At 72.0% G+C, this 54,282-nt stretch carries 38 protein-coding genes and 1 pseudogene; 13 read left to right on the forward strand and 26 right to left on the reverse strand.

Translation table 11 applies throughout. The features are described 5' to 3' along the window. Nucleotides 1-154 precede the first annotated feature (154 nt). The 3 genes from ACZ53K_RS37865 to ACZ53K_RS37875 all read left to right on the forward strand — a co-directional run bounded on the left by ACZ53K_RS37865 (nt 155) and on the right by ACZ53K_RS37875 (nt 2,097). A complete protein-coding gene (locus ACZ53K_RS37865) occupies nt 155-562 on the forward strand; it encodes an SPASM domain-containing protein (protein WP_468846236.1) in 408 nt (135 codons plus the stop codon). 12 nt (nt 563-574) lie between these two features. Continuing rightward, complete coding sequence (locus tag ACZ53K_RS37870) at nt 575-1,711, forward strand: methyltransferase domain-containing protein (RefSeq protein ID WP_468846238.1); 1,137 nt, start codon at nt 575-577, stop codon at nt 1,709-1,711. Between the two features lie 173 nt (nt 1,712-1,884). Beyond that, the gene (locus ACZ53K_RS37875; protein WP_468846240.1) at nt 1,885-2,097 is read left to right on the forward strand and encodes a hypothetical protein; all 213 of its coding nucleotides are present in this window, start codon (nt 1,885-1,887) and stop codon (nt 2,095-2,097) included. On the opposite strand, the gene ACZ53K_RS37880 is transcribed toward ACZ53K_RS37875, so the two are convergent. Both ACZ53K_RS37880 and ACZ53K_RS37885 read right to left on the reverse strand, forming a co-directional pair. Next, complete coding sequence (locus tag ACZ53K_RS37880) at nt 2,094-2,870, reverse strand: hypothetical protein (RefSeq protein ID WP_468846242.1); 777 nt, start codon at nt 2,868-2,870, stop codon at nt 2,094-2,096. The genes ACZ53K_RS37875 and ACZ53K_RS37880 overlap by 4 nt on opposite strands. Before the next feature lie 51 nt (nt 2,871-2,921). After that, a complete protein-coding gene (locus tag ACZ53K_RS37885; RefSeq protein WP_468846244.1) occupies nt 2,922-3,839 on the reverse strand; it encodes a hypothetical protein in 918 nt (305 codons plus the stop codon). A 102-nt stretch (nt 3,840-3,941) separates the two neighbouring features. On the opposite strand from ACZ53K_RS37885, the gene ACZ53K_RS37890 reads away from it, so the two are divergent. The 3 genes and pseudogenes from ACZ53K_RS37890 (at nt 3,942) to ACZ53K_RS37900 (ending at nt 7,231) form a co-directional block, all read left to right on the forward strand. Continuing rightward, a complete protein-coding gene (locus tag ACZ53K_RS37890; RefSeq protein WP_468846247.1) occupies nt 3,942-4,364 on the forward strand; it encodes a YjbQ family protein in 423 nt (140 codons plus the stop codon). Nucleotides 4,365-4,382: 18 nt separating this feature from the next. Then, a pseudogene (locus tag ACZ53K_RS37895) lies at nt 4,383-4,664 on the forward strand (YjbQ family protein); the annotation flags it as partial. A 476-nt stretch (nt 4,665-5,140) separates the two neighbouring features. Beyond that, complete coding sequence (locus ACZ53K_RS37900) at nt 5,141-7,231, forward strand: nuclease-related domain-containing DEAD/DEAH box helicase (protein ID WP_468846250.1); 2,091 nt, start codon at nt 5,141-5,143, stop codon at nt 7,229-7,231. Nucleotides 7,232-7,491: 260 nt separating this feature from the next. Here ACZ53K_RS37900 and ACZ53K_RS37905 read toward each other — a convergent pair whose 3' ends face one another. The 7 genes from ACZ53K_RS37905 to ACZ53K_RS37935 form a co-directional block, all read right to left on the reverse strand. Continuing rightward, complete coding sequence (locus ACZ53K_RS37905; RefSeq protein WP_468846252.1) at nt 7,492-8,016, reverse strand: hypothetical protein; 525 nt, start codon at nt 8,014-8,016, stop codon at nt 7,492-7,494. Then, nucleotides 8,016-9,230 (reverse strand): hypothetical protein, encoded by a 1,215-nt coding sequence (locus ACZ53K_RS37910; RefSeq protein ID WP_468846254.1) that lies wholly within the window; start codon nt 9,228-9,230, stop codon nt 8,016-8,018. Before ACZ53K_RS37910 ends, ACZ53K_RS37905 begins: the two co-directional genes overlap by 1 nt. After that, nucleotides 9,227-10,465, reverse strand: a complete 1,239-nt coding sequence (locus ACZ53K_RS37915; RefSeq protein WP_468846321.1) for a DEAD/DEAH box helicase — start codon at nt 10,463-10,465, stop codon at nt 9,227-9,229. The genes ACZ53K_RS37910 and ACZ53K_RS37915 overlap by 4 nt, the downstream gene beginning before the upstream one ends. Further along, entirely contained in the window at nt 10,462-10,593 is a 132-nt protein-coding gene (locus ACZ53K_RS37920) for a hypothetical protein (RefSeq protein ID WP_468846257.1), read from the reverse strand. The genes ACZ53K_RS37915 and ACZ53K_RS37920 overlap by 4 nt, the downstream gene beginning before the upstream one ends. A gap of 9 nt (nt 10,594-10,602) precedes the next feature. Further along, nucleotides 10,603-10,959, reverse strand: coding sequence for a protein kinase family protein (locus ACZ53K_RS37925; protein WP_468846259.1), 357 nt, complete (start codon nt 10,957-10,959; stop codon nt 10,603-10,605). 64 nt (nt 10,960-11,023) lie between these two features. Then, nucleotides 11,024-12,280: a 5'-methylthioadenosine/S-adenosylhomocysteine nucleosidase family protein gene (locus ACZ53K_RS37930; protein ID WP_468846261.1), complete on the reverse strand. Its 1,257-nt coding sequence runs from the start codon at nt 12,278-12,280 to the stop codon at nt 11,024-11,026. 246 nt (nt 12,281-12,526) lie between these two features. Continuing rightward, nucleotides 12,527-14,743 carry an FUSC family protein gene (locus ACZ53K_RS37935; RefSeq protein ID WP_468846324.1) on the reverse strand — a complete coding sequence of 739 codons (2,217 nt, stop codon included), beginning with the start codon at nt 14,741-14,743 and terminating at the stop codon, nt 12,527-12,529. Nucleotides 14,744-15,018: 275 nt separating this feature from the next. Between ACZ53K_RS37935 and ACZ53K_RS37940 the strand changes: the two genes are divergently transcribed. Further along, nucleotides 15,019-15,810, forward strand: a complete 792-nt coding sequence (locus ACZ53K_RS37940; RefSeq protein WP_468846263.1) for a SpcZ — start codon at nt 15,019-15,021, stop codon at nt 15,808-15,810. 89 nt (nt 15,811-15,899) lie between these two features. Here ACZ53K_RS37940 and ACZ53K_RS37945 read toward each other — a convergent pair whose 3' ends face one another. From ACZ53K_RS37945 to ACZ53K_RS37965, 5 genes are all read right to left on the reverse strand, one after another. Next, complete coding sequence (locus ACZ53K_RS37945) at nt 15,900-16,772, reverse strand: TauD/TfdA dioxygenase family protein (RefSeq protein WP_468846265.1); 873 nt, start codon at nt 16,770-16,772, stop codon at nt 15,900-15,902. A 53-nt stretch (nt 16,773-16,825) separates the two neighbouring features. Then, on the reverse strand, nt 16,826-17,545 hold the full coding sequence (locus ACZ53K_RS37950; RefSeq protein ID WP_468846267.1) for a hypothetical protein: 720 nt from the start codon (nt 17,543-17,545) through the stop codon (nt 16,826-16,828). Beyond that, entirely contained in the window at nt 17,508-18,566 is a 1,059-nt protein-coding gene (locus tag ACZ53K_RS37955) for a GSCFA domain-containing protein (protein WP_468846270.1), read from the reverse strand. The genes ACZ53K_RS37950 and ACZ53K_RS37955 overlap by 38 nt, the downstream gene beginning before the upstream one ends. A gap of 104 nt (nt 18,567-18,670) precedes the next feature. Then, nucleotides 18,671-27,967 carry an amino acid adenylation domain-containing protein gene (locus tag ACZ53K_RS37960; RefSeq protein WP_468846273.1) on the reverse strand — a complete coding sequence of 3,099 codons (9,297 nt, stop codon included), beginning with the start codon at nt 27,965-27,967 and terminating at the stop codon, nt 18,671-18,673. After that, a complete protein-coding gene (locus tag ACZ53K_RS37965; RefSeq protein ID WP_468846275.1) occupies nt 27,967-32,031 on the reverse strand; it encodes a non-ribosomal peptide synthetase in 4,065 nt (1,354 codons plus the stop codon). The genes ACZ53K_RS37960 and ACZ53K_RS37965 overlap by 1 nt, the downstream gene beginning before the upstream one ends. 743 nt (nt 32,032-32,774) lie before the next feature. On the opposite strand from ACZ53K_RS37965, the gene ACZ53K_RS37970 reads away from it, so the two are divergent. After that, the gene (locus ACZ53K_RS37970; RefSeq protein WP_468846278.1) at nt 32,775-35,795 is read left to right on the forward strand and encodes a non-ribosomal peptide synthetase; all 3,021 of its coding nucleotides are present in this window, start codon (nt 32,775-32,777) and stop codon (nt 35,793-35,795) included. A gap of 5 nt (nt 35,796-35,800) precedes the next feature. Here the strand turns inward: ACZ53K_RS37970 and ACZ53K_RS37975 are convergent, their stop codons facing one another. Continuing rightward, entirely contained in the window at nt 35,801-36,862 is a 1,062-nt protein-coding gene (locus ACZ53K_RS37975) for an ATP-dependent DNA ligase (RefSeq protein ID WP_468846280.1), read from the reverse strand. 88 nt (nt 36,863-36,950) lie between these two features. Here ACZ53K_RS37975 and ligD point away from each other — a divergent pair, with 88 nt between their 5' ends. Continuing rightward, entirely contained in the window at nt 36,951-37,955 is a 1,005-nt protein-coding gene (ligD, locus tag ACZ53K_RS37980; protein ID WP_468846283.1) for a non-homologous end-joining DNA ligase, read from the forward strand. A 27-nt stretch (nt 37,956-37,982) separates the two neighbouring features. Here ligD and ACZ53K_RS37985 read toward each other — a convergent pair whose 3' ends face one another. Next, the gene (locus ACZ53K_RS37985; RefSeq protein ID WP_468846285.1) at nt 37,983-38,876 is read right to left on the reverse strand and encodes a hypothetical protein; all 894 of its coding nucleotides are present in this window, start codon (nt 38,874-38,876) and stop codon (nt 37,983-37,985) included. After that, nucleotides 38,876-39,457 carry a SigE family RNA polymerase sigma factor gene (locus ACZ53K_RS37990; RefSeq protein WP_468846287.1) on the reverse strand — a complete coding sequence of 194 codons (582 nt, stop codon included), beginning with the start codon at nt 39,455-39,457 and terminating at the stop codon, nt 38,876-38,878. The genes ACZ53K_RS37985 and ACZ53K_RS37990 overlap by 1 nt, the downstream gene beginning before the upstream one ends. A 292-nt stretch (nt 39,458-39,749) precedes the next feature. Between ACZ53K_RS37990 and ACZ53K_RS37995 the strand changes: the two genes are divergently transcribed. After that, the gene (locus tag ACZ53K_RS37995) at nt 39,750-40,559 is read left to right on the forward strand and encodes a GH12 family glycosyl hydrolase domain-containing protein (protein ID WP_468846289.1); all 810 of its coding nucleotides are present in this window, start codon (nt 39,750-39,752) and stop codon (nt 40,557-40,559) included. Nucleotides 40,560-40,616: 57 nt separating this feature from the next. On the opposite strand, the gene ACZ53K_RS38000 is transcribed toward ACZ53K_RS37995, so the two are convergent. The 3 genes from ACZ53K_RS38000 to ACZ53K_RS38010 form a co-directional block, all read right to left on the reverse strand. After that, the gene (locus ACZ53K_RS38000; RefSeq protein ID WP_468846290.1) at nt 40,617-41,315 is read right to left on the reverse strand and encodes an HAD family hydrolase; all 699 of its coding nucleotides are present in this window, start codon (nt 41,313-41,315) and stop codon (nt 40,617-40,619) included. Between the two features lie 24 nt (nt 41,316-41,339). Further along, nucleotides 41,340-41,819, reverse strand: coding sequence for an Lrp/AsnC family transcriptional regulator (locus ACZ53K_RS38005; protein ID WP_468846291.1), 480 nt, complete (start codon nt 41,817-41,819; stop codon nt 41,340-41,342). A 110-nt stretch (nt 41,820-41,929) separates the two neighbouring features. Beyond that, nucleotides 41,930-43,222, reverse strand: coding sequence for a YeeE/YedE family protein (locus ACZ53K_RS38010; protein ID WP_468846294.1), 1,293 nt, complete (start codon nt 43,220-43,222; stop codon nt 41,930-41,932). Nucleotides 43,223-43,801: 579 nt separating this feature from the next. Between ACZ53K_RS38010 and ACZ53K_RS38015 the strand changes: the two genes are divergently transcribed. Next, nucleotides 43,802-45,310, forward strand: coding sequence for an FUSC family protein (locus tag ACZ53K_RS38015; RefSeq protein WP_468846296.1), 1,509 nt, complete (start codon nt 43,802-43,804; stop codon nt 45,308-45,310). A 140-nt stretch (nt 45,311-45,450) separates the two neighbouring features. Beyond that, nucleotides 45,451-46,494, forward strand: coding sequence for a lactonase family protein (locus ACZ53K_RS38020; protein ID WP_468846299.1), 1,044 nt, complete (start codon nt 45,451-45,453; stop codon nt 46,492-46,494). A 235-nt stretch (nt 46,495-46,729) separates the two neighbouring features. Here the strand turns inward: ACZ53K_RS38020 and ACZ53K_RS38025 are convergent, their stop codons facing one another. The 6 genes from ACZ53K_RS38025 to ACZ53K_RS38050 all read right to left on the reverse strand — a co-directional run bounded on the left by ACZ53K_RS38025 (nt 46,730) and on the right by ACZ53K_RS38050 (nt 52,630). After that, nucleotides 46,730-47,599 carry a sirohydrochlorin chelatase gene (locus ACZ53K_RS38025; protein WP_468846302.1) on the reverse strand — a complete coding sequence of 290 codons (870 nt, stop codon included), beginning with the start codon at nt 47,597-47,599 and terminating at the stop codon, nt 46,730-46,732. Nucleotides 47,600-48,074: 475 nt separating this feature from the next. Then, on the reverse strand, nt 48,075-49,085 hold the full coding sequence (locus ACZ53K_RS38030; protein ID WP_468846305.1) for an N-acetylglucosamine kinase: 1,011 nt from the start codon (nt 49,083-49,085) through the stop codon (nt 48,075-48,077). Further along, complete coding sequence (locus tag ACZ53K_RS38035; RefSeq protein ID WP_468846307.1) at nt 49,078-50,235, reverse strand: LURP-one-related family protein; 1,158 nt, start codon at nt 50,233-50,235, stop codon at nt 49,078-49,080. The genes ACZ53K_RS38030 and ACZ53K_RS38035 overlap by 8 nt, the downstream gene beginning before the upstream one ends. A gap of 22 nt (nt 50,236-50,257) precedes the next feature. Next, the gene (locus ACZ53K_RS38040) at nt 50,258-50,935 is read right to left on the reverse strand and encodes a uracil-DNA glycosylase (RefSeq protein ID WP_468846310.1); all 678 of its coding nucleotides are present in this window, start codon (nt 50,933-50,935) and stop codon (nt 50,258-50,260) included. Between the two features lie 63 nt (nt 50,936-50,998). Continuing rightward, nucleotides 50,999-52,096 carry a WD40/YVTN/BNR-like repeat-containing protein gene (locus tag ACZ53K_RS38045; protein WP_468846313.1) on the reverse strand — a complete coding sequence of 366 codons (1,098 nt, stop codon included), beginning with the start codon at nt 52,094-52,096 and terminating at the stop codon, nt 50,999-51,001. Between the two features lie 264 nt (nt 52,097-52,360). Then, nucleotides 52,361-52,630, reverse strand: coding sequence for a GlsB/YeaQ/YmgE family stress response membrane protein (locus tag ACZ53K_RS38050; protein WP_468846316.1), 270 nt, complete (start codon nt 52,628-52,630; stop codon nt 52,361-52,363). A 462-nt stretch (nt 52,631-53,092) separates the two neighbouring features. Here ACZ53K_RS38050 and ACZ53K_RS38055 point away from each other — a divergent pair, with 462 nt between their 5' ends. Next, nucleotides 53,093-54,193 carry an NADH:flavin oxidoreductase/NADH oxidase gene (locus ACZ53K_RS38055; protein ID WP_468846319.1) on the forward strand — a complete coding sequence of 367 codons (1,101 nt, stop codon included), beginning with the start codon at nt 53,093-53,095 and terminating at the stop codon, nt 54,191-54,193. Nucleotides 54,194-54,282: the final 89 nt, after the last annotated feature.

Raw genomic sequence — 54,282 nt, forward strand, 5'->3', positions numbered from 1 at the left:
ACCCTGCGCATACCTCATGCAGACGGCATACCGCCGCGACCATCAACTGTCAGCCCCTGAGACACCACGCTTTGAAGGTCAGTAGTTCGGAGAAGAGCGCACCCGCGCCAACATCCGCGAGGCCCTTGCACGGGGCATCAGTCTGCGCGTCGGCATGGTGGACGTGCTGCCCGGTCAGCGCGTAGCCGAGGGCCGCGCCGAACTGGAAGCCATGGGCGTTCGCCGGATCAAGACGGACCGGGTACGCGCCGTCGGCCGGGCCATGCTGCCGGGCCAGGCCCCATCCCTGGATGAGCTGTGCGGCCACTGCACGCACGGCCGGGCCGCCGTCCTTCCCAACGGTGACCTCACCGGTTGTGTCCTCTCCCGCAACTTCCCCGTGGGCAACGTCCGCGAACGGCCCCTGGCCCAACTGCTGTGGAGCACGGAGTGGAACCGCCTGGTGGAGCACATCCCCATGCCACGTCGGAAAGGTGCAATCTGTGGCGTATGCGGTGTCTGCTCACCCAACGACTCCGAAGGGTGCGACCCCTCGAACCAAGCCTGCGACCCCACGGACTAGGAGAGTTGACCTATGGAGTGGCAACGCGCGGCAGCGCGACTGGCGGCCACAGTGACCGATCCGGACTCGCGGTGGCGCACGCCAGTGGCGAGCGTCCCCCGCCACGAGCTGATCCCCCGGTGGTGGGCTCCCGGCCCCGACGGGAGGTGGGCCCTCAAAGACGGGACTGCCGACCCCGAAGCGTGGGAACAGTCGGCATACGCGAACCACTCGAAGATCACGCGCGTGGGCTCGCTCCACGCCGACCACGCCAAACCGGATGAGGCCCCCAAGGGGGTACCCACCTCGTCTGCGACGCTGCCGAGCCTGGTCGTCCAGATGCTTCGACACGGGCGGCTGCACGAAGACATGGACATCCTTGACGTGGGCACCGGCTCCGGCTACTCGGCAGCCCTGCTCGCGCACCGCTTCGGAAGCTCGCGGGTCACCAGCATCGACGTGGACCCGTATCTGACCGAGGCCGCTGCCAAGCGCCTGGAAGGGATGGGGTTGCACCCCGCGATTGCCACGGTGGACGCCACCGGCCCGCTTCCCGGCCGGTTCGACCGGATCGTCTCCATGGTGTCCGTGAACCCCCTCCCGGCGTCCTGGCTTGCCGCACTGCGGCCCGGCGGACGGCTGGTGACGGTGATCTCCCGAACATCCATGATCGTCACTGCCTGGAAGACCGAGAACGGCGGAGCAGTCGGAACTACTGCCCGTGACTGGGCCGGATTCATGAACACCCGCCACGGCCCGGACTACCCGCCCGATGTCGTGTCACGGTTCGCCGACCAGATCAACCAGGACGGGGAAGAGGTCAGCACCGGCCAGTACCCGGTCCTCAACGTGGACGAGGCGTGGGAGGTGCGATCCACGCTGGAACTGCGGACCCCCGGGACCGAATGCGCATTCCGCGAAGACGCGGACGGCCAGCGCACGGCGTGGCTGGTCCACCCCGACGGCTCGTGGGCGCGCGCCACCGGAGGCAAGGGCCAGCCTCCCACTGTCCACCAGAGCGGCCCACAACGCCTGTGGGATGTCCTGGAGCGCATCCGCAACCGCCTCAACACAAGGGGCGGTCTGCTGGTCTACGGCGTGCCGCTGACCATCACGCCGGAGGGCACCATCCACCTGTCCAGGGGCCAGTGGAAGGCCACCATTCCCTAGCCTGCCGGACCAGTGCCCATGGGCTGGCGGCCTCCTCGGCCCCGGCCGCGCGCTCTTCCCCCGAGGCGTGCGGTCGGGGTCTTCGCTGCCAGATTCCGTCAATTTCCGGAACGGTCGCCCGGCCAGGTGACAACTTTTGTCAAGCGGTGCGGCCAGGGTGGAAGGCTATGGCCATGACCATTGAGCTGAAGGCCGTACCGGTGACCGTCAAGGAGATCGTCCACACCATCGGTGACCTCTACCTGTCCGGTCACGCCTTCGAGGAGATCGCGGACGCGTTCAACGCGGCCGGGGTGCCGGTCATCCACCCCGGCACCCCACGACGTCGTCCCTTCACGGCACCGGCCCTCAAACCCCTCATCCGAAAGCCGGTCATCAGGGACTAGGCAGCGGCCAGCTCCTCCAGGTACCGGCGCCCTGTCCGATCGGACACGCCAAGCTGACCGGCCAGGGTGGAGCCATTGACCGGCTGGCCGTCCGCCTCCAAGGCGGCCACGGCCTCCCGAATCTCCTCCACCGTCCGGCCACGCGGACCGGACTTCCGCGTCCGGACAACCTCCAGGCCCGGGAGCGTGACCGCCTGACCGGCCCCGCCGACGATCACGGACAGCTCCGCCGGCCGTGACGGAGCGTCCACCACGTCTCCCTCCGCGTCCGCCAGCTCCTGACCGTCCGCCGCCTCCACGTCCACGTTCGTCGGCTCCTGGCCGGACACGTCCGTAACCGTCTCGGCGAAATCCGCGGCTGCCACCACCGGCTCCTCCACGGCCACCGCGTGAGCCCTGGCCACCATGTGCATGATGTGCGCGACCACGACCGGCGGCACCGCAGACACAGCGGCCACCAGCCACGCGGACGACACGGCGAACCCCGCACTGATCAGGTGCGCGGTCACCTGGGCGGCCAAGGCCAGCGCGAGGGCCCCAGCGGCCCCCACAACGGCCGTTCCCCGGCCAGGCGCCCCCTTGGGCCGCGAGTCCACGAACATGGCCGCCACGGCCGCGTACACGGACACACAAACCGGCATGAGCCACGCCACCCACGGTGACCATCCGGCCAGAGTGGCCAGAGCGTATTCACCGGGCGCGGACATGATCAGGGCGGCGCCCAGGACCGTGAAGGCGGCGGGGCGGGCGTACCAGGGCAAGACGGAAGACATAGTGGTCCTTGAGGGGTCGTGCGAAACAAAGAAGTCGGAGGAAGGAAGCCGTCAGACGGCGGAGGGACGACGGGCCCGCATCGCAGCGCGGATCTCGGAAGCGCGGGCAACCACGGACGGGTCCGGCGCGTCATCGACGGCCAGGGCTTGGAGGTCCGAATGGAGGACGGCGCCGGAGCACACCGCGCACAGGCCGGACCGGCCGGACGGAAGCGGGGCGCAGCACTCGGCGCAGTCGGCGAACTCCGCCCACTGGCGACGCGGGGCCGGAATCTTCCGGGCCAGTCGGTCGGCCACGATCCTGGCCGGGGACCAGACCTTGGCCGGGAGGCCCTGGACCAAAGCGTCCGTGATCTCCACGGCGGAGGCGCCGTTCTGGAGCCACTGAGCGGCCAGCGGGGCCAGCTCCTGGACCTGGAGCTGAGAGAGTCGGAGACGGGCGTCCACGGCCTCCAGGCGGGCCAGCACGCGGACCGCTTCCTGAGTCTCGGTGCCGTTCTCCTGGAAGCCCTCCCGGACCTGAGCGGCCGGGGCCTGCACCTTGTGCACGGAGGGGGAAGGGAGGTTCTTTTCCGAAGTCTTGGAGACAGGTTCCTTTACTCCCGTAGGGAGCCTTCCCGCGCTCCCTACGACCGGGACACCGGTTCCCGGAGACGCGGGAAGCGGCGAATCCTGCGGAGTGTCGTAGACGAACGTCTCAGTCCAGACCCGCCCCGTCTCCGGATCGCGGATCGTCCGCCGGAAGTAGTACCCGGCGTCCTCCAGCTCCTGAACGGCCTTGGAGACACCCCGACGGCCGACACCCGGATTGCGGTCGGCCAGGGTGCGAACGTCCTCCTTGGCCCCGTCGGGCAGAGAGAGCAGGTGAGCGAGGATGCCGCGCGCCGTGAAGGACAGGCGACGGTCACGGATAGTGCTGTTGGCCAGCACCGTGAAGTTGTTCGTATGGCGGGTACGATGAATACGCACTGGGAGGCTTCAGCTCCTGGTGTCGGGCCCCGGGGTGTTAGCGCACCTGCGGGGCCGCCTTGCTTATGTGGTTTTGTCGGCACTCTTTGAGAAGATCAACTCATGGCTGAGAACTTCACGACGCGAGAGATCGACGTACGAACCGGCTCACACGAGACGGTTTACGACCTGACCCCAGAGTGCGCCACCTTCTTGCGGGACGTCGCCCAGGGCCGGGACGGGTTGCTGAATGTCTTCACGCCTCACGCGACTATGGGAGTGGCGCTCCTGGAGACTGGGGCAGGCAGTGACGATGACCTTCTGTCCGCCCTCCACGATCTCCTCCCGGCGGATGACCGCTGGCGGCACAAGCACGGAAGCCCCGGCCACGGTCGTGACCACGTACTCCCGGCACTCGTACCCCCACACGCCACGCTGCCCGTAGTCGGAGGAGAACTGGCCCTGGGCACCTGGCAATCCGTCTGCCTGGTGGACACCAACGGCGACAATCCCAATCGGCATGTTCGTCTTTCGTTCATGGGCTAACGTGTTGGCTGCAAGTTACACGCCACCGCCGGCATCGCCATCATCGAAACCGGCGCCGGCAGCGACGACGACCTCCTCGCCGCCCTCGGCGACCTCCTCCCTGCCGACGACCGCTGGCGCCACCAGCACGGCTCCCGCGGCCACGGCCGCGACCACGTCCTCCCCGCGATCGTCCCGCCCCACGCGACCCTGCCCGTCGTCGATGGGCGCCTGGCGCTGGGCACGTGGCAGTCGGTGTGCTTCGTGGACACGAATCGGGATAATCCGGAGCGGCAGGTGCGGCTGTCGTTTCTCGGATAACCGCCGCGCGGCAGCGACTACCGGACCGGCCTCCGGCCGCACCGGCGTGAGGCCGGTCTGGAGTCATGCCATAAGCGGTCGATTGGCGAAGCTCCTTGGCCGTATCCGCTCGACGGACTGTCCAGAGAGGAAAGAAGTGCTCTTGTTCAGTCCCTATAGCTCCTCGGGACGAGGGGGACCTGCCCAGGCACGAAAAACTCACTTCCAAGGTTTCTTCAACTCCAGGAGGGAGTGACCGCTACGAAGGGCAAAGCGGAACTGAAACCCGCATAGATGACCTCAATGAGGGATGTGGTGGTCGGCTCGGTCCCCGCCTCCCTGAAACACGGATGGGGAATCGGTGTTCACGACGGCATGCGAAGCCGGAATGTCGAGATGGCCGACCGGCGAAGGCGGCGTCACGCGAAGGCGCCCACCACTATCGGAGCGTCGCTGACCGCCCTAGGATCATCACTGCGTGTGCGAGGGGGAGATACATGGCAGCGGGTGGTTCGGCGTCACGAAAGGCGCAAGAGGCGCGGCGGCAGGAGCGCCTGTTACGGGAACAGTGGCTGGCGGCACGGCTCACGGCGCGAAGGTGGGAGGCCGCCGGCGAGGGGGAGCGGAATGTCGCGGCTCAGCTGCTGGTGCTCACCGAGCGGGGCTGGCGGTTGCTCGTGGACCGTCGGTGGCCGGGAACTCGCGCGGCCAATGTGGACATGCTGTTGGTCGGGCCGGGCGGTGTTTTCGTTGTCGACGTCAAGAACTGGCGGGCTGTCCCGGAGGTTTCGGGTGGAAGGCTCTGGGCCGGTGGTGAGCCGCGGGACGACCACGCGCGCAAGCTGATGGCTGTGACGAAGACGGCCGAGGGCGCGGTGTCCTCGTTGGGCTTGTCCCCGGTGGCCGTTCAGCCACTCATGGTCTTCTCCGGGCAGCGGGTAAAGGCCGAATTGGGTCGGATCGCTCTACTGGGCGAGCACGAGGTGGGGCCGGCCTTGCTGCGGGAGCAGCGGCGGCTCCGCCCGGAGCAGGTCCGAGCCATCTCCGATCACCTCGAACGGATTTTTCCCGAGTACGAGGAGCCTGTGGTCACGGAGACAGTGCAAGGGCGCACTGCATCTCAGGAGGGCGAGACCGACAGCCTGTTCGACGTCGATGGTTTGCGGGAGGCCGCGCTCGAACAAGCGATGAGCGAGCCGATCGAGCAGTGGATGACCTTCTTGCATCCTGACCAAGTGGCCATGGTGCGTCGCAATTGGTCGGGTCCCGCACGCATCAGCGGCCCGGCCGGTACCGGAAAGACCGTGGTGGCACTGCACCGTGCGGCCCACCTCGCCCGGCGTACCAGTGGCCGGATCTTATATGTCACCTTCGCCAAAAACCTGCCCCGAGTGCAGAGTACCTTTCTGAAGGCCATGTCGCCCGGAGTGGCTGACCGGGTCGACTTCCGTAGCCTGCACTCCTGGGCCCAGGAGTATCTCCTGGAGAACGACGTGCCGGTGAAGCTCCATGGCGACAAGGCGGAGACGGCCTTCAGCCTCGCCTGGAAGCACGTCGGCAGGGACAGCTGCCTGTCCGCCATCGACCCTGCGCCGTCCTATTGGCGTGACGAGATCGATTACGTCATCAAAGGCCGCGGGATCACCTCCTTCACGGAGTATTCCGTGGTGCCACGACGCCGACGTCGGTCCAGCCTGAGGCGGTCACACCGGCAGGCGGTCTGGGCTCTCTACGAGGCCTACGAAGCCATCCGCGCCGAGCGCGGCGTGCACGATTTCAATGACGTTCTCTCGCTGGCCCTGGCAGAGGCGACCGGCCATTCCGGCCGGTCGCCGTACAACGCCGTGATCATCGATGAAGTGCAGGACCTGACGCTTGTCGGGCTGCGTCTGCTGCATGCCATAGCGGGCGACGGCCCCAACGGGCTGCTGCTGGTGGGTGATGGCCAGCAGGCCGTCTACCCCGGCGGTTATCGAATGGCCGACGCGGGGATCGACATCCGTGGCGGCCGGGGGCAGGTGTTGCGCGTCAACTACCGCAACAGAAGAGAAATCCTGGACGCTGCTCTCGCGGTCGTCGCCGACGACGCCTTCGAGGATATCGACGGCCGGCGGACGCCGGGGCGTCGGGACGTCGACCTCATTTCGCACGACGGCCAGGTGCAGCGCATAGTGAAGCCGAGCGTGGCCGAACACGACCAAGTGCTCCTGGCCGCCCTCCGGGAACTGTCCCCGCAGGAGCGGGCCGACGCCGCCGTGCTCTGCCCGTCGATGCGGGCCATCGGCCATTATCGTCGGCTCCTCACGGAAGCAGGAATGCGTGTCTGCCTGCTGGAGCACTACGACGGTCATCGCGTCGAGGCAGTGAAGCTGGGCAGTTACCGTCGGGCCAAGGGCCTGGAGTTCAAACGCGTTTACCTCCCGTGCCACGATACTGTTCTTCGTCAGAGCGCGGAGGCGCCCGAGACCGCGCTGGAACGCCAGGAGCTGGCTCGTAGTCAGCTCTTCGTCGCGATGACCCGGGCCCGGGACGGTTTGTGGCTGGGCAGCGTCCAAACGACGCAGTCGTCGGGAAACGGATCCCAGTGAGGGTTAGGGCGTTTCTGATGGATCTCCGTGGGGGACGGAGCGGCGTTCGGTGCGTGCGCTCGGCGTGCGGTGTGAAGGGTCATGTGGCGGAGCCACCTGTCCCTTTGCGCCGTGCGGCGAGGGTGCGTGCCTGGGGGCACCTCCCAGCGGTAGCTGGGGGAGTCGCGATGCCGCGGAGATCCATCAGAAACGCCCTAGGCCTGACCGGTAGCGGGCTGGGTGAACGCGGCCCACGCAGCCCCTACGAGTGGGCCCTGGCTTCAATGCCCGAGGTCGGCATAGCGAACGATCTGGACGGCGAGGCCCGCCACCATGACCGTCTCCGTCGCTGAGACCAGGAGATGCGGCCACTCTGCCGGGCCGCACAGCCAATAGACGACGAGGGCCGCAAGCGGAGCCGCGCAGAACGTGAGCAGGTCGACGGCGAGTTGGAGGCGCTTGCGGGAGCGGCGGTGCGCGTCACGGCGGTGCACCGTTTCCCAGCCGAAGACGTCGACGTGCTCCGAGGCGAGTTGTTCGAGCCGGGAGGCCAGGTGTTCGCGTACGTATCGGCCCACGGCTGAGATCTTCTCGTCGTTGACCAGGTAGGTCCAGCCGAGAATGACCGACAAAGGAGGCAACAGCAGCAGTATTTCCGCGTGACCGCCCCGGGGCAGCGTCGATCCGATGACGGCAGCCATGACGCCCAGGGTGGCGTAGGTGAGGTTGTCGCGAAAGCCGATACGGGCCCGCTGCTCCTGCTTGACCTGCTCATATTCGGCGAGGATGAGCTGACCGCTGTCCATTACTGCTGCTCCGTTTCCAGTCGGGCCAGCTGGGCTGCCAGGCCGCGCAATCCGGTCTTTTCCGCTCCGCCGAGGAGGCGGGAGAGTGTGGGGGGTTCCAGGCGCAGCTGGCGGGACAGCTGGGCGACCAGTTCCTCGGCCTCCTGCCGGGTCACCCGGCGCCGCGCGCCGAGGCGCTGGTCCAGCCGCTTCAGCAGAGCGTGCTTGCGCAGGGTGTCGTCCGGACACCACACGCGGAAGAAGCGGCTGCCCGCCATCCGGTAGGTGCCGATGCGCGATACGGAGAGTTTCTTCTCGCCGAAGGCGGTGGCCGGCAACGAGACGAACCAGGCACCGTCGTCGTCCTGCTCCGGGGCGATCGTGTCGAGTTTCTGCTCGCGGAGCCAGCTGCGGGCGGCCCGTACCACGCGTTCGTCCGCCTCTTCCGCCGCTTCCTCGTTGTCCAGGGCGCTGGTCAGCTCCGGAGTACGAGCGCAGAGGCCGCTGAGTTCCGGATCGTGCTCTGTGCCCGCACCCACCTGACCGTAGACCAGGAGATCGCCACCGCCGCGTACCAGATACACCGGGAGGAAGACGAGATTTTCCCCCAGGCTCTCCATCGCGTCCAGGGCGACGGGCAGATTGAAACGGGCCCGGTCCCGGTGGTTCTTGAGGCGGTCCAGCGCGGTGCGGTCGAAACCGGACGTGGTGTGGATCGGGGTGAAGCGGGGATGGCGATCGGCCCGTAGCGCGCTGTCCAGGGCGGCGCCGGACAGCAGGGTGACGACCTCTTCGTCGTAATGGCCCCGAGTCAGCGGGGTGCAGCTGAGGGCCTCGAAGTACAGTTTGCGACGGTCCTGGCGGGTCATCACGTAGCGGACGTCGTCGTCCACGGACCGCTGCCCCAAAAACGTCAGGGAGAGGCGCCCCGCGGATTCCCGAAGGTGCCCGATCGCCGTGAGGGCGCGTACGGCCTGCGCCACCAGGGCCCGGTCGAGGGCGAAGAAGGCGGCGAGTTCGCCGACGGTGTGCAGGGCGCCGTGGCGCAGTCCGCGCTCCAGGAAGCGGTCGATGAGGCAGTAGTCCTCGCCCTCCGTCACATCGGCGCGGATCTCCACCTCCCAGACGGGCAGGAGCAGGGCATAGAGCCGGGTGGGGGCGATGCCCTGGCCGAAGGCGGCGTCCTCCAGGACCCGCTCCTCGGGGAACGGCATCAGGCGCGGAGCCGTGGTCATGGCCGGTCTCCTTCCGGAAGCGGGGTATCGATGTCGAGCGCCCCCATGACGTCCTGGTAGTTCCACAGGTCGCCGCGGTCGCGCAGGTGCTGGTGCAGACCGTCGGCCGGCGCCCGGAAGCCGGAGTCGTCCGCACGGAGCAGCGTGCTCAGATCGCCCGTCATCACCAACTGGCTCTTGGCCCGTGTGAAGGCGACATTCACGCGGCGCAGTTCCTTGAGGAAGCCGATCCGCCCCTGGGAGTTGCTGCGGGTGAAGCTGTACAGGACGACTTCACGCTCACCCCCTTGGTAGGAGTCGACGCTGCCGACCGAGGAGGCCGCGAGCTGCGAGTCGCCGATCAGCGGAGTGAGGTGGCGGATGACCTCCGCACGCTGTGCGAGGTAGGGGACGATCACCACCCATTCGGACCCTCGCCGATGGTAGAAGGCGGCGAGGCGGGCGATCAGCCGGGCCTCACAGGTGTTGAGGACGTCTTTGCGGCCGAAGCGTTCTTCGGCACGCCGGCCGCTCGTCTCGTGGCGCACCCGGTCGGGCAGTGCACCGGTGTCGACGAAAGCCATCGGGCTGCCGAACAGCGGGTCGGTGTGCTGGTGGTCTCTCTCGGTGAGCAGCTCTCCCTGGTAGAAGGTGTCGGAGATGAAGTCGGCGATCTCCGCGGGCATCCTGCGCTGGCGGGTCAGCTGTACGACGTGGGAAGCGGGCAGACCGGACCGCAGCCGTTCCAGGGCGCTCTGCGACATCAGGTCGAGCAGGGCGGGGTCGCCGAGGTCCCGGCCCCACTCGGCCACATCGGAATCGAGGAACGGCGGCAGTTGCCGGTCGTCGCCCACCAGGACGCCGCGCCTGATCCGGGTCAGGGGGACCAGGGCGTCCGCGACGCCGATCTGGCCCGCCTCGTCGACGATGCCCAGATCGAAGTGGACTCCGGCGAGCTCGGGGCGCGACGCGGCTCCGATGCAGGTCGCGCCGATCACTTGGGCGTAGCGGACGAGTTCGGGGATCAGCTGTCCGGGGTCCTGGTCGATGGCGGCGTGCCACTGCTCGGCGAGTTTGCGGCGTTCGGTGATCAGCGGCAGCCATGGTTCGAGTCGGCCGTGCAGAGAGCGCAGCTCGGCTGCGGCGCCGACCGGGTCCGTATGCCGGGTGGGAGCAGTCATTCCGGGTACTACGGCGCTCAGCGTCGCGACTGCTGCGCAGGCCGCCTCGTAAGCGGACTGGAGCGCCGTGCTCAGGTGCCGTTCCGCCGCTTCCCGGACGGCAGCCCCGCGCTCGTCTCGGCCTTCTTGCGAAGCTGATCGTCGAGTGTGAACCCCGGTATGAGCACCAGCGGGGCGCGCAGGGCGACGGTGACGACGGGCATCGGTGCTCCTCAGCGCTGGGGCGGAACGGCCAACAGGTCACGAATGGCGGCCAGCAGCTGACGGCGGAGCACGCGGACGCCGGGGCGCGCGGCCGGGTCCGCCAGCAGCGCGTCGCCCACCGCCCGGGCGAGGCTGTCCGGCATGGCACCCGAGGGACGGTAGGGAGGCCGCCCGGGGGCCGGTGCACGTCCGGTGAGCGCATGCTGAAGCAGCGCGCCCAGCTGGTACACGTCAACGGCGGGCCCCGGACGCGCGCCGGAACCACGCTGCTGTTCCGGCGCCTGGTAAGGACCGGCGCTCTCGCCCGGACGCGGTGGCACGGTGGCGAGGCCGAAGTCGCGCAACGCGGCGTGCCGCTGGTTCATGACGATCGCGATGGGCCGGAGTGCCCGGTGCGAGAGGCCCTCGTCGTGCAGTCCTGCGAGGACGTCAGCGACCCGTGGTGAGAGCCTTCACGGTCGACAGCAGTCGCAGCGGGTCCGCGCGCATCGACGCCTTGGGAAGCAGGTCGAACAGGGTCCCCAAAGGCCGGCCGTGCCGCTGGTCGGCCGGCCAGGCCAGCGCCAGGGTGGCGGTGTTCCCTCGGCGGCTCAGCTGAACGACATCGGGACCCCGGAGGTCGAGACACAGCCCGGCCTCCCGCTCAAGTGCCGTCAGCGGGTCGAAGACCGCCCCGGACAGCGGCCGCTCCCACTCGACCTGGCGGAGCCAGACGTATGAGCCGCGTGAGTCCTGGTCCGGTGTCATACGGGCCACGGCCTGACGCCGTACGACATCACCGTCCCGGGACTCCTGGAGGAGATCCCCGGGCCCCGTATACAGCAGGTACTCGCGCCCCTCCACGCTGATGACCGGCCGGTCTTCCCAGGCGACGGGTCCGGAGTCCCGGCCGGGCCCGGACACCACGATGACCGGATGCTGCCGGGCCGGCTCCTGTGGCGCCCGCCCGGCGGGACGCAGGTCGCGCAGCAGGCGCAGGGTGAATGCGGCGGCGTGGTGCGCGACGGTCCATTGTGAGCCCGTCGCGTCGGCCGTCGCCTTTCCGGGGTCGGCCAGGTCGCTGATGCCCCGGACGGCGAGCATGTGCACCGCGCCGTGCATCCTGGCCGCCTGGGCGGCACCATGGCACTCCATGTCGATGGCCACGGCGTCGTTGTAGTGCCGCCGGATCCTGCGGACCGTCTCCGAGTCCCGGAAGCCGATCAGCACATCACCCGAGGCGATGGGATCGAAGCGGACGCCGGGCTGTGCGGAGGAACCACGTTCCGGGGTGAGAAAGGCCCATGGCTCGTTGCGACGGGCGGAACGCACCAGCTGGTCCAAGCGGTGCGAGGCTTCCCAGACGGCTGGCCGGGCGCTGAACCCGTCCTCGCTCTCGCGGCCGCCGTGATAGCCATAGATCTTGCTCGCGACGACAACGTCACCGAGGCGCACATCGTTCTTGAGCGCCCCGGCGACACCGACGAAGAAGACCGCCTCGGCGCCGAAATGCTCGATCGCGGGCTGGGTGACGAGCGCGGCCCGGGTGGTGGTGGGGCCCGTCTCGGCCAGGGCCACCTGCCAGTCGAGGCCGGGTATCCGGCCGACGTCGAGGCGGGTGCCCTGCGGCAACTCGACTTGCTGTACGTCTGTCAGGTGCTGACGCATCGCGTCGTACTCCACCTGCAAGGCGGTGAGTACGACCACGGTGGGCCGTCGTCTCGCTCCCCCAACGAAAACCCCCATTTTCGTGACCTGCCCGCCGCGCTCCACGACCGTTCCGGCGAAGCCGCCGGGCGAGCGGGCCGACCCGGAAGATCACTCTAGCCCCGAGGGGGCGGGTGAGGTGCGATGGTCGCGCAACTCCGATACGCGACGAGCGTATTGCCTCTTCGCGTCACGCGATGCGTCGGGCGGCAGTGACGGCTGGGCTGTGATAGCGGTGACGGGAATTCAGTTCCGGACGGCCTTCGCGTCCGTCCGTTCGCCCCGCTGGCCCTTGCCCTCCGGGCGGCCTGCCACCGGTACCCCCAGCGGTCGTGCCAGGCCGGAGACGCCCTCGTCCAGGCGTTGGAGGTGGCGGAGGACGCGGTAGGTCACGGTGCCGGGGTTCGGGGCGCCGGAGCCGTCTGATTCGAGGAGGGAAATGATGGTGGCGCCGGAGGTGACCTTGGCGTCGGTGCGGTCGCCGCGGATGTGGGCGGTGATGGTCTCGATGTTGTGGGCGATGCGGCGGCCGACGCGTTCCAGGCGGGGGTCGGCGGCGATGGTCTTGCTGTAGGGGAGCAGTTCGGCGGTGGCCGCCAGGGAGCGGGCGTGGTAGGCGCTGGTCTCCAGGAGGGCGATGAGGTAGCGGACGGTCTGACGGCGTACGCGGAGCGGGCTGATCGGGTGGGTCAGCGGGCGGGTGGAGGCGCGCAGCTCGTCGAGGGCGGTGTCCAGGTCGCGGGAGAGGGTCAGGAGGTCGGCGGCGGGGGCGCCGCTGAGCTGGTCCACGGAGGCCGAGACGACGTCGTCGAGCTTGGTGAGGACCGTGCCGAGGAGGTCGTCGGTGCGCCGGTCGGTGTGGACGGGCAGGACGATGGCGGCGGCGATGATGCCGCAGGCGGCGCCGAGGGCGGTCTCCTCGATGCGCAGGATGAGGACGTCGAGGCTGTAGGTGTTCAGGAGGGTGTAGAGCAGGCCCAGCATCGCCGTGACGAAGAAGGACATCAGGGCGTAGGAGAGGGGGGCCGTGAAGAACATGGCGAAGACGAAGAGGAGGATCAGCGCGAACGCGGTCCAGGTGTGGTTGCCCACCAGGCCCGCGAGCGCGACACCGGCGACGACGCCGAGGACCGTACCGAGCAGCCGCCGGTAGCCCTTGATGATGACCTCGCCGGTGGAGGCGGTGTTCAAGAAGACGACCCAGCAGGTCAGCACGGCCCAGTACCAGCGCTGGGAGGACAGGAACTCGCCGCCGATGATGGCGAGCGTGGAGCCCACCGCGATCTGGAACGCGGCCCGGGTGGTGGGGCGCTCCAGGCCCGTGCGGTCGTCCTCCTCGGGCTCCTCGGTGCCGGCCAGCGCGACGTCCTCGGCGTCGAACTCCTCGCGGGAGCGGGTCGTGGCGGGGGTGTCGTCGGATTCGTCCTGCGGTCCGTCCAGCGCGAGCCGGAGGCCCAGGACGGAGCGGGCGGCCTCGCCGATGCCGCGGAAGACGTCCTGGACGGCGATCGAGGCGCGCGGCAGGTTGTCCTCGTCGCGGTAGCCGAGCAGCCGGTTGCGTACGTGGGCGACGGCCGTGCCCGGCTGGTCGGCCGCGCCTCGGGACACCAGCAGGTGCAGGGCGTTGAGGTCGCGGCGCAGCGTGACGGTCGCGGCGTCCTCGGCCGGCATCTCGTTCTTCGCCGTGGGCAGCGGCGCCTGCGGCAGGTGGAGGGTGAGGGTGTCGGCGCGCTCGGCGGTGCGCGCGTTGAGCAGCAGGACGCCCAGCCGCTCGGTGGCTATCTCGGCGTCCGCCACGCGGCGCTGCAGCAGTCCGGCGGTGGCCGCGTCGCGGGTGCCGTCCTCCAGGCGGCCCTGGATCATCAGCGCCGACTCGTGCAGCCGCGCGGTGTGCCGCCGCAGGTCGTCGAGGACCTTGTCGAGCTGGTCGGGGCGGGCGTCCAGCAGCTCGATGTGGGTGGCGACCAGCTGGGCGACCCGGGCGCGGAAGGCGCCGCGCAGCCACTGCAGGATGCGCTGCGGGGTCTCCGGTACGACGGTGAAGCGGACGATGGCGCTGCAGGCGAAGGCGATGGCCAGGGTCAGTGCCAGGACGGGCAGGGCGGACACGGTGGCGCCGACGAACAGGGAGACGAAGTAGGTCTGGAAGCCGATCAGGCCCAGGGCGGTGCCGCGGTCGCCGAAGCGGCGGCAGTAGACCGCGCCGAAGATGAGGGCGACGAAGAAGATGTCGCCCGCGATGACCTGGCTGTGCAGCAGCGCGCCAAGGGAGACCGCGGCGAGCGCCACCGGCAGGCCGAGGGCGAGGGTGACGGCCTGGCCGCGTACCTGCTTCTCCTTGATCGCGAAGGTGGCGACCATCGCCGTCATGGCGCCCGCGACGAGGTGCGTGACGTCGGTGCCGACGACCGCGAGGATGACGAGGGTGAGCGCGATGGCTGCCACCGTCCGCAGTCCTGCCATCAGCCGCAGCAGTCCGGGGTCGGATGCCGCGAATCGGTCCCACACACCGGTCAGGCTCCGTCGTATCACTGCCCCCACGCTGTCGTACTCTCCCGTCCCTGTCGTGAACTGTCGTGAACTGCCAACGCTTCAGCATCCCATGGGCGGAAAATGTCCGGCGGCGGATACGGGTGGCTGCCGGGTGTTTGTGGCGGGGTTGTGACGATCCCGTGGAAAAGGGCCGGCGGCGGGCCGGGATACGGTGAAGGCCCCTGCGAAGGTAAGAGGAGAGGCTGATGAGCTCGTCCCCGGTCGCCGCTGAGGCGTATTCGTGTTTTCGCGCGCAATTGGAAGCCGGCGGGGCCGACGGCACCGGTGCGGGCGGGGGTGGGGCGGAGGCGCCCGCGTGGCTGGTGCAGACGGCCGCGGCGCTGTTCGACGGGCAGGGCGCCGAGCCGGCGGAGAGCTGGGCGCGGCGGGTGTTTGAGCAGTTGGAGCACCTGGAGGGGCGGATTCCGCTGCGTGTGGTGCACGACTGGCAGGTGCGTACGGTGCTGCCGGTGCTGGAGGCGGCGAGCGTCCGGCGCGGCGGTACGGGGGCGGAACTGGAGGCCGTACGCGGGCTGCACGAGCGGGCGCTGGTGGGGGACCGGGCCCCGGAAGACGAGTGGGCCGCGGTGCTGGAACCGGCGTTGAAGGAGGTTTACCGGCTCGCTTATGCCTACGCCGACGCCTTCGCCACAGCGGCGGCCAATGCCCGTGCTTATGCGGCCGCCAATGATTACGGCGAGGAGAAGACCGCGGAGTTCGCGGAGTATTACGCGAAGCTCAACACCGGTGCCAATGCACGGTCGTTCGCCGACGCCCACGCGCTGGCGAATTCACGGGCGGTGGCGGCCGCGTACGCCGCGGCGGACGCGCGGGCGTACGCCGAGGCGTATCCGGGCGCGTACGTGCACGCCTATGCCCTGGCCGAGGCCAATCGGGAAGTGGCCGACGGGCAGGAGGACGAGCGGCGGCGGGAGGCTTACGGGCGGCTCGCGGAAGGGCTGGCGGACAGCCTGGCGAGGGTGGCAGTGGCGGACTGAGCGGTATCGGTTCTCCGCCCCGGGGGCCGGGGTCTCGGGACGGTTCTCCGCCCCGGGGGCCCCAAGCCCCGGGGCGGACACCGCCCGCGTCACGCCTGCGGCCGCGTGCCCTTGATCGCGACCCGGCGCCCGTAGCGCGTCTGCGGGTAGTAGTCCCACGTCGCGTGGTGCTGCAGGCAGCGGTTGTCCCAGAAGACCAGCGTGCCGGGGGCCCAGCGGACCCGGCAGTTCAGCAGCGGCGTCCGCGCGATGTGGTCGAACAGCATCTCCAGTACCGCTTTGCTCTCGCCGCGGGTGAGCTGCGGGATGTGCGAGGTGTAGGCGCCGTTGACGAACAGCAGCTTGCGGCCGGTCTCGGGGTGGCGGGGCACGACGGGGTGTTCGTTGACGGGGACGACGTAGTCGGCCGGCGGGGTCTGGCCCTGCCAGGGGAGGATGCCGTCGTGGACGGCGGTCAGGCCGTCGAGGAACTCCTTCATGGCCGGGGACAGCAGCTCGTACGCCAGGTGCATGTTGGCGAAGAGGGTGTCACCGCCGCTGCCGCCCTCCGGCGGGCGGATGATGTGCAGCATCGAGCCGAGCGAGGGCTCCTCGTCGGCGGTGCCGTCGGCGTGCCAGCCGTTGCCGGCCACGTCGCGTGATTCCTTGGTGGTGCTGAGCTCCAGGACGTACGGGTCGGCGTCCTCGGCCGGGGCCGCCACCGGGTGCAGCTCGCCGAAGTGGCCGGCCAACCGCTTGTGGTCCTCGGGCGTCAGCGTCTGGTCGCGGAAGACCAGGACGTGGTGGGCTAGGAAGGCGCGCCGGAGCTCGTCCACCTGGCCGGGGGTGAGCTGCTTGGACAGGTCGATGCCGGAGATCTCGGCGCCCGTGAGCGGGGTGATCGGGTCCACCGAGATCGTGTCGTAGACCTCCGGCTTCCTGGTGGTGACGCGCTCGATGGCGTCCAGTGCGTGCTGCTCCATTGCGCCCCTCCTGGGGTGGTGCGGGTGGTTCGGGATGGTTCGGGGAACGGGTGTCACAGGCCCCGGGCCAGCAGGTCGGCCAGGATGAGCCGGCCGAAGGCCAGGTTGCCGTGGATCACGTCGTGGGGTTCGCAGAGTTCGGGGCGCTGGCGTCCCGACGCGTCGGTGACGCGGTCGCGCAGGTCGACGGTCTCGACGCCCAGCTCGGTGACCGCGCGGCGGACCGATTCCTGCGCGGCCATGAAGACGTCCGGGTCGGACAGGCCGGGCACCCGCTGCGGCGGCAGTACGGCCAGGACGCGCAGGCCCAGGCCGCGGGCGTGGGCGTAGAAGGCGAGCGCGTCGCGGACGGTGGCGCGCACCAGGTCGTCGAAGAGTCGGCTCTCCAGGAAGCCCGGTGCGAAGCCGCCGCCGCGGACCCGGTAGATCCGCCAGTTCTCGGTGGTCGCGATGAAGTGCGCGCTGAAGCCGAAGGTGCACACCAGCGGGACGGCCAGCTCCCCGAGGCCCGCGATGCCCAGCTCGTCCAGGAAACGGCGGTAGTGCGTGTCCGCCTCTGCCTTGCGGAAGGCGACGTCGGTGCCGCGCGCGTCGAAGAAGTCCGCGTTGAAGTCGCGTCCGGCGCCGATCGGCCCGCCGCTGAACGGAATGCCGGCCGCCTTCGCCGCCCGGCCGACGGGCCCGGCGTGCGAGTCGCCGAGCAGCAGGAACCGGGCGGGGGAGACCGGCGCCGGTTCAGCCCTGGTTGTAGTAGTCGAGTACGGCGTCGTCACACCAGAAGTCCTCTCCGGTCGCGGCCTGGGCGGGGGCGGTGGTGGGCGCGGTGGCGCGCGGCTGCCCGGCCGGGGCCTGGGCGAGCGCGTCGAAGAACTGGCGCATCACGAAGGCGACGCCGTCCGGTGTGACGGTGCGCAGGTTCGGTTCGAAGAAGCGCGCTTTGAAGGGGAAGCCGGTGATGATCTCGTACGCGGGGAAGTAATCGACGTACTCGTGTTCCTGGGCGAGCTGCCCGGCCACGGCGCGCAGCACGGACTTGGAGTGCGTGGTGGCGGTCAGGGCGTGGCCGCCGGTGGCGGTCGCGGTCAGCGGGACCGGCGAGACGGTGAGCAGGACGCGCAGGTCCGGGTTGGCGGCGCGGGCCAGCGCGATGGCGTGTGTCAGGTCGCGGTGCACCTCGGCGAAGGTGAAGTTGTGGAACGCGTACCGCCCGTCGTCGAAGGCGCCGCGTACCGTGCCGGGGCAGACCGGCTGGACGGTGCCGTCGTTGCGGTCCACCCACGCCTCGGTCAGGCCCAGGGTGAAGACGAAGCAGTCCGCCTCGGCCACGGCGCCGCGCAGCGCCGACAGGGTCGCCTCGCGCGCGTCCTGTACCGCGTCGGCCGAGGGGTGCCCCTCCGGGTCGACCGACGGGCGGAACGGGTCGTACCAGCGGCCGTCCTCGGTCCAGACCTCGTCGGGCGGCGCGGTCTCGCCGTGTGCCCAGGAGAGCCACTGCCGCAGCATCGCGGCGGTGTAGATGTTGCCGGTACGGAACGAGAACACGCCGTAGTGACGGGCCCGCCGCTCCTCCTCGGTCAGGCCGGGCGGCGCCGGTTCGGCGTCCCGCCAGTTCATGCCGCGTTCGAGCAGGGCGCGGCCGATGTGCCGGGCGAAGCAGGAACCGGCGGTGAGGACGACGTCGTCCTGGCCGACGGCGAATTTCGGGGTCCACAGTCCGCCGATGTCGGCCGGGTCCGGTTCGGCCACGGCGGAGCGCCAGAACGAGCGCGGCGGCAGGGATTGGTAGGGGTTCATGGTGGTGGCCTCGGGGCGGTGGGCGGGCGGTTGCGGGGGGAGGGGGAGGACGGCGGCGGAATCGTGCGTGATGTTCGGGGGGTGTTCTCCCGGCGTGTACGGCATCACTCGCTCCCCGGGGCGGCTGGTGCGGCGGCGTCGAGTGTCTCTGTGACCGCGTCCGCCACGGCCTGGACGAACGGCGGCCGGACGATGCCGTAGTGCGTGGTGTCCAGGCTCTGCCAGCCGCGCAGGTCCGGCAGGCACTCCCGCCACCTGAGCTGCTGAGACTCCGGCGAGCCCAGGTTCGGCAGCCCGTCGACCGGCTGGTTCGCCAGCCACAGGCGGCTGGGGGTGCCGGTCAGCCGGGGCGCTTCGTGGTGCGCCATGGCGGCCACGTTGGCCCGGCAGCAGCGCGCCAGTCGCTCGGCGTACGCCTGCGCCTCACGGCTCGCGGGTGCCCCCGCGTCACCTTGTCCCAGTTCGTGCGCGAAGACCGCTTCGAGCTGCGTCTCGTCGTACGCCTCGAAATGCGGCGCGGCGTCCGGCGGCGGCGGATCGAGCAGGTGGAGCGCGGCGGCCGGTTGGCCCGCCGCTTCCGCTTCGGCCGCCATCGCCTGTGCCACCCACGCGCCGAAGGACCAGCCGGCCAGCTGCCGACGCCACGCGTCGTGCGGGAAGCGGGCCTGGAGGGCGGCGTGGTAGCGGTGGGCACGTTCGGTCAGGGACCAGGCCGGCAGGTCGGGACGGCGCAGCGCGGGGTCGGCGATCAGGCAGACGGTGAAGCGGGGGTCGAGTGCCGACACCAGCGCCCGGTACGCCTGGATGTCACCGCCGACCGGGTGGACCAGGCACAGCAGGTCACGGCCGGTGCCCTGCTGCCAGACCTCCAGCACCACCGGGTCGTCGCCGGATGCGGTGGCGGCCGGGACCGTGCCGGACGGCTCGGGACCGGGTCGCGCGCCCGCCTTCTCCAGGACCTCGTTCAGGCTGACCTGGTGGCTGAGCTGGGACAGTTCCAGGTCGACGCCGAAGTACTCCTCGACCTTGCCGATCAGATCGAGCATGGTCAGTGAGTCGGCGCCCTGGTCGTAGAGGGAGGCGTCCGGGTCCAGCTCGTCCAGGCCCAGCCAGCGGCCGAGCCACTCGGTGAGTTCCCCGGCGGCCGAGTCGGGGGCCGAGGCGGTGACTGAGACGGTGGCTGAGTCGGCGGCTGCGTCTGCGGCCGGACCCGTTGCCGGGACGGCCTCGGCGTTCTTCCCGGACGCGTCGGCCGGTGCCTCGTAGAACGCCCGGGCCTGCTCGATGGGGGTCGTGGAGACCAGCAGCTGCGGGAGCTGCAGCTCCAGTGCCCGCGCGAAGAGGTGCTGGCCCTCCTTCACCGCCAGGCCGACCGCGAGGTGTGCCTGGTGGCGGGCGTCCGTCCGCAGGGCGTCGCGCGCCATGCCGACCTCGCTCCAGATGTCCCAGTCGATGCCGATCCGCAGGGTCGCCTCGACCTCGTCGGCCCGGTGCCGGGCGAAGCCGTCCAGCAGTCCGTTGGCGGCGGCGTAGTCGAACTGGCCGATGCCGCCGAACTGCGCGGCCATCGAAGAGCAGTACGCGGCGAAGGCCGGCTGGTACCGCTCGATCAGCCGCTCCGTCAGGAGGGCGCCGTGCAGCTTGGCGGCCATGGCCTGCCGCATCGCCGCCGCGTCGCGCCGGGTGACGAGGCCGCCGGCCGCCGTGCCCGCCGCGTGCACCACACCGTCGATCCGGTGGGTGATGCCCGCGAGTCGGGTGAGGACCGTGTCCTGCGGCGTAGTGGCGAGATCGGCCGCGACCAGGTCGATGCGGTCTGCCCATAGGGACAGTTCGGCGGGCCGGCGCGGTTGCCGGGACAGCAGGATCACCCGGCAGTCGGACTGGGCCAGCAGCCAGGCCGCGATGCTGCTGCCGATGCCGCCGGTACCGCCGAGGATCAGGTACGTACCCGCCTCGGCCGGCAGCGTGGCGGGCGGCGCGGCGGCTGGGGCGGGCACGGGCAGCATCGCCTGCTCCCACCAGTACCCCTGTCGCAGCGCCAGTCGTCGCGGCAGCGTTCCGGAGCCGTCGGACCGTCCCGGCATCGCGGTCAACGCCGCTGCCCAGTCGCCGAGTCCGCGTCCCGGAAGGTCCAGCCAGCGGCCGTTGACGGCGCACTCCTGCGACGCGACCTCGCAGACGCCCGCCAGCAGTCCCAGCTCCGGGCGCCGTACCGGCCCTTCGACCGGCTGGGCCCCGTACGACAGCCACCAGGGCCGCAGCAGCGAAGCCCGCGACGTTCCGGCGACGGCTTGCAGGAGGGCGGCGGGCGTGTCGAGGCACGCCCAGCGGGCATGCGCCAAGGCGTCCTCGTCCACCGGCCCTTCGACGGCCAGCGGCAGCGCGTGCAGCCAGTCGATGCCGGCCTCGCCCGGGTCGCCCAGCGCGTCGAGCAGGTGTCGCAGCGAGGCCGGGTCGGCCGGGTCCACCTCGTACGCGTCGTCCGTCAGCCGGGCGAACGCGTCGGCCGCGCCGACCCGTACCACCCGGGACCACGCCGCCTCGAAGGGCCGCAGCGCTTCGGACGGCAACGGCTCGGCCGTCACGATAACCAGCAGGCCGTCGGCCGTCCGCGGCGCGGGTGCCGGGACGGCGCGGCTCCGCCGGACCCAGTGCGGCTGGTGCAGCCAGTCGGCCTCCGGCAGCCGCTGGGGGAGCGACTCCGTGGCGGTCTGGCCCGCAGGGCCGTCCGCTTTCGGCTCGGCGCGCTGGAAGTCGTACGTGGCCAGTGCGAACGCCGGGGGCGGGAAGTCCCACGGGGCCTGGGCAGGACCGGCGGGCCATTGGAGCGTCCGCCCGGCCGGCCAGGCTTCGGCCAGTTCCTCGGGGGAACGGCCCTCGGCGGACAGCACGTCCTCGGGTTTCTCGTCCGAGGCCGGTCTCAGCTCGGCGTCCGCGAGCGTACGCAGCCACGCCACCGCGCTCGCCGCGTCGGCGCAGACCGCCGCGGCCCGCCACCGGTGGGAAGGCCGCCCCGCCTGGAGGTGGCGCAGTACCTGGCCGTACGTCTCGGGCCGGGCCTGGAGGTAATCGGCGATGCGGGCTGCGTCGGCGCGCAGGCCGGTCTCGCTGCTGCTGGACAGCGGCAGGAAGGGCACACCCGAAACGGGCTCCGCCGTCTCACCCGCCTCCAGCACGAGATGGGCGTTGGTGCCCCCGATGCCGAAACTGCTGACGGCCGCCACCCGGGGCCGCCCGCCGGGCCAGGGCTGTGCCTCGGTCGGGATGAAGAACGGCGCGGGGTCCGGGCCGATCTGCGGGTTGAGCTGATGGAAGTCGACATTGGGCGGGATCACGCCGTGGTGGACCGACAGGGCGGCCCGTACCAGGCCGACCACGCCCGCGGCGGCGCCGAGGTGCCCGATCTGGCTCTTCACCGAGGTCAGGGCAGAGTGCCGGGACCCGTCCAGGTCGAACGCCTGGCGCAGCGCGCCGACCTCGACCGGGTCGCCCAGCGCGGTGCCGGTGCCGTGCGCCTCGACATAGCCGAGGTCGGCGCCGGTACGGCCGCTGCGGCGCAGCGCGGCGCGGATCACCTCGCGCTGTCCGGCCAGTGAGGGCGCGCTGTAACTGAGCTTGGCGGCACCGTCGTTGTTCAGCGCCGAGCCGGTGACCACCGCGTACACGGTGTCGCCGTTCCGCCGCGCCAGCCGCAGCGGCTTGAGCACGACCACACCGACGCCGCTGGCGCCGATGGTGCCGCTGGCATCGTCGCTGAAGGGGCGGCAGTGCCCGTCCTTGGAGAAGATGTGCTGCGGCCGGTAGCGGTAGCCGCCGGATAGCAGGGTGTCGACCAGGACGCCGCCGGCCAGCATCACGTCGGCGTCGCCCTGGCGCAGCAGTCCGGCGGCGACGTGCACCGCCACCAGCGAACTGGCGCAGGCCGCCTGCACGGTGAATGCCGGGCCCGACAGGTCGAGGTGGTAGGCGACCTTGGTGGTGAGGAAGTCCTTGTCGTGGTGGAGCGCCATCTGGAAGCCGTCCGGCAGGTACGCCGGGTCGGCCTCGCGCAGTACGGACTGGTAGTACGTGTTCTCGCCGCAGCCCGCGACCAGGCCGACGCGCTGTCCGGCCGGGTCGGTGATGCCCGCGTGGGCGAGGGCCTGTACCGAGCTCATCAGCAGGTGGCGCTGTTGCGGGTCCATCAGCCGGGCTTCCTGGCGGCTGATGCCGAAGTGGTCGGGGTCGAAGTCCAGCAGGCCCGCCATCTGGCTGCGGGCGCCGACCAGACCGTCGGCGGCGTCGAAGTGCTCGATGCCGCGTTCGCCGTGGCGTACCAGGTCCCAGAAGGCGCCGAGGTCGTCGGCGCCGGGCAGCCGTACGGCCATGCCGACCACGGCTATCGGCTCGTCGGCCGTGCCGGTCGCCGGTGCGTCCTGGCGGGCTGCTTCGGAACGGCCCTCCAGGAACCGTGCCAGCCGCCGGACGGTGACATGCTCGAACAGGTCGGGGATGGTGAAGGACAGCTCGGGCTCGGCGGTACACCGCAGGTGGAAGCGCATCAGGTCGAGGCTGGTGGCCCCCGCGTCGAAGAACCGCTCGTCGGGCCCGACGGGTGTGCCGGCGACCGCCTCGAACAGCTCGGTGAGCCGGGCCTCGACGGGCGACAGAGCCGCTGTGGCGGCCACGGTGCGCGGACGCAGCTCGTCACCCGGCGCGGCCAGCGCCCTACGGCGGTCCAACTTGCCGCTCGGGGTGAGCGGGAGCGATATGAGCCGCCGGAAGCGGTCGATCCGTACGTACGGAGGCAGCAGCGGCGCCAGGTGAGCGGCCAGGTCCTCCGGCGTGGGAGCGGTGTCGTCGCACTGGAGGCAGGCCACCAGCCGGTCGCCGTCGCGTACGACGACCGCGTTGACGACATCCGGGTGCTGCAGCAGCGCCGCTTCGACCTGCCCCAGTTCCAGCCGGTGGCCGCTCAGCTTGACCTGCTGGTCGTCGCGGCCCAGGTAGTGCAGCAGCCCGTCCCGGCCGAACCGGGCCAGGTCGCCGCTGCGGTAGAAGGTGCCGAGGCCGGGCAGTTCGACGAAGCGGGAGGCGTTGAACGCCGGGTCGCCGAGGTAGCAGGGCGCGGCCATCGGGCCGCCGATCAGCAGCCGTCCGGGGCAGCCCGGCGGCACGGGCGCGTCGGCCTCGTCCACGACCCGCAGCCACGCGTTGGCGACGGGTCTGCCGATGGCCGGCCGCTCTGGCCACCGCGCCGGGTCGCCCTCCAGACAGAGGCTGCTGACGACGTGCGTCTCGGTCGGGCCGTAGTGGTTGAACAGGCGCGCGCCGGGCAGCCCGGCGAACCAGCGGCGGATCGCGTCCGTGCACAGCAGCTGCTCGCCCGCGGTCACCACTTCGCGCAGCCGGGACGGGAAGCGGCCCAGCCGTACGCCGTGTTCGGCCAGCAGGTGCAGCGCCACGTACGGCATGAAGACGCGCTCGGCACCGGCCGTTTCGAGCTGTTCCAGGAGGGCGGGTGCGTCCTGCCGCCAGCCGGGCCGTACGAGATGCAGGCGGCCGCCGCCGCACAGCGTGCCGAAGATCTCCTGGAAGGACACGTCGAAGGACAGCATGGAGAACTGCTGGGTGACCGCGCCGCCCGCCAGGCCCCCGGCGTCCGCCTGCCAGTGCAGCAGGTTGCACAGGGTGCGGTCGGGCACCTGCACGCCCTTGGGGGTGCCGGTGGAGCCGGAGGTGAACAGCGTGTAGAGCGGGCGCCGTCCGTCGTGGGGCGGCTCGTCGTGCGCGGGCCGGTCGGGGGCGACGGCGGGCAGGGTGACCGGGTGCCGCGGCAGGGCATCCGCGGCGATCGCGTCGATCGCGGCTGTGCCGTCCGGCGGCACCAGGACACAGAGCGGCCGCACCTGGTCGAGGATCTGCCGCAGCAGGGCCGGCGGGTAGGACGGGTCGAGCGGCACCATGGTGAGGTTGAGCCGGGCCAGTGCCAGCAGCGCCACCACATGCTCGGCGGAGGGCTCGAAGTGGAGCGCGACGCAGTGCGGTCGGCCGTCGTCCTCCGGGGGCAGCGGGTGGGTGGCCCGCAGTTCGGATGCCAAGGCGGCTGCGTGCGCGTCGAGTTCGGCGTAGGTCAGGCTGCGGCCGTCGGCGACCAGCGCGGGGGCGCCGGGCGTCAGCCGGGCCTGGCGGGCGAAGCCCTCGGCCACGGTGGTGAAGGCCGGGGGAGTCGTCAGGCCGCGGCCGTGGTCGGGCAGTCCGCTGCGGTACGGGCCCACCAGCTCGGCGAGTGTGGCCGTGCCGCCCTCGGCCAGGGCGTCCAGCCCCTGCCGGAACAGGCCGGACAGGGCCTCGACCTCGGCTCCGTCGAAGTGGTCGTCGGCGTACTCCCACAGGCAGTCGAAGCCCGCCCCGTGCTCGATCACGGACAGCGTCAGCGGGCACTTCGCCTCGGCGGGCACCGGCCACTCGGGGCGGGAGACGCAGCCGGGCAGCTCCAGCGCCCCGAAATCGGTGTTCTCCAGGACGAAGAGGAAGTCGAACGGCGAGCCGTCGGTGCGGTTCTCCCGGTCGGCCAGTACGTCGGCCAGCGCCACGTCCTGCCGGTCCAGCACCTCCTGTACGGCCGCGCCCTGACGCAGCAGTTGCGCGCGCAACCGCTCGGCCGGCGCCAGGTCCAGGGGCAGCAGCACGGTGTTGGCGAACATGCCGACACTGTCCTCGAAGGCCTGCACCGGCCGGTTGGCCACCGGCCCGGCGATACGCGGCCGGGAGCGGCCGGTCACGCCGTACAGGCTCCAGGCGAACACGCCCAGCAGCAGCTGAAAGCGGGTGAGCCCCAGCTCTGTGCAGAGCCGGTCGAGTGCGGCGCGGCGGCCCTGGTCGAGCGAGGCACACAGCAGCCGGCCGTTGGCGCGGGCCCGGGGGCGGGCGGGCTCCAGCAGGGCCGCTCCCTCGTCCAGGCCGCTCAGGCGGTCGTGGAGCGCGGCGCGCTGCTCCTGGTAGGCGCCGCGGCCGAACCACTCGGCCTGCCATCCCGCGTAGTCGAGCGGGGTCGGGGCCATGGCGGGCTCTGCCGTCTGCGTGCCGCTCAGCGCGGCCGCGTAATCGGCCGAGAACTCGCGGAACAGGACGTTGAGCGACCAGCCGTCGACCGCGATGTGGTGCAGATGCAACAGCAGTACGCCGCCTCCGGGGCGCGTCAGGCAGGTCGCTTGCAGCAGGCGTGGGCGGTCGAGCGCGAAGGGGGTGGCGAAAAGGCGGTCGGCGGCGGGACGCCAGTCGGACGCGTCACCGGTGTGTGTGCCGGGCTCCGTCAGCGATTCCGGAGCCACCCACGGGTCGTACGCCTCGCCCACCGCCTGCCGCAGCCCCTCCGGCGTGGCCTCGAAGGCCGTACGGAGCGCTGGGTGGCGCGCGACCAGCCGTCGCAGCGCTTCCCGTAGGGCTGCGATGTCGACCGAGCCGTCCAGCCGGAAGGCCAGCGGGACGTTGTAGGCGCAGGACCGCGGGTCCTGCTGTTGCAGGAGCCAAAGCCGCTGCTGCTCCGAGGTGGCGGGCGCGGAGCGGGCACCTGAGGGCGCGGGCGGCTCCGGGTACGGAGAGTCCGCACCGGGACGGGAATCCGCACGGGTCTCCGCGATGGCCGCGGCGAGCTGCGCGAAATCACCCTGGAGCACCAGCGCTTGCGGGATCTCGCAGCCCCAGAGCCGCCGCACCTCGAAACGCAGCCGGAGCGCCTTGAGCGAGTCGCCGCCGTTGGCGATCCACCGGTCGCCCAGCCGCAGCCCCGGTACGCCCAGCACACGGCCCGCCAGCTCCAGCACCTCACGCTGCCAGGGAGTGGCCGCCGCGTCCGCCGCCGACTCCGGGCGCTGCCAGGGGCGGTCGTCACGACGCAACAGTGCCGTTCCGTCGACCTTGCCGTTGGCGTTCAGCGGCAGCTCGTCCACCAGGTGGACGTGGTGCGGGCGCATGTAGGCCGGGAGGCCGGCCGCCAGGTGCCGGTCGAAGGCGTCGAACGACAGCTCCTCGCCGAGCACCAGGTAGGCCAGCAGCTCGTTGACGCCGTGCGCGTCGCGGCGGGTGCACACATACGCCCGGCGCACCGCCGGATGGGCCTCGATCTGCCGCTCCAGCTCGCCCGGCTCGATGCGGAAGCCCCGCACCTTGACCTGGCGGTCGGCGCGCCCGACGTAGGTGATCAGTCCGTCGGCGTCGCGGCGTACGAGGTCGCCGGTGCGATAGTGGCGGGTGGTGCCACCGTCGTGCCAGGGCAGCCGTACGAAGCGGCGCCCGGTCTCCTCGGGGAGGTTGCGGTAGCCCGCCGCCAGCGCCTCGCCCGACAGGTACAGTTCGGCCGTCTCGCCGGGTTCGGCGACGCGGGTGCCGTCGGCCACCACCAGGGCTCCGGTGCCCGGCAGTGTCCGGCCGATGGGTACCGCGTCCGTGCCGAAGTCGCGGGGGACGGGGTGGCAGAGGGCGAAGGTGGTGGCCTCGGTGGGGCCGTAGATGTTGTGGAGCCGGGTGGTGCTCGTGGGGTTGTCCCGGTACCAGCGGCGGACCAGCGCGCTGTTGAGCTGTTCCCCGCCGATGAGCACCTCGCCGACGCCGGAGAAGCAGTCCGGCACCTTGTCGGCCACCACGTTGAACAGCGCCGTGGTGATGAACAGGGCGTCGATGCGCGCACGCCGCAATGCGGCCGCCAGCAGGTGCGGAGTCTGCACCTCCTCGTCGCTCAGGATCACGCAGCGGCCGCCGGTCAGCAGGGGCACCCACACCTCGAAGCTCAGCGCGTCGAAGGCGGGGTTGGCCAGGCAGGCGTAGCGCGCGCCCTCCTTCAGCCGGATGTACCCGGGCCGCGCCAGCCGCAGAATTCCGGCGTCCCGCACCTCGACGCCCTTGGGCCGGCCGGTGGTGCCCGAGGTGTAGAACACGAAGGACGCCGGTGCGGCGGCGGCCGGCGGCAGCGGGGCCTCGTCGGCGGCCGGGGAGGCGGCGAGCAGGCCGGCCACCGGCAGCGTCCGTACGTCCTCGGGCAGCCCGTCGGGAGCCGTACCGCCGTGGATCAGCGTCCCGCTGCCGGAGTCGGTCAGGATGTGCCGCCGCCGCTCGGGCGGACTCAGCCGGTCGAGCGGCACCACCACGGCGCCCAGCCGCAGAATGCCGAGCATCGCGCAGACCAGCTGCCATGAGCGAGGCAGGCAGACCGCCACCGCCTGGCCGGGGCGTACGCCGTGGCGGTGCAGGGACCGGGCGACGGCAGCACTGGCGGCGTCGAGTTCCGCGTAGTCCAGCTGCCGGTCACCGTCCACGACGGCCACGGAGGCGGGTCTGCGGCGGGCCTGCGCGAGCACGGCGGCGGCCAGACAGGTGGAGGCCGGGAGCCCGGCCGAGACGGTCGATTCGGGTTCCATCATCACTCCTGGGCCTGTGCTGACTCGGCTTCCGCCCCGGCGGGCAGCGACGGCCCGGAGACCGGGCCGCCGGACGGCGGGGGAGAGGCGGCGGGACCGCCGGGCGGTGGCGAGACGGCCGGGAAGCGGGCCAGCTCGGCCTCGATCAGTGCGGCCACCCGCAGCACCTCGGTGCTCTCCAGCATCTCCCAGTGGTCGCAGTACGCCGGTTCCACCACGAAGTCGCCCTTCGCACGGCGCTGCCAGAAGTCCCGTACGCCGCGCAGGAAGGGAGTGTCGGTGCCGTCCTCGACGGCCTGGACGAGGAGCGTGCGGGCCGCCGTCGGCGGAGCGGTGTAGGCGCCCGCGGTCTGCCGGTTGTGGTTGTAGATACGGAAGTACTGGTCGATCTGCTCGTCGTCGATGCCGGGGTACATCCCGTTGAACTTGACCAGCTTGTCGCGGAACTCGGCCAGTTCCACCGGCGCCGTCGCGGCGCGGTCGGCCGGCTCGTCCGAGCCCTGGGTGTCGAGCAGGACCACGCTGACGTCGCCGCGGCCGGACGCCGCCAGCAGCCGCCCCATCTCGTGGGCGACCAGACCGCCGTACGAGAGGCCGGTGAGCACCAGCCGGCCGCCGTCCAGCAGCGGCTCGACGAGCCGCAGATACGCCTCGGCCATCGCCTCGACCGTGGGCAGGAACGTTTCGCCGGGGTTCACTCCGGGCGACTGGATGCCGTGGACACCACAGGACTCCGGCAGCGCCTTGGCGAGCGACAGATAGCAGAAGGCGGTGCCGCCCGCCGGGTGGACGCAGACCACCCGCTGCCGCCCGTCACCCGGGCGGAACTCGATCAGATTGCTGTCCGGCCGGTCCGGCGCGCCCCGGCGCAGCCGCCCTCCCAGCGCCTCGATCGTCGGATGCAGCATGATCTCGCGCACCGGCAGCGTCTCGCCGAACTCCTCGCGAACGGCGTGCGCCAGTTTGATCGCGGAGATCGACGTGCCGCCGATGTCGAAGAAGCTGTCGCGGATGCCGATCTCGGCCTGGACCAGCACCCGCTGCCAGATCCGGTACAGCGCCAGCTCGATGTGGTCCCGGGGGCTGGCCAGGTTGACCTGTACGGGACCGCCGGCCCGCGCCTGCTCCAGCAGGGCCGCGCGGTCCGGCTTGCCGTTGGCGGTGCGCGGCAGGTGCGGCAGCTCGACGAACAGTGCCGGGATCATGTAACCGGGCAGCCGCCGTGCCAGCGCGGCGCGCCAGGCGTCGGGCTGCTCGGGTGCGGCGTCGCCCCGGCCCAGGAAGGCCACCAGACGCGCCTCACCGGCCGCGTCCCGGTCGGCCACCACCACCGCCTCGCGCACGCCGGGCCCGTCGAGCAGCGCCGCCTCGACCTCGCCCAGCTCGATACGGAAGCCGCGCAGCTTGACCTGGTGATCGCGGCGGCCGACGAATTCGGCGCTGCCGTCGGGCAGCCGCCGGGCCAGGTCGCCGGTGCGGTACATCCGCTCGCCGGGCGCGAAGGGGTCCGGCACGAAACGCTCCGCGGTCAGGTCCGGGCGGCCCGCATAGCCGCGGGCCAGGCCCGCGCCGCCGATGTAGACCTCACCGGTCACCCCGGCGGGCACCGGCTCCAGGCGCGCGTCGAGCAGCCGGACCCGGGTGCCGTCCAACGGGCGGCCGACCGGAGCCGTCCGGGGCAGCGGCAGCGGCTCGGTGTAGCCGGTGCTGAAGACCGTGGTTTCGGAAGGGCCGTAGCCGTTGAGCAGGCGCAGCTTCGGCAGGACCGACCGCATCCGGTGCAGGGCCTGCTCCGGTACGGGCTCCACCCCCGTCAGCAGCCGGCGCAGCGACAGGCCCGCCAGCCGCTCCTCGGGCGCCTCGTCGATCCACTTGATGAAGGCGGGCGGCAGGAACGCCTGGGCGATGCGGTGGGTGCCCAGCCACTCCATCAACGCCTCGGGGTCGGCGCGGAGTTCCCCCGGCACCGGGTGCAGCACCCCGCCGGTGGTGAGCGGCAGCAGGATCTCGAACACCGAGCAGTCGAAGCCGATGCTCGACCACCAGGACGCGGCCTCGCCCGCCCCGGCGTCGAACCGCGCCAGCCAGTGGTCGAAGAGGCTGCCAACGTTGCCATGCGTGACGGCGACGCCCTTGGGCCGACCGGTGGAACCCGAAGTGAAGATCACGTAGGCGAGCCGGGAGGGGTGGGCGGCGATGCCGGGCGCGTCGTCCCGCTGCCCCTCCGCCTCGACGGCGGCCAGCGGCTGCCGCCCGCCCGACGGTACGGCCGCGTCGCTCAGCACCAGGGCGGGCGCGGCGTCCTCCACCATGCGGGCGAGCCGCTCCGCGGGCAGTTCGGGGTCGAGCGGCAGGTACGCGGCCCCCGCCTTGAGAATGCCCAGGATGCCCACCACCAGCGCCACCGAACGCCCGGCGTGCAGCCCGACCACCTGGTCCGGGCGCACACCACGGGCGATGAGGGCGTGGGCGAGCCGGTTGGCGCGCCGCTCCAGCGTCGCGTAGTCGAGCCGTTCGCCGTCGCACACGAGGGCCGTACGGTCAGGCTGCTCGCGTACGCGGTTCTCGAAGCGTTCGACCAGAGCGAGCGGTGTCCCGGAGCGGTTCGCGGTCTCGTCCCAGTCGGCCACCAGCTGCTGCCGCTCCGGCTCGTCGAGCAGCGCCAGCGCGTCGGCGGGCGTGCCGGGGTCCGCGGCCATCTGCGTCAGCACATGCCGGAGATAGCGGCCGTACCTTTCCACGGTTTCCGCGTCGAACAGCGCACTGGCGTAATCCAGGCTGCCGGTGATACGGCCGTCCTCTTCCGCGAGGGACAGCGTGAGGTCGAACTTCGCGACGTCGTACGGCGAATCCAGCGGCGTCACCTCGATATCCGGCAGCGACAACTCGCCCTCCTCGCTGTTCTGCCACGCGAACATGGTCTGGAACAGCGGAGTATGGGCCGGGCTACGGGACGGATTGACGAGCTCCACCACCTGCTCCCACGGCAGGTCCTGGTTCTCCAGTGCCTTCAGGGCGACCCCGCGTACGCGCTTGAGGAGTTCGGCCACCGTCGGCCCGCCGGAAAGATCGATACGCAGTGCCAGCGTATTGACGAAAAACCCGATCAGGCCTTCCAGTTCAGTCCGCCGGCGATTGGCCACCGGCGTGCCGATCACCACGTCGGTCTGTCCCGACAACCGGGACAGGACCAGGGACCATCCCGCCAGCACGGTCATGAACAAGGTGCTGCCGTTGCGCCGGCTCGCGTTCTTGAGGGCGGCGGTCAATTCCGCGTCGAATTCCAGGCGCAGCTTTCCGCCGCGGTAGTCCTGTTCGGCGGGTCGGGGCCGGTCGGTCGGCAGTTCAAGCAGCGCGGGAGCGTCGGCCAGTGCCTTCTTCCAGTGATCGGCCTGTTTGGCCGGTCCGCCGTCGGAAAGCCACTTCCGCTGCCATGCGGCGTAATCGGCGTACTGCACCGGCAAGGGCGGCAGAGAAACCTCCCCGCCGGAGCGGAAAGCGGTGTACAGCTCGGCGATTTCCCGTGTCATCACCGTCATCGACCAGCCGTCGGACGCGATGTGATGCGCGGTCAGCAGCAGCACGTGGTGGTCGGCGGACAGTACCACCAGGCGCCCGCGGATCAGCGGGCCCCCGGCCAGGTCGAACGGGGCCGCTGCCTCCTCACGCTGGAGGGCGGCGAGCCGCGCCTCGGCGTCGGACGCGTCATCCGCCCCGGTCAGATCGTGCACGTGCAGGGCAAAACCCACGTCCGCCGGGTCGATGTGCTGGGCGGGCTCACCCGCCACGGCGACCAGGCGGGTGCGCAGCACTTCGTGGCGGGCCACCAGCGCGTCCAGCGCACGGGTCAGCGCCGCCCGGTCCAGCGGTCCGCGCAGGCGGAAGGCCTGCGGCATGTGGTACGCCTCGCCGGCGCCCCGCAGCTGTGCCAGGAACCACAACCGCTGCTGCGCGAAAGACAGCTCCAGCGGTCCGGTACGACAGGTCAGCGGTTCAACAGCGGTCTGCTTCCGCGTCGTCCGGGGGTGTTCGGAAGTCGATGCGCGGAACGTTTGGTTCGCCGGCAAAACGGGCTCTTCTTCTCTGCGAGGAGGGCTTTTCGTGCGGACGGCCGAATGCCTGCCGCCGGCCGGCCCGAATTACCGATCGGTAAGGGGCGGGAGGGGGTGGGCCGGCGGTATCGGATCGGGCGCCGCGCAGGCCGCTGCGGAAGTCATGGCCGAACTCGCGGGCCGGTCCCGTCGCACGGGTCGGCCGGAGTCCGCTCAGGTACGCCGGAACGGCTCGACGTGGGCGGAAACCCGGAGGTGAGGGGTGGTGCGGTGATTTTTCGAAGCGGTGGTGAAGTGCGGGCGGTGCCGTGGGACTTCCGTCGGGAAGTACCGGTCACACCGGCCGGCCGGTACGGTCCGGTTCACCACCTCAAGTGGCCATGGTGCGCACTCGCTTTCCGGGCCGCGGGTCGCGCGGCCCCGTGCAACGGCTCCTTCGATTCGGCGCCGTGCTGGACGCTCGGTAACCCGCCGATGATCGAACAGGGTTGCGGAGTGTGTCAATGGTCGTTTGTTCCCCGTATGGCCGGTGCCCCGAGTCGGTGCGCGACGGCACGGCGGTCTGAACGGCCGTGTGCCACGGCCCTGATGACGAGCGGTGAGGACGGTGTCGAGGGCCCCGCAAACTCTGCGGAAATCTTGCGGGAAGAGCCGAAGATCGCGCAGAAAGTTGCATATCCCAGTCGGAGTGAGGCAGATTGAGAGCGCTTCCAACGGCGGGGGTCGCCCTCGGCCGCAGTGCTGAAGAAAGCTGTTCGATGCCCGACGCCGCAGCAAGCCCGCGCTCCCCGATACCGGCCCGCCCGGAGCCGTGCCCCGCCTCGGCGGCGCAGCGCGGGATCTGGTTCAACGAACAGCTCGACGATTGCGGCGCCGTGCACCACGTGCCCTTCACCCTGCACCTCGACGGCGCGCTCGACACCGCCGCGCTGCGTCGCGCGTGCGAAGCCGTCCCGCGCCGCCACCCCGGTCTCACCAGCGCCGTCGAGAACCGCGACGGCGTCCCCTTCCTCGTCCCGGCCCCGGCCCGGCCCGAGTTGCTGACCGAGCGCGCGGACGAGGAAGCCACCCGCCGGCACATCCTGACGCCGTTCGACCTCGCCGCGGGCCCGCTGTGCCGCCTGGTCCTGCAGATCCTCGGCCCCCGCGAGCACCGGCTGCTGGTGGTCGCCCACCACCTGGTCTTCGACGGGCACTCGATGGAGCTGTTCGCCGCCGACCTCGCCGCGCACTACGGGGCGGAGGCCGGGCACGGCACCCCCGTGCCCCCGGAGCCCGCGCCCGCCGAACCGGCTTCAGCCGAGGACGCGCGGATCGCCGCCAAACTGCCCGCGGCCCGCGACCACTGGGCCCGGCACCCGCTCGGCGACGACGACCTGACGCTCCCCGGCCTGGCCCGTCCCGCCCACGGGACGGGCCCCGGCGAATCCGTGGAGTTCCGCCTCCCCGAGGAGCTGCGGTCCCGGCTCGGCCCCCTCGCGGAACAGCTCGGGGTGACCCGCTTCGAGCTGATCGTCGCCTCCCTGCACGCCCTCCTCTTCCGCTACGGCAACGCTGCGCCGGTCACCGCCCTCGACCTCGGCACCCGCACCCCCGAGCAGCTCGGCCACATCGGCGTCCACGTCAACGAACTGCCCTTCGGCTCCACGCCGGAGCCCGGCCTGGCGTTCGCGGACTTCGCCCGCGCGACCCGGTCCGGCCTGCGCGAGCTGTACCGCGTACGGGAGGTGCCGCTCGGCCGCGCCGCTGCCGGCATCAGACCGGGGGTCGCGCTCGCGCCGGTCTCCCTGACGTACCGCCGCCCGGGACCCGCACCGGAGTTCCCCGGGCTCACCGTGACGGCGGACTGGACCCCCTCCAACCACACCGCCCGCAACGCCCTGCGCATCGAGCTGGTCGACGGTCCCGACGGCTTCGACGTCCTGCTCCAGTACCCGCCGCGGTCCCTGGCGCGCGAACACGCCGAGAGCGTGGCCCGGCACTGGCTGACCCTGCTCGGCCACACCGCGGCCCACCCGGACACACCCCTGGCCGGGCTGCCGCTCCTCGACGGGGACGAACGCGACCGGCTGCTGCACCGCGTCAACGACACGGCCGTGGCGTACCCGGCCCGGACGGTCCCCGAGATGTTCGCGGAACAGGCGGCCCGCACCCCCGACGCCGTCGCGGTCGTCCATGCGGACCGCAGCCTGACCTACGCGGAACTGGACGCCGACGCGGAACACCTCGCCGCCCGCCTGCGGGACAAGGGCATCGGCGAAGGAGCGCTCGTCGCCGTACGGGCGAGCCGCTCCGAACGGCTGCCGGCCGGCCTGCTCGGCGTCCTCAAGGCCGGCGCGGCCTACATACCCCTGGACGCGGAATACCCGCCGGAGCGCATCGAGTTCGTCCTCACGGACGCCGACGCCGCACACGAACTGGGCGACGCCGACCTCATGGCCACCGAGAGCGGCCGGCAAGCCGCCGACGCACCGCGCCACCCGGCCCCCGCGCCCGGCGACCTCGCCTACGTCATCTACACCTCCGGCTCCACCGGCCGCCCCAAGGGCGTACAGATCGAGCACCGCTCCCTCACCAACCTGCTGCTGTCCCTGCGCGACCTGCTCGGCTCCGGCCCCGGCCACCGCTGGCTGGCACTGACCTCCGTCTCGTTCGACATCTCCGGACTGGAACTCTTCCTCCCGCTGGTCACGGGTGGCACGGTGGTCGTGGCGGGCGCGAGCGACACGCGCGACGGCGCGGCACTGGCCGAGCTGATCACCCGCCACGGCGTCACCCACGTCCAGGCCACCCCGACCGGCTGGGCCATGCTCCTCGACCACGGCTTCGACGCGCCCGCCGTGACCGCGCTCGCCGGGGGCGAGGCACTGCCGCCGACGCTCGCGCAGCGGCTGCGTCCGCGCGTCGGCCGGCTCCTGAACGTCTACGGTCCGACCGAGACCACGATCTGGTCGACGTATGACGAGATCGGACCCGAAGCCGGCCAGGTGACGATCGGCCGGCCGCTGGCCAACACCCGGGTGTACGTGCTCGACGAGCGCCTGGCGCCGGTGCCCGTGGGCCTGCCCGGCGACCTCTACCTCGCCGGGGACGGCCTCGCCCGCGGCTACGTCGGACGGCCGGAGCTGGACAGCGAGCGCTTCCTGCCCGATCCGTACGGCCCGCCGGGCAGCCGGATGTACCGCACCGGCGACCGGGCGCGGCACCGCGGCGACGGCCGCCTGGAGTTCCTCGGCCGTACCGACGATCAGATCAAGCTGCGTGGCTACCGCATCGAACTCGGCGAGATCGAGTCCCGGCTGCTCGCCCTGGACGGCGTGCACCGGGCCGCCGCCGCGGTACGGGACGGCCGGCTCGTCGGCTACCACGTCGGCGAGGCGGACGCCGGGCGTCTGCGCCGGGAACTGGCGGTGGCGCTGCCCCCGTACATGGTCCCGGAGGTCTTCGTCGCCCTCGACGCGCTGCCCACCACACCGAACGGCAAGCTGGACCGGCCCGCGCTGCCCGCGCCGGCCGAGAAGGTCACCGCCGGGCCGTCAGCGGCCGGCAGTCCGCTGGAAGCGGTCCGGGAGATCTGGCGCGAGGTCTTCGGCCTGCCCGGACTCACCGACACCGACGACCTCTTCGACCTCGGCGGCCACTCCATCACCATGACCCAGATCTCGACCCGGATACTCGACCGGCTCGGCGTGGACGTGCCGCTGTCCGCCTACTTCGACGCGCCGACCGTCGAGGGCATCGCGGCCGTGGTCGCCGAGCTCCGGGAAGAGTCCGAGTAGGGCGGTCACGCCCCCAGTACCTCCGCCAGGTCGTAGCGGACCGGCTCCGCCAGCTGCGTGTACGTGCACGACGCCGGTTCGCGGTCCGGACGCCAGCGCCGGAACTGGGCGGTGTGCCGGAAACGGTCGCCCTGCATATGGTCGTACGCGACCTCCAGCACGCGTTCCGGGCGCAGCGGCACCCAGGACAGGTCCTTCTTGCCCGTCCACCGGCTGGGACCGCCGGGCAGCCGGCCCGCCGCCTGCGCCTCCTCGCTGGTCCACTCCTCCCACGGATGGCCCGCGACGGACTCCATCCGCAGCGGCGCCAGCTCCTCCATCAGCTCCTGACGCCGGCGCATGGGGAAGGACGCGCACACGCCGACGTGCTGGAGACGGCGCTCCCCGTCGTACAGGCCCAGCAGCAGGGACCCCACGACCGGGCCGCTTTTGTGCGGCCGCAGACCCGCCACGACGCAGTCGGCGGTCCGCTCGTGCTTCGTCTTGACCATCACCCGGCGGCCCGGCCGGTACGGCATCCCGGGCGGCTTGGCGACGATCCCGTCCAGCCCGGCCCCCTCGAACTGCTCGAACCAGTCGCGGGCCGTATCGAGGTCGTCGGTGACGGGCGCGGTGAACACCGGGTCGGCGGCGTCCCGCAGCGCCGTCGTCAGGGCGTCCCTGCGGTCCCGCTGCGGTACCGGCATCAGCGACTCGTCACCCAGCGCCAGCAGGTCGAACGCGACGAAGGACGCCGGGGTCAGCTCCGCGAGGTGACGTACCCGGGACTCGGCGGGGTGGATGCGCTCCAGCAGGGCGTCGAAGTCCAGCCGTCCCTCCCGGGCGATGACGATCTCACCGTCCAGTACGCAGCGTGGCGGCAGCTCCGTACGCAGGGCCTCGGCGAGCTCGGGGAAGTATCGGGTGAGCGGCTTGCCCGAACGGCTGCCCAGCTCGACCTCGGCACCGTCGCGGAAGACGATGGCCCGGAAGCCGTCCCACTTGGCTTCGTACTGTATGCCGGGCGGGATGTCCGGGGCGGCCTTGGCCAGCATCGGCTCCACCGGGGGCATCACGGGAAGGTCCATGAGGGCGATTGTGCGGCGGAGCGCGCGGACCGGCGGCGGTACGCGCCGCCGACGGGCGGGGCCTGCCCGTACGGCCTAGCGTGGGTGCATGGCAGAGTCGCTGGAGCTGACCGTGGGGGGCCGGACGGTCCGGGTGTCCCACCCGGACAAGGTCTATTTCCCGCAGCGCGGCTTCACCAAAGCCGATGTCGTCCGCTACTACCAGAGCGTCGGTGACGGCATCCTGCGCGCGCTGAAGGACCGGCCCACCACGCTGCAGCGCTACCCCGACGGCGTGGACGGCGAATCGTTTTTCCAGAAGCGGGCGCCGAAGAACCTCCCCGACTGGATCCCCACCGGCCGGATCTCCTTCCCCAGCGGCCGGTACGCCGACGAGATCTGTCCCACCGAACCCGCCGCCGTCCTGTGGGCCGCCAACCTCGGCTGTCTGACCTTCCACCCCTGGCCGGTCCGCCGGGGCGACACCGAGCACCCGGACGAGCTGCGCATCGACCTCGACCCGCAGCCGGGCACGGGCTACGCGGACGCGGTACGGGCCGCCCTCGCCCTGCGGGACGTGCTGGACGGCCTCGGGCTCACCGGCCGGCCCAAGACCTCCGGCGGCCGCGGCCTGCACGTCTTCGTACCCATCGCACCCGACTGGACCTTCACCCAGGTCCGGCGCTCGGCGATCGCGGTGGCCCGGGAGCTGGAGCGGCGCGACCCCGGGCACATCACCACCTCCTGGTGGAAGGAGGAGCGCGGCGCGAAGATCTTCGTGGACTACAACCAGACCGCGCGGGACCGCACCATCGCCAGCGCCTACTCCGTACGGCCCTTCCCGCACGCGCCGGTGTCCGCGCCACTGCGCTGGGAGGAGCTGGCCGACGCCGTACCGGAGGACTTCGACATCGTCACCATGCCGGCCCGCTTCGCCGAACTGGGCGATCTGCACGCCACCATGGACCGGCACCCCTGCCGGCTGGAGGCCGCGCTCGAACTCGCCGACCGCGACGAGCGCGAGCACGGACTCGGGGACCTCCCGTACCCGCCGGAGCACCCGAAGATGAAGGGCGAACCCAAGCGGGTGCAGCCGAGCCGCGCGAAGAAATGACCCGCGGCCCGGCTGTGACCCGGTCCCTCAGAAGGTCCCCCGTACGCGCAGCCCACCGCCCGGCGCCTGGGCCGTCGCCGTGTACGAGTCGTCCTTCGCGTCCCGGCCGCCCGCCGCGTGGTTGTACTGGCCCGCGAAGACATGCCGCCCGGCGGGCACGGTCCGGCCCGCCTTCAGCGTCCACCGGTAGACCAGCGCGCCGTCGTGCTCATCCACGGACACCGTGAAGTCGTCCGGGGGCAGCGTGCTCCAGTGTCCGGTGTCCGCCACGCCGCCGGTCTGGGCTATCCGCAGCTCCACGGTGAGCGCGCTCAGCGGCTGCCCGGTCTGGACCGTGACATTGCTCTGCGCCCAGTAGGTGTTGCTGTGCGGGTCCACGGAGCCGTCCGACCACAGGGTGCCGTCCTCGGTACGCGGCGGGCCGTCACCCGTATCCCCGGACGGCGGACGCGCACCGGAGGAGGCGCCGGGTGCCGGGGGCGTGGACGGGCCGCCCGTACGGCCGCCGCTACTGGTTCCGCCGGTCGGCCCGCCGGGCCGCGCCGTCCTCCCGGGCTTGCCGGAAGGCGGCTCGGCCGGGGTCGCCGACGGGCCGGGCGGGGGAGTGGGCGAGGCGGGCCGGTCCTCGCCCGGCCCGGCGGGAGAGACCGGGCGCGTCGTCACCCTGCCCGGGCCGGCGTCGGGTGACTGCACGACCGTCGCCACCGCGTACCCACCTGCGACCAGTGCCCCCACCGTCGCTGCGGCCGCGAGGGCGACCCGGGGCCACGAGCCGCCCGGCGCCGTCCTGCGGCGCGGCTCCGCACCGGCTTCGGTGGAGCCCGCCATGCCGCGCTCCAGCCGCGCCAGCATCCGGGCGCGGTCCGGACCGTGGTCCTGCGCCGCTTCGCGCAACCGCCTGCGCACGTCGTCGTCCGCCATCACTTCCCCCTCCCCGCGAGGTCGTCCACGGCCCCCGCGCCCAGGTGCCGCTGAAGTTCCGCCATGCCCCGGGAGGTCTGGCTCTTGACCGTACCGACGGATATGCCCAGCGCCAGGGCGGTGTCCCGCTCCGACAGGTCGAACGCGTGCCGCAGCACGACGCACGCGCGCTTACGGAACGGCAGCCGTTCCAGCGCCTGCCGGACGTCCACGACGGCGGCCACGTCGGGGCCGTCCGACCGCTCGGAGCGCTGCGACCAGAACAGGGCGATGCGGCGCCGCTCGCGCACGGTGCTGCGGATGCGGCTGCGGGCCATGTTGGCGACCACGCCACGGGCGTAGGCCACCGGGTGTTCCGCGTCGCGCACGCGGTCCCACCGGTGCCACAGGGCGAGCAGCGCGTCCGCGGCGAGATCGTCGGCGGCGTCCGTCTCCCCCGTGAGCAGGTGGGCCAGGCGGGCCAGTTCGGCGTGATGGCGCTCGAAGAAGGCGTGGAACTCCGCCGATGCGTCAGCGGTGCCGGGGGACGGGGCGGCGGCTGGGACTGGACCGGTGCCGGGGCTGCTGCCTGAAGTGCTCATGCTCATCGGAGGGGCGGTGGACGAGATCATGCCAACCATTCGGGGTGCGGCGGCTGCAGCCGGTGACCGGTACGGAAGAAAAGGCTGACCACGGGCGGGCTCTCTCGGTCGGGGACGCTCTGTCAGCCCCTCAGTTGCCGCCGACGCCGGGAAGGTTGCCGTCACCTGCCGGCGATTTTCCGCCGGGAGCCAGGCGGGCCGGAGACCGGACCCGAACCCGGCCCGAGGCGAGCAACCAATGCGCCCGCGGCGGCAACCAGAAGGCACTGACCCCGCATCGAAAGGCCGTCTCATGTCCGCATCTGGCCGCCACCGCTCATCCCGCAAGCGCTTCCTCGTCGCACTGCTCGCCGCCGCCACACTCGGCGGCGGCACCTTCTTCGCCCTCGACACGACCGCAGACTCCGCACAGGCCGCCGACGGCTGCGCGCCGAACGCCTCCACTCCCATGGGCAAATACTGGCTCAACAACAACACCTGGGGAGCGGGCAGCGGTTCCGGGTGGAGCTGTACGTGGGCCACGTACCAGTCCGGCAACACCATCGGCTGGGGCACCCATCACGACTGGGCGGGCGCTCCCGAGTCGGTGAAGTCGTACGCGAGCAGCGTCCTCGGCTGGCACTGGGGCTGGAAGTCCGACGCCACCGGCCTGCCGGTACGGGTCTCCGCGAAGACACCGGTCCGCGCGAAGTGGTCCTACAAGGTGAAGGAGACCAGGCCGGGCGCGTACAACGTCGCCTACGACCTGTGGCTGCACGACCGGCCCGACACCGACTGGCAGAGCCGCCCCAAGCACGAGGTCATGGTGTGGCTCAGCAAGGGCGGCGCCGCCGCTCCGCTGGGCACCCGACAGCAGCGGGTGAAGGTCGCCGGCGCGTACTGGGACCTGTACGTCGGCAGGACCGACTGGAACGTGTACTCCTTTGTCCGCGTCGGCAACACCACCACGTCCGACCTCGACCTGAACGACTTCCTCCAGGCCCTCGTCCGCCGGGGCGCGGTGGCGCCGACCGACTACCTGAGCGGGGTGGAGGCCGGCACGGAAGCCTTCACCGGCAAGGCGCAGCTGGACACCGGCACGTACTCCGTCGAGGTCGGCTGAGACGGACAGGCCTGCGCCGTACGGGCGCGCGGTCCCGGCCTTCGGTTCCCGCGGGTTCTAGCTTTGGCCCGTCGCGATCCACCGGTGAGCGGCCTCCGCCGTGAATTCCCGCTGCCCGCGCGGGAAGAACAGCCCGGCGCTGCCGAAGGCCGGATCCGTCGCCGTCTCCGGTACGTACGGGATGGCGATGCACCGCATCCCCGCCCGGCGGGCCGCCTCCGCGCCGGGCGGCGCGTCCTCCAGCACCACGCAGCTCTCCGGCGCCGCGCCCAGCCGGCGGGCCGCCTCCAGGAAGACGTCGGGCGCGGGCTTGCCGTGCGCGACCTCCTCGGCGGAGACGCGTACGGTCAGCCGCGCGTCCAGGCCGGTGGCCGCGAGCACCGTCTCGATCGCGGACCGGGAGGAGCCGGAGGCCACCGCCATCGGGTGCCCGGCCGCGTGCAGCAGCTCCACGAAGGTCCGCATCGCGGGGAAGACCTCGGTGTGCGCCCGCGCCCGTTCCAGGTAGGCGCGGTTCTTGCCGGCCAGCAGCTCGTCGAGGGGCGCGTCGATGCCGTACTCCCGCTTGAGGATCTCCAGCGTCTCGCGGGTGCCGATGCCGATGAAGCGGGCGTGGTGTGCCCAGGTGAAGTCGGTGACGCCGTACCGGGCGAGGACCCGGCGTCCCGCCTCGTAGTAGTTCGGCTCGCTGTCCACGAGCGTGCCGTCCAGGTCGAAGATGACGGGGGCGGGGCGGACACCGGCGGGAATGCTCATGGACCCAGCATGTCAAGGCGGGTATCAGCGCGGCTCGGCGGCACCGCCCACCGCTTCGACCAGCGGCAGCATCCGGTGCGGCACCCGTTCCCGCAGCGCCACCTCGGTACGGGTCCGGACCACGCCCGACATCTTGATCAGCCGCTGGACCACGTCCTCCAGGTGTGCCGCGTCGCGCGCGACCACCCGCGTCATCAGGTCCCCGCCGCCGGTCGTCGAGAACGCCTCGATGATCTCCGGAACCTCGGCCAGCTCCTCGGCGACGTCCTCCAGATGTCCCTGGGTGACCTCGATGTGCACGAAGGCCAGCACGGGGTGGCCGAGGGCGGCGGGCGAGAGGCGGGGCCCGTACGCGGTGATCACTCCATCCCGCTCCAGCCGGTCCAGACGCGCCTGGACGGTGCCCCGGGCGATGCCGAGGATACGGGCGTACTCCCGCACGCTGGTGCGCGGCTGCTCCAGCAGCAGCCGGAGGATCTTCGCGTCGAGCGCGTCCACGGCCATGGGCCAACGGCCTCCTCGGAAGCGGTACGGGTCCCGGTGACTGTACCAACGGCTCACCCGTCGGCGCGTATACGGCGGCCATCGGCCCTGAGCGCGGGCCCCGTCACCCGTCAGCAGACACCGTCCCCCGGCCTGGGGTTGGCCAGCCGGAAGACCGGCCGCAGCTTCAGGCCCGCCCAGGTGCCGAGCAGCGCCGTCGCACCCCAGATCCAGCCGTGCAGGCTGCCGGACGCGATACCGGCGAGGTAGGCGCCGATGTTGCAGCCACCGGCCAGCCGGGCGCCGACGCCCATCAGGACGCCGCCCGCGACCGCCGCGACCGCGGTGCGCCAGGGAGTGCCCCGGTGCAGGGCCCAGGTGCCGCCCAGCGCGGCGGCTACCGCCGCGCCGATCATGATGCCGATGTCGGTGAGGCTGGTCTTGTCGGCCAGCACGGGACCGGACAGCGCCCGCGCGTTCGCGGGCTTCTGCCAGTACGACCAGGTCTCCGGGTGCCCGCCGAGCGCACTCACCAGCTTCGCGCCCCACAGGCTGAACGCGCTGGTCACACCCCACGCCCCGCCGGACACGAGGAGCACCCCGCCGCCCAGCACCGCCAGTACCCCCGCACCGGCGGCCAGCGGCCACGAACCGCGCAGGACCCGGGCGGCCCGGGTCTTCGCCGACGGCACCGGGCCGGTCGGCGGCGGGTTGCGGCGCGCCTGGACCGCGCGGCTGACGGCCACGACGACGGCCAGCGTCAGGATCGTGACGGCCCACGAGCCGAACCAGCCGAGGTGGTCGGCGAACACGACGGGCTCGAACGCCGGCAGGTCCCGCCACACGTCGAACTGCCAGGCGGCCAGCGTGGAACCGGCGATGAAGCCGCCCAGGGTCAGCACGATGGACGTCTGCCCCGACCCCACCGCGAACAGCGTGCCGGAGGCGCAGGCGCCGCCCAGCTGCATACCGACGGCGAACACGAACGAGCCGAGGAGCAGCCCCACGCCGAGCGGCCCGCCGGAGGGCTCGGGCGCCGACCCGAACAGTCCGGTGCCGGTGCCGATGACCAGGGCGAACAGAGTGGCCGTCGTACCCAGCAGCAGTGCGTGGGCGCGCAGCCCGGCCCCGTTGCCCACCGCGACGAGCTGCCGCCACGCGGACGTGAACCCGAACCGCGAGTGGAACAGGGCCACCCCGAGGCCGAGCCCGAGCAGCAGCAGGACGCCGGGCTTCGCGCCGTACGAGGCGAAGACGTAACCCGCCAGCGCCAGGGCGATCAGCAGGCCGACGGCGAGCGGCAGCCGCCGGACCGGCGGGGCCGGGGGAGCGGCGGGCCGGGGCCGGGAGGTGGGGGAGGGAGCGAGCAGCGCCGCGGTGGGGCGGGGGGTTCCGACGAGCGGATCAGGGGGTGCTGTGGTCACAGCGGGCTCCGTGAGGGTGAGCGGTGAGCTGAGCGGGGGCGGGGCGACGTGGCACATGGGTGTGCCCGGGGTGCCGGAGGCGCAGGTCGCCCCGGGAACGCCGGGGGCGGGGAAGCGGTGATCACGGACGCCGGGGCCTGCGGAACGGCGCCGGCGGCGGGCTTCAGCGGGGACAGAGCCCGTCGTCGACGCACCAGGCCGAGTTCGCGAAGAGCGCGAGACAGAGGAGGCGTGCGGGTGCGGACATGACGTCGAGGGTAATGCGTGGAAGATGCACACGGTTGCGGTGTTCCGGCATGTGGACGCTCGGATGAGACGCGCGTCGGCGGGCGCTCTGATGCGGGCAGTCGGGCGAGAGCTCACGCCAATGGCCGCCTTCTGGCCCAGCGCCTTCCGTCGACGCTGTGCCAATGGCACAGCCGTATCGGGCCCTGTTGAGCCAACAGCTGTGTTGATGTTGTGATAGGTCCGTCGATGGCGCTGCGGATCCCCGCGGCGCCTTTTTGATGCCGAAGCGCAGAGCCGAAGCACCGAGCCGGAAGACGAACGACAGAGTTGAACGCAGAGGGGTGGGAAACCGTGGTGAAGAGGGTGTTCGTGGCGCCGGACCCGGGGCGGCTGCGGCTGCGCAGCGCCGCGCGGGCCGTCGTGGGTGTCGGCCTGGCGGTGGCGGTGTGTGCCGCCGTCGGCCACTCGCTGGTCGGTGCCGTGGTGGGCGGGGTCGCCGCGCTGCTGGCCCTCTTCACCGTCGCGGACACGACGGTGCGCGGTCAGCTGGTCTCCACCGCCCTGCTGCCGCTGGTCGGGTTCCCGGTGCTCGCCGTCGCGGCGATGCTGCACGACTACCCGCTGGTACGGGACACGGCCTTCCTCGCCACGGTCGGCGTCGGGGTCTACGCCCGCCGCTGGGGGCCGCGCGGCAACGCCCTCGGCATCTTCGCGTTCATGTCCTTCTTCGAGGCGCAGTTCCTGCGTACGGTGCCCGAGCAGCTGCCCGAGCTGTACGCCGCCACCGCGCTCGCCCTCCTCGCCTGCTCGGCGGTCCGCTTCGGACTGTGGTGCTACGAACGCCGTACGCCGTCGCCCGCCGTCCCCGCCCTGCCCGGCGGCACGGGCCTGGCCCGCGCGACGACCCGCCAGGCGCTCCAGGCGACCGCCGGCGGAGCCTTCGCCCTGATCGCGGGCCAGATGCTCTCCCAGGAACGCTGGTACTGGGCGGTCGGCGCCATGTGGTGGATCTTCGTCAACACCGCCTCGCGCGGCGAGACCGTCGTCCGCGGATTCCGCCGGATGCTCGGCACCCTGCTCGGCATCCCCGCCGGGCTGCTGATCGCCGTACCCCTGCACGGCGCCGTGGCGCCCACGGCGGCCCTGATCGCCGTCTGCATCTTCTCGATCTTCTATGCGTCGCCGGTCTCGTACACCTGGAACATGCTCGCGGTGACCCTGATGGTCGGGCTGCTGTACGGGCTGCTGGGCGTGCTGGACCCGGGGCTGCTCGCGCTGCGTCTGGCGGAGACCGGCGTCGGCGCGCTGAGCGCGATCCTGGCCGTCCTGGTGGTGCTGCCGGTCACCACGCACGCGACGACGGACGCCTGGGTACAGCGCGCCCTGCGCTGCGTACACCACTGCACCGCCGAGGCCGCGGCACGCATCGCCGGCTCCGAGAGCGCCGACCCGGCCCCGCGCGTCGCCGAGCTGGAGGTGCTGCTCCGCCGCGTACGGCTGTCCCTCTCCCCGCTGGTGCACCCGCTGGCCCCGATGCGTGCCCGCAAGGAACGGGCCCGGCAGGTGCTGGCGCTCCTGGACGACTGCGCCCGCGAGGTCCGCGGGCTGGCGTCCATCGCCGCCGACCCGGTGGCGTCGCATGATGCCCGGCTGACCGCCGCCTGCCAGCGTGTGGAGGCCGCCGTTGAGGCGCTCACCACACCCCAGCAGCCCCGCGAGTTCACAGCAGCCGCAGCGGCCGCCGCCCCGCACGCGCCCCTGGAACCCGCGCTCGCCCACCTGCACAGCTTGGAGCGCGCCCTGGCGGAACTGGCCGCGCCGCTGCACAGCTCCCCGCGCTCCCCGCTGGCCGACGCCTGACGGGAGAACCGCCGCCGAGACCGCCCGCCGCCCACCGATCGACGTCAGCGACCCGATCGGCGGGCGGCGGCGGCCTGTTAGCGTCAGTGCGTACAACTCCGTACGGCACACAGGGCGGACGAAGGGCAGGCGGAGCGCCGATGAGGACGACAGGCAGCGGACGGCGGGCGTACATCGGGTCGTTCACGTCGGCCGGCGGGCGCGGCGTCATCACGGCGGCGGTCGACGCGGAGACGGGCGCCCTGACCCCACTGCATGCCACGGACGAGGTGCCCGACCCGAGCTATCTCGCGGCCGCGCCCGACGGGCGCCACCTGTACGCGGTGAGCGAGACGTCCGACGGCGCGGCTGCCGCCTTCGCGCTCACGGAGAACGGCCCGGTGCCGCTCGGCGCCCCCGTACCGGTACGCGGCGCCGGCCCGACCCACCTCACCCTCTGGGTCGGACGTCTGCTGACCGCCAACTACACCTCCGGCAGCGTCAGCGCGCTGCCCGTACGGGCCGACGGCACCCTCGCGGAACCCGCCGCCGTGCTCCGGCACGAGGGCCACGGCCCGCACCCCGACCGCCAGGAGGGCCCGCACGCGCACGCCGTGCTGCCGGACCCCACCGGCCGGTGGCTGCTCAGCGTCGATCTCGGCACCGATTCCGTACGCGTTTGCGAATTTGTCCCGGCGAGCGGGGAGCCCGTCGTACGCCACGAGATCCGGCTGCGGCCCGGCAGCGGGCCCCGGCACCTCGCCTTCCACCCGGGTGGCCGCCACGCGTACGTCATCAACGAACTGTCCTCCACGGTCACACCGTGCCGCTGGGACGCCGCCACCGGCACCCTCACACCGCTGACCGAGACGGCGATCCTGCCCCCGGACGCGGGCGAGAACCACCCCTCCGAGCTGGTCATCTCGCCCGACGGCCGCTTCGCCTGGGCGGCGAACCGGGGCCACGACAGCATCTCGGTACTGGCCCTCGACCCGTCGGGAGAGACCTTCACCCTGGTCACCACCGTGCCGTGCGGAGGGCACTGGCCGCGCGACCTTGCGCTGCACCCGGGAGGGCGACACCTGTACGCGGCCAACGAGCGCTCCGGGGACGTGACCTGGTTCGCCCTCGACGCCGCCACCGGGGTACCGGAAGCCGGCGGTTCGATCGAGGCCCCGGCAGCCTCCTGCGTGGTCTTCGGCTGAGGCTGCGGCTGCCGCACGCACGCCGCGAGCCGCAGGGACATGTGAGTCGCACGGGCAAAGGCTGAAGGGCCGCTCCCGAACGGTACGGGAAGCGGCCCTTTCACGAGGTGCCGACGGCGACAGGCGCCGCCGGCAGGGGCGTACACGGCGGGCCGTCAGGCCGTCGGCCGGGGCGTCGGAGGGGCGGGCAGCGGGCGACGGCTCGCGGGGAGAGCCGTGCCGCCGCCCCGCGAGGTCACCGGGCCGGCGCGTGCTGACCGGCCGACTGCAGCGTGATGCCCAGCGCCGACGCGTAGTTCGACAGGACCAGGCGGCCGACCGTCCCGTACGCGCCCAGGGGCTCCGCCGCCGCGCAGCCCGCTTCCGCTGCCGCGGCCCCCACCAGGCCTTCGGCGATCTCGGGACCGATCAGGTACGGAGCCAGGGCCAGCTGCTGCGAGCCCGAGGAACGCAGCTCCTCGGCGGTACGGGCGATGGCGCCCTCCTCGTCCAGCGCGGCGGCCAGCACCGGCACCGCCAGCCGGGCGGAGAGCAGCATGCCGGTGATGCCGGCGGCCTGTACGGCCTCCTCGCCGCCGACGGTGGCGAGGACGATGCCGTCGGCGGCCGTCGCGACCGTGAACAGCCGCGCCCGGTCGGCACGGGCCAGACCGGCCTCCGAGAGGCGTACGTGCAGGGCCTCGGCGAGCAGCGGGTGCGGGCCGAGCACATCGGTCAGCTCGGCGGCCGAACCGCTGTTCATGATCGCTTGGCGTATGCGGCGGAGCAGCGCGCTGTCCGGTCCGGCCAGCAGCGGCACGACCACCGCGGGCGGGCCCTGCTGCTCGGGCTGCGCACCGTCGCCGGTACGGGCCCGGTGCTCACCGGCCGCCTGGGCGAGCACGGTCTCCAGCGCGGGGTACTCCGCGTCGCCGCCGTCCACGTAGCCGATCCGGGCGTCGAGGCCGGGCAGCTCGGAACGGGCGATGCTGGTCACCTCCGCCGCCAGGCCGCGCGCGGCGGCGGAGGGGGCGCCGGGAACGGCGAGGACCAGGGCGGGCGCGCCCTCGGGCGCGGCGACGGGTTCCGGTCGGCGGTGACGACCGGACTGCCGGGGACGCGGCATTCGTACAGGCAGGCCGGGTGCGGCGCCCGAGCTCGGAGAAACTTCGTCAAAGCGGGGCGAGCCGGGTGCGGGCCCAGTGGGGGAACTCATGGCGTCGCATGTTAACGCCTCAGGGGTCCCCCGCGCGGCGGGAGGGTTCGGCCGGGAGGTATCCGTCCCGAATTGTCCCGCGCGCCGTATGGGCAGGTCAAAGCCCGGTTCGAGCATCGGTGCGACCCTGCGGGACGACCCGGCGGGAGGCGCTGCGCCCCCGCCCCGTACTTCCCTCGCACGCCCCTTCGCGCGCCCCGTCCGCCCCTCGCTGTGACGCGCTGCTGACGGGTCGGACGATGGGGCGCCATGGCGAATCGGAATGGCGGCGGGACGGCGGTTCGGAATGACGGGTCGGTGTGGGGCGCTGGATATCCGGGACTACTTACGCAATTCACGGCTTTGCGGCTTTGTTCGAATGACGTGCTCGCCGCCGGGCCGTGCCCTACCGCGTGACCCGCAACAGCCTCTCGTCCGTGGGCAGCCGCAGCCCGTCGACAGCCAGGGCCGCGGCCACGCGCAGCGCCCCGCTCAGAGGATCGCCCGCCGCTTCGACCCGGCGGGCGTGCGGCAGCAGCTCGTCGAACGCGGTGCGCAGCGGCGACAGCAGCGGCTCGCCCAAGTTCAGGAGGCCCCCGGTGAAGGCCACCGCACTCCCGGCCGCCGACGGGCAGACCGCCGCCGCCGACTCCGCCAGGTGGCGCGCCGCGCTGCTCAGGATCGCGGCCGCCACGGGATCGCGCCCGGCGCAGGCGGCGACCTCGGGTGCGAACGACGCCAGTACGGCGGTCCGGTCGGCTCGCGGGTACAGCGCGCCGGGCAGCTCGGCCGCCGGGCCGAACAGCGCTTCCATACGGGCCAGCAGCACGGCGGAACCGCCCGCCCGCCCGTCGTGGGCGCGCAGCGCCGCCTCCAGCCCAGCCCTGCCGATCCAGGCGCCACTGCCGCAGTCGCCCAGCAGATGCCCCCAGCCGTCGGCGCGGCGCCAGCCGCCGGCCGGGGTGAGGTCCGTGCCCATCGCTATGACGCCGGTACCGGCGGCGACCACGGCGCCCGGAGTCTGGCCGAGCGCCCCGGCGTACGCGGTCACGGCGTCGGCGGCCAGCGCCAGCCGCCGTACACCGAACGCCTCGGCCAGCGCCCCGGGCAGCTCGGCCCGCAGCTCCGTGCCGAGCGTCGCCATGCCCGCGGCGCCGACGCACACGGCGTCGAGCCGCCGGGCGCCGGTGTCCCGCATCAGGTCCTGCGCGGCCGGTACCAGCTGTTTGAGCAGCTGGTGGGCGTCCATGCCGTTCGGGCCGGTGCCGATCGGCTCCTGAGAGGTGTACGAGGCGAGCGGCCGCGCGTCCCTCCCGTCCGCGCGGGCGACGGCGATCCGCAGGCTGGAACCGCCCGAATCGACCCCCAGGACATGGCCGGTCGACGGGCGTGCCGTACTGCCCCGGGGCTCAGCCAAACCCGCGCGCGTCCTGCTTGAGCGCGGTGTCCACGGTCAGGGCCGTGGCGACGACCAGGCTCCGCAGCGGCTCGGGGAGCTGGCTGTGGAGCTGCAGGACGTAGTTGTCCGCGGTGGTGAACATCGTCTTGGCCAGGCCCTCCCAGGTCTTGGTGATCCGGGCGACCTCGTTGTCGGTGTGGTCGACGATCGCGAAGTTCCAGGCGCGCCAGTTCTCCGCCTTGATGGCGCCGATCTGCTGCCCGCCCGCCATCATCGCGAAGTTGATCTTGCCGATGGCGTTCTGCTGCACGATCTCGCCCACCGGCTGCCCGTCGGGCCGCTCCACCAGCACCTTGGACTTGATGAACTTCGCCGGGCGGGTCAGCACCAGTTGCGGCTGGCCGAAATTGTCCCGGATCTCCAGCCGGTGGGTCATGTACTGGTCGAGGCTGGAGACGATCCGCAGCACCTTCTTCGCGGTGCTCTGGCCGACCTGTACGACCGTGCCGAGGGTGTTGCCGTGCTGGTCGAAGACGCTGTACTCGTTCGTCACCTCGATCAGCTTGGCCTTCTGGTTCACGACCAGGACCGGTTCGGTGAACAGCGTTCCGCCGCCCTGGGCGCTGGGCGCGACCCCGGCCTGCTGCTGCACCTGGTACTGCACCTGCCCCGGGCTGCCACCCGGCTGCCCGTACCCCGGCTGCGCTCCGGGCATCGGCTGTCCGCCCGGCATGGGCTGACCGCCGGGCATGGGCTGACCGCCGGGCATGGGCTGCTGGCCGACCGGGGACGGGTGTCCGGCCGGCGCCTGCTGCCCGGCCTGCGGCGCGTACTGGTGCGGCATCGGCTGACCGCCCTGCTGCTGGGGCGCGTACCCCTGACCGGGGGCCTGCTGGCCGTACGGCTGCCCGCCCTGCTGCTGCACGGCGTGCTGCTGCGGGCTGCTCTGCTGCTGGGCCTTCACGTACGACGGCTGCTGCGCTTGTTGCTGCTGGGCCTGCTGCGGCGCCTGCTGGCCGACCGCCTCGTCCGGGGCCGATGTCTGCGCCTGGGCCGGCCGGCCCTCGTGCGTGTGCTCGGTCCACCGGGAGCCGTCCCACCAGCGCAGCCGGTCCGGCGTGCCCTGCGGGTCGGCGTACCAACCCGCAGGGATGTTCGCGTTCGTCATGCGGGCACACTATCCCGCAGGGTCAGGGCAGTCTCCAGTCCACCGGCTGCGCGCCCTGCCGCGCCAGCAGGTCATTGGTCCGGCTGAACGGGCGCGAGCCGAAGAAGCCCCGGTCGGCCGACATGGGGGAGGGGTGCGAGGACTCCACCGAGGGCAGGTCGCCGAGCAGCGGTCGCAGATTGCGCGCGTCGCGGCCCCACAGCACCGACACCATCGGGCGGCCCCGCGCGACCAGCGCCCGGATGGCCTGCTCCGTGACCTCCTCCCAGCCCTTGCCCCGGTGCGCCGCCGGCTTGCGCGGCGCCGTCGTCAGCGCCCGGTTGAGCAGCAGGACGCCCTGCCGCGTCCACGGCGTGAGGTCACCGTTGGACGGCCGTGGCAGCCCCAGGTCCGAGGCCATCTCGCGGTAGATGTTCTCCAGACTCCCGGGCAGCGGGCGGACGTCCGGCGCGACGGAGAAACTCAGTCCCACCGCGTGTCCGGGAGTGGGGTAGGGGTCCTGCCCGACGATGAGCACCCGGACGTCGTCGAAGGGCTGTTGGAAGGCGCGCAGCACATTGCTGCCCGCCGGGAGGTAGGTGCGCCCCGCGGCGATCTCCGCCCGCAGGAACTCGCCCATCCTGGCGATCTGCCCGGCGACCGGCTCAAGTGCCTTGGCCCAGCCGGGTTCGACGATTTCATGAAGAGGTCGTGCAGCCACGCACGTCACCCTACTGGCCGCAAGGTGATCCTCTTCAATCGACGGCCCGATCCGCCGCCCGGCTCACCCGACGGCGGCGGCCCGTACGCACAGCACGTCCGGCAGGTGGGAGGCGAGCTGCTGCCAGCTGTCACCGTCGTCCGCGCTGGCGAAGACCTCTCCGTTGCGATTGCCGAAGTAGACGCCCGCGGGGTCGGAGTCGTCGACGCACAGCGCGTCCCGGAGCACCGTGCCGTAATGATCCTCCCGGGGCAGACCGTCGCTGAGCGCCTCCCAGCTCGCACCGGCGTCCTCGGTGCGGAACACCCGGCACCGGCGCTCCGCCGGGACGCGGTCGATGTCGGCGGTGATGGGGAAGACGTACGCGACGTCCGCCCGGCGCGGATGGGCGGCTGCCGCGAACCCGAAGTCGGAGGGCAGCCCGCCGCCGATGTCGGTCCACTTCGCGCCCGCGTCGTCGCTTCGGTAGACGCCCCAGTGGTTCTGCAGGTAGAGCCGGTCCCGGTTGACGGAATCCTGTGCGATCTTGTGTACGCACTGGCCGAACTCCGGGTCCGGGTCGGGCAGGAACACGGCCTTCACGCCGCTGTTCGACGGGGACCAGCTCTGCCCGCCGTCCTTGGTGCGGAACACCCCGGCCGCGGACACCGCGACCGTCACCGCGTCCGCGTCCCGCGGGTCCGTGATCACCGTGTGCACCGCCAGTCCGCCACCGCCGGGCACCCACTGCGCACGGGACGGGTGGTCCCACAGCGAGCGGACCAGCTCGAACGTCTCGCCCCCGTCCGCCGACCGGAACAGCCCGCCGGGCTCCGTCCCGGCGTACACCACATCGGGTGCTGCCGGTCCGGCCGGATGCAGCTGCCACACCCGCTCCAGCGAAGTGTCCGTATCCGGTGGATACTTGACGGGCGGGCGGGCCGGCTCCCGCCAGGTCCCGCCGAGGTCGTCGGAGTGGAAGACCGACGGACCCCAGTGCGAGCTGTCCGCACCGGCCAGCACCCGGGGTGTCGGGCGACGGGTGTCGATGCCGATCGAATACACCGCCTGCGCGGCGAAGTGCGGCCCGCTCAACTCCCAGTCGCCGCGCCGCCGACGGCCGATGAAGAGCCCTTTGCGCGTGCCCACCGCGAGGAGGACGTCTGTCGTGCCGGATGCCATCTCGAACACCTCCGAAACGCCGTTGTTTCCAGGTATCGCTCAGTCTGCACCCGACCACTGACAACGGCCCTTCGGCACGGTGTCGCCGCAGGTCAGAACGTATGTGCTCGCCATGTTTCCGGAGCCGGCGCGCGGCCACGCACAAGCCGGCCCCCTGGCGACAGGGGGCCGGCTCGTCGCCGTCACCGGTCGTGCGGCGCCGCGTTCACTCCTCCTCGCCGACCGGGCGGCCGCCGTTCGCTCCGCCGCCCGTCGTGCGCCGCATCAGTGCCGTTGGTTACGGCCGATGGTCATGCGGTAGATCGCCAGAACGATCACCGAGCCGACGATGGCCGCGATCCACGTCGAGAGGTGGAAGAAACCGTTGATCGACTCCACGCCGAAGATCACCTTGCCGAGCCAGCCGCCCAGCAGCCCACCGACGATGCCGATCAGCATGGTGACGAGGCATCCACCCGGGTCCTTACCCGGCATCAGCGCCTTCGCGATCGCACCCGCCAGCAACCCGATCAGGACCCACGCGATGATTCCCATGGCAGTTCACCTCGTTCACAAATAAGATCAAAACGCTTCGACTCTGGTGTTTCCTGCTTTTGCGGATCGAAACACTGCAAGTGCATCGCTTCTCTGTGCGACAGCGCTGACGTGACCGGCCTCGCGCCGCCAAGCCCTGGGCGCCCCGCATCGCGGCCCTCCAGGGGCGTCAAAAACCGTTCGTACGCGATGCGCCGGGGCCCTTATCGTGAGCCGGTCGGCCCGGGGTGGAGCTCCGGGGCCGGACTGGCCGGTCGCGGCGATACGGGGGTACGCCGCGCTCCGGAAGGCACAGCGATGCGCGGGGCCGGGCCCATCGGGGGCCGGCCCCGTTTTCGTGCGCACGCGCCCTCACGTGCCCGCAGGTAAGTACGAGAGCCATCGTAGTTTGACAGGCTCCGTACTACGAGAGCTATCGTATGAAGCGTCAAGCAGAAGCAACCCCAAACGCGGGAGTCCGTCGTGAGCGCACTGTTCGAGCCCCTCACCCTCCGGTCGCTGACCATCCCCAACCGCATATGGATGGCTCCCATGTGCATGTACTCGGCGGCACCGGACGGCCCGGAGCAGGGCGTGCCCAACGACTGGCACTTCCAGCACCTCGCCTCGCGCGCCGCCGGCGGCACGGGGCTGATCCTGACCGAGGCCACGGCGGTGAGCCCGGAGGGGCGCATCAGCCCGTACGACCTGGGGCTCTGGAACGACCGGCAGACCGCCGCGTTCCGCCGTATCACCGACTTTTTGAAGGCGCACGGCTCCGTCCCGGGCATCCAGATCGCCCACGCGGGACGCAAGGCCTCGACCGAGCGTACGTGGGTGGACCGCGGCGCCCCGATCGCGCCCGGTGAGGGGCACGGATGGCAGCCGGTGGGGCCGAGCCCGCTGGCGTTCGACGAGGCGTCCACCGAGCCGGCGGAGCTGTCGGCCGAGGAGATCCGGGAGATCGTCGGGCAGTTCGCGGCGACCGCGCGGCGGGCGCTGGAGGCCGGCTTCGAGGTGGCGGAGATCCACGGTGCGCACGGCTACCTGATCAACGAGTTCCTCTCGCCGTTCACGAACCGGCGCACGGACGAGTACGGCGGCTCGTACGAGAACCGCACCCGCTTCGCGCTGGAGGTCGTGGACGCGGTGCGGGCCGTGTGGCCCGAGGAGCTGCCGGTGTTCTTCCGGATCTCGGCGACGGACTGGCTCTCGGAGGACGCGGACGACGAGCGCGAGGGCTGGACCTCCGAGGACACCGTGCGCTTCGCCGCCGACCTGAAGGCGCACGGGGTGGACCTGCTGGACACCTCCACCGGCGGCAACGCCCCCGGCGCGAAGATCGCGGTGGGCCCCAGCTACCAGGTGCCCTTCGCCGAGCGGGTCAAGAAGGAGGCCGGACTGCCGGTCGGCGCCGTCGGCCTGATCACCGAGGCCCAGCAGGCCGAGAAGATCGTCGTGGACGGCCAGGCGGACGCCGTCCTGATCGGCCGCGAGCTGCTGCGCGACCCGTACTTCGCCCGGAACGCGGCCCGTGAACTCGGCGCCGACCTCCACATCCCGAACCCGTACCACCGCTCCTGAACCATGGCGACGCGGGGGGGGGGGGGGGAAAAAAAAAGAGCAAAACCGGGGTTGGGAGCTCGGAACACAGGTTCCTTTTCGGAATTAAG

It is taken from the genome of Streptomyces sp. NPDC033221 (assembly GCF_055577005.1).

Coding starts and splice junctions, on each gene's coding strand:
- ACZ53K_RS37865 (WP_468846236.1), top strand. CDS start 155: ATGGTGGACGTGCTGCCCGGTCAGCGCGTAGCCGAGGGCCGCGCCGAA.
- ACZ53K_RS37870 (WP_468846238.1), top strand. CDS start 575: ATGGAGTGGCAACGCGCGGCAGCGCGACTGGCGGCCACAGTGACCGAT.
- ACZ53K_RS37875 (WP_468846240.1), top strand. CDS start 1,885: ATGACCATTGAGCTGAAGGCCGTACCGGTGACCGTCAAGGAGATCGTC.
- ACZ53K_RS37880 (WP_468846242.1), bottom strand. CDS start 2,870: ATGTCTTCCGTCTTGCCCTGGTACGCCCGCCCCGCCGCCTTCACGGTC.
- ACZ53K_RS37890 (WP_468846247.1), top strand. CDS start 3,942: ATGGCTGAGAACTTCACGACGCGAGAGATCGACGTACGAACCGGCTCA.
- ACZ53K_RS37900 (WP_468846250.1), top strand. CDS start 5,141: ATGGCAGCGGGTGGTTCGGCGTCACGAAAGGCGCAAGAGGCGCGGCGG.
- ACZ53K_RS37905 (WP_468846252.1), bottom strand. CDS start 8,016: ATGGACAGCGGTCAGCTCATCCTCGCCGAATATGAGCAGGTCAAGCAG.
- ACZ53K_RS37910 (WP_468846254.1), bottom strand. CDS start 9,230: ATGACCACGGCTCCGCGCCTGATGCCGTTCCCCGAGGAGCGGGTCCTG.
- ACZ53K_RS37920 (WP_468846257.1), bottom strand. CDS start 10,593: ATGCCCGTCGTCACCGTCGCCCTGCGCGCCCCGCTGGTGCTCATACCG.
- ACZ53K_RS37925 (WP_468846259.1), bottom strand. CDS start 10,959: ATGAACCAGCGGCACGCCGCGTTGCGCGACTTCGGCCTCGCCACCGTG.
- ACZ53K_RS37935 (WP_468846324.1), bottom strand. CDS start 14,743: ATGGCAGGACTGCGGACGGTGGCAGCCATCGCGCTCACCCTCGTCATC.
- ACZ53K_RS37940 (WP_468846263.1), top strand. CDS start 15,019: ATGAGCTCGTCCCCGGTCGCCGCTGAGGCGTATTCGTGTTTTCGCGCG.
- ACZ53K_RS37945 (WP_468846265.1), bottom strand. CDS start 16,772: ATGGAGCAGCACGCACTGGACGCCATCGAGCGCGTCACCACCAGGAAG.
- ACZ53K_RS37955 (WP_468846270.1), bottom strand. CDS start 18,566: ATGAACCCCTACCAATCCCTGCCGCCGCGCTCGTTCTGGCGCTCCGCC.
- ACZ53K_RS37960 (WP_468846273.1), bottom strand. CDS start 27,967: ATGATGGAACCCGAATCGACCGTCTCGGCCGGGCTCCCGGCCTCCACC.
- ACZ53K_RS37970 (WP_468846278.1), top strand. CDS start 32,775: ATGCCCGACGCCGCAGCAAGCCCGCGCTCCCCGATACCGGCCCGCCCG.
- ACZ53K_RS37975 (WP_468846280.1), bottom strand. CDS start 36,862: ATGGACCTTCCCGTGATGCCCCCGGTGGAGCCGATGCTGGCCAAGGCC.
- ligD (WP_468846283.1), top strand. CDS start 36,951: ATGGCAGAGTCGCTGGAGCTGACCGTGGGGGGCCGGACGGTCCGGGTG.
- ACZ53K_RS37985 (WP_468846285.1), bottom strand. CDS start 38,876: ATGGCGGACGACGACGTGCGCAGGCGGTTGCGCGAAGCGGCGCAGGAC.
- ACZ53K_RS37990 (WP_468846287.1), bottom strand. CDS start 39,457: ATGAGCACTTCAGGCAGCAGCCCCGGCACCGGTCCAGTCCCAGCCGCC.
- ACZ53K_RS37995 (WP_468846289.1), top strand. CDS start 39,750: ATGTCCGCATCTGGCCGCCACCGCTCATCCCGCAAGCGCTTCCTCGTC.
- ACZ53K_RS38000 (WP_468846290.1), bottom strand. CDS start 41,315: ATGAGCATTCCCGCCGGTGTCCGCCCCGCCCCCGTCATCTTCGACCTG.
- ACZ53K_RS38005 (WP_468846291.1), bottom strand. CDS start 41,819: ATGGCCGTGGACGCGCTCGACGCGAAGATCCTCCGGCTGCTGCTGGAG.
- ACZ53K_RS38020 (WP_468846299.1), top strand. CDS start 45,451: ATGAGGACGACAGGCAGCGGACGGCGGGCGTACATCGGGTCGTTCACG.
- ACZ53K_RS38025 (WP_468846302.1), bottom strand. CDS start 47,599: ATGCCGCGTCCCCGGCAGTCCGGTCGTCACCGCCGACCGGAACCCGTC.
- ACZ53K_RS38035 (WP_468846307.1), bottom strand. CDS start 50,235: ATGACGAACGCGAACATCCCTGCGGGTTGGTACGCCGACCCGCAGGGC.
- ACZ53K_RS38045 (WP_468846313.1), bottom strand. CDS start 52,096: ATGGCATCCGGCACGACAGACGTCCTCCTCGCGGTGGGCACGCGCAAA.
- ACZ53K_RS38050 (WP_468846316.1), bottom strand. CDS start 52,630: ATGGGAATCATCGCGTGGGTCCTGATCGGGTTGCTGGCGGGTGCGATC.